Origin of the sequence: Cognatundibacterium jejuense, assembly GCF_014284255.1 — a bacterium.
GTDB lineage: Bacteria > Pseudomonadota > Gammaproteobacteria > Burkholderiales > Burkholderiaceae_D > Undibacterium > Undibacterium jejuense.
This window is the reverse complement of record NZ_JACOFV010000016.1, coordinates 57672-115342: the sequence shown is the minus strand read 5'-3', so window position 1 is coordinate 115342 and position 57671 is coordinate 57672. Positions and strand designations below refer to the sequence as shown.

Here is a 57671-nt window from a genome sequence, read left to right as displayed (position 1 = left end):
CATGTACTTAGCCATTGTACGGCCTTCATCGGGATCATCCCGCATGAGGTCGAACGCAGTGAAACAGCTTTCACGCCATCCTGACTCTGACAGATTTAAACTACTAGTCATACCCCGGTACCTTTAATAATAGAACTGACGAAAAACTACCCCAGCAATGCGCTGGCAGAATGCCGGACAAATACTTATCAGCCCTTAGTAAGATAAAACTGCGACATATATCCTATCCAAAATATGTAAAAATTGCACTTTAATTAATCAATTTAACATTCATTTACATAGCAAAAGATATACGAGTGCAGCATAAAACACAAAAAATCTGTAACTGGTTTATGATGCGTTGCAATACATGCTTACAAAAGTTTTCAGATTAGCGTTTAGAAACAGTCAAAAAATATCAAAAAGTTAATCGTTAAGTTATTCAATAAGCCGGCTTCCCGTCTTTTTCAAGAAAGATGTCACCATGCTCTACCAACTCCATGAACTGAATCGCGCCTTTTTAAACCCATTAACTCAATGGGCAGAGGCCTCTTCTAAACTCTTTACCAATCCGATTTCACCACTGGCCCATTCTCCGTATGCACAGAGAATCGCGGCTGGCTATGAACTCATGTTTCGGCTGGGTAAAGACTACGAAAAACCAGCATTTGGAATTACAACGACTACCATTGACAAGCAAGTCGTTGAAATAGCGCAATCGACTGCGGTCATTAAACCTTTTTGCAAATTATTGCACTTCAGAAAGGTTTTGAGTGATAAAGATGCAGCAAAACTGAAACAACCAAAAGTTTTACTCGTCGCTCCCTTATCTGGCCATCATTCGACACTCCTCAGGGATACTGTACGCGGACTATTACCGCAACATGACGTATATATCACGGACTGGACCGATGCTCGTATGGTGCCACTGTCTGAAGGCGAATTCCACTTACACGACTATATCTACTATGTGCAAGATTTTATTCGTTTATTAGGGCCAGACGTCCACGTTATTTCAGTTTGTCAGCCTACTGTGCCTGTTTTGGCGGCGATTTCTTTGATGGCGACCGCCAAAGATCCGAAGTTGCCGAAAACGATGACCATGATGGGTGGGCCGATTGATCCCCGCAAATCGCCGACACAAGTCAACAATCTTGCCACAGAGAAAAAATTCTCATGGTTTGAAAATACTGTGATTTACAGCGTTCCGGCCAATTACCCTGGCTATGGTCGCAAAGTTTATCCAGGCTTTCTGCAACATACTGGTTTTGTGGCAATGAATCCAGATCGCCATGCGCAAAGTCATTGGGACTACTACCAACACCTAATCAAAGGTGATGATGACTCTGCAGAACAACATCGCAAGTTTTACGATGAATACAATGCAGTCCTTGATATGCCTGCTGATTATTACCTTGAAACGATTAAAACCGTCTTCCAGGAATTCCGTCTGCCTATGGGTACCTGGGAAGTCGAAGGTAAACTGGTTCGCCCGCAGGATATCAAAACAGTGGCTCTATTTACCGTCGAAGGCGAGCTAGATGATATTTCCGGCGCTGGTCAGACTCAGGCTGCGCACGATTTGTGTAGCAGCATACCTGCCAACATGAAGCAAGACTTCGTGGCGCCTGGCTGCGGTCACTACGGCATTTTTTCTGGCCGCCGCTGGCGCGACATTATTTGTCCAAAAATTGGCGAATTTATTAAACAGCACGCCTGATTTATTTAGATTTAGTTTTGTAGGAGAAGACCGCGTTCTCAGGAAAGCGGTCTTTTTATTTGTTGTTCACAAAATTGTCGTGGATAATTCGAGTTCTTCCTGAAGTTAAGTTAAAGTTTGCCGTGTCCGACACCCTCGCAGTAAAAATTGAACATATCCTGCCGCAAACGCAATGCACTAAATGCGGCTATCCGTCTTGCCATCAATATGCATTAGCTATTACGGATGGCAGGGCAAACTACAATCAATGCCCCCCTGGTGGGCAAGAAGGCGTAGTGCGGATTGCAACGCTGCTTGCCAAACCTATCATCCCTTTAGACACGAGCCACGGCACAGAACGCCCTCGCCCAGTTGCCTTTATCGAAGAAGCGTTTTGCATAGGCTGCACGCTGTGCATACAGGCTTGCCCAGTCGATGCCATCGTTGGCGCGCCTAAGCAGATGCATACGGTGATCGCTGACGATTGTACCGGATGCGACTTGTGTGTCGCTCCCTGCCCGGTAGACTGTATCAAGATGATCCCGATAACGGGGGAAAAAACTGGCTGGTCGGCGTGGAGCGAGCAGCAAGCGCAGACGGCACGTCAACAGTATGAATTCAGAAATGAACGCCTGCAGCGCGAAAAGCGCGAAAATGACGAGCGTTTAGCTGCCAAGGCAGCGGCAAAACTGAAAGCCCTGGAAGAAGAAACTGCCCATAGTGCAGAAGAAATTGAACAAAGAGACAGGAAAAAAGCGATTATCGCAGCAGCCATTGAACGTGCACGCTTAAAAAAATTGGAAGCCGAAGCAGGAAATAAATCATCATGAATGCAGAAAAACGCCGCGCCATTTTTACCCGCTTACAACAAGAAAACCCGCATCCAACCACAGAACTGGAATATACAACGCCATTTGAATTGTTGATCGCTGTTCTGTTGTCAGCGCAAGCTACCGACGTGTCGGTAAATAAAGCCACGCGTTTGCTGTATCCGGTTGCCAATACTCCGGCCAGCATTTATGCCTTAGGCGTCGACGGATTGATTCCGTATATTCAAACGATAGGCTTGTTCCGTACAAAAGCAAAAAATGTGATTGAAACCTGCCGCCTGCTAATGACCGAACATGGCGGCGAAGTACCACAAGACCGCGAATCCTTAGAAGCCCTGCCCGGCGTGGGCAGAAAAACTGCAAATGTCGTATTAAACACCGCCTTTGGCGTGCCGACGATTGCCGTTGATACACATATTTTCAGAGTGTCGAATCGCACCGGTATTGCCCCAGGCAAAAACGTAGATATCGTTGAGCAAAAATTGATGAAATTCGTGCCAAAAGAATTTCAGCAAGACGCACACCATTGGCTAATTTTGCATGGCCGTTATACCTGTCTTGCCAGAAAGCCGAAATGCTGGAATTGCATGATCGCCGATTTATGCGAATTCAAACAAAAAACGCCCTTACCCGACAAGGTGTAAGAGCGCTGGATTCATCGAGTTTGATTACACTTAAACGATTTTGCAAGCCTCATCAAAGCTCAGACGTGGAGAGCGCGGGAACAATTTGCTCGCGTCACCATAGCCAAGATTGCAGATGAAATTGACTTTAACGCTGGTGCCAGCAAAGAAAGTCGCATTGACTTTGTCTGCATCAAAGCCAGACATAGCACCACAATCCAGACCAACAGCGCGTGCAGCCAGCATCAGGTATGCGCCTTGCAAAGACGAGTTACGGAAAGCAGTCGCATCAATCACTGGCTGATTACCAGCAAACCATGGGCGCGCGTCGGCGTGAGGGAATAATTTTGGCAATTGATCGTAGAAAGCCATATCCATACCAATAATTGCCGTTACAGGTGCAGTTTTGGTTTTTTCGAAGTTACCTTCCGCCATGCAGCTCAATAACTTTTCTTTTTCAGTTGCAGATGTCACAAATACAATACGTGCTGGCGACGAATTAGCGGAGGTCGGCCCCCACTTCATCAAATCATAAATTTCTTGCAACTGTTCGGTAGTAACCGGCTTATCCAACCAGCCGTTATGGGTACGAGCTTCAGAAAACAAGGTATTGAGAGCGTCTTTAGTCAACATAAGTATCCCTTTCTAAGAATCGCTGCATGATAACCGAAGTGATAAAAAACGTCTGCATGCGCAACATCTGGCAAAGCACGCAATCGAAAATCCTTTTACAATACAGCACTTTAGTCTTTGCCCTTAAAGACTAACGCTTACCAGTTATCGATTGTTTTTATGTTCACCCCAAGTCAGCACGATGTACGGCGGTTCTTTTGCGATACCTTTCGCAAAATACACGCGCATGAAATTTTAACGCCGCTCGAAGCCATCGCTTCCGACTGGATACGCCAGCACCCTGAGTACGAAGCCGACTTACAAAACCTCGAAGCTGCTCTGGAAGCCAATTACAGCGTCGACCAGGGGCAAACAAACCCGTTTTTGCATTTATCTATGCACCTGTCGATTGCCGAGCAAATCTCGGTAGATCAGCCACGCGGTGTCAAAACTGCATTCCAGTTACTTGCACATAAGTTTAATTCCGAGCATGAAGCGCATCACCAGATCATGGAATGCCTCGGTGAAATGATCTGGAATTCGCAAAGAACTGGCTTACCACCGGATGGGCAAGCGTATGTTGAGTCATTGCAACAGCGCTGTCGCTAAAGAATCTGGAAAAGTCAGCCAAATAAAAAAACCACGCAATGACATCATGCGTGGTTTCTAGTTAGTGCTACAACAGCAGCACTTTACTCAGACCAACTTATTTTTGCACGATCAGACTACCTGGCAAACTGTGCAGGTAAGCTGCCACATCCAGAATATCGCTATGTGACAATGCCTTGGCCTGTGCCCCCATGGTTGGATTGCCACGACCATTTGGGCCGTCAACGCCACGCTGGTAGCCCTTTAAAGCTTGAACCAGATAGTCGGCATGCTGACCGGCCAGCTTAGGGTAAGTAGGATCGATAGGCGAGCTGAAATCTTTACCGTGACAAGAAGCACAATTGCTCTTTTCAACAATCGCTTTACCATTCGCCGCATCACCCGCCGCAAATGTATTGCCGCCCAACAAAGTTAAAGCCGTCGCCGCACTGGCGATTAAGGTGAGTTTTGTCATCTTTATCATCTTTTAGCTCCAGTTCTTATTTTTGTTGGGAGTAATAAGCAGCCAGATCAGCAATATCCTGATCAGACAAGCTGCCAGCAATGCCGCGCATAGACAAATGTTTGCGGTCGCCTTTACGGTAAGCCTGCAAGGCACTTTCTATATATTTGGCAGATTGCCCACCTATCATTGGCACCTGATAAACCTCAGGGAAGGTAGCTTTATAGCCAGGAATTGCATGACAGCCTATGCACATTGCGATTTTTTTATCAGCAGCATCTTTCGCATTGCCAACAACTTCTGCTGCGGATGCAACATGAGCGAGACTCGCCAAAGCGAGGATTGCAAACAGTTTTTTCATATGAGCGAATTGAATTAAACAAACAGAACAATGAAGACAACACCTTGATACTGCGCACCATTTTATATGATCAATATCAATTATGCGCAAAAAACGCACACAAACGTAGTAATTTAGGCAGCATCTGATCACACTGTTGTGCGGCAATACAAATTCAGTGCAAAGCACTTTCTCGTTGCATTTTTTAAAATAGAACATCCGTTCACCAAATCACGCATTCTGGCTTATACTCTTTTACAGTACATTTCGCCCGAACAACCAACCTTTATCATATCCACCATGACGCAGGAAACTACCGCTCTCCGTTTTGATGGCGCCGACAACTATGTCGCCACCGATGACTTAAAACTCGCTGTGAACGCCGCACTCAAACTGCAACGCCCTCTTCTGATCAAGGGTGAACCCGGCACCGGCAAAACCATGCTGGCGGAAGAAGTTGCAGCGGCCTTAAACATGCCGCTTATGCAATGGCATATTAAATCGACCACCAAAGCGCAACAAGGTTTGTATGAATATGACGCAGTTTCCCGTTTGCGTGATTCACAGCTCGGAGATGAACGGGTCAAAGACATCCACAATTACATTGTCAAAGGCGTGTTGTGGCAGGCGTTCACTGCTGATGAACCTGTGGTGTTACTGATTGACGAAATCGACAAAGCCGATATTGAATTCCCAAATGATTTACTGCGTGAACTCGATCGCATGGAATTCTACGTTTACGAAACTCGCGAAATGGTGCGCGCCAAGCATAGACCGTTGGTCATCATTACGTCGAACAATGAAAAAGAATTACCAGATGCATTTTTGCGTCGTTGCTTTTTCCATTACATCAAGTTTCCGGATAAAGACACGATGCAAAAAATCGTGGATGTGCACTTCCCGAAATTAAAAGCGGACTTGCTTGCGCAAGCCTTGCAAACCTTCTATGAAGTACGCGATGTTGCCGGACTCAAGAAAAAACCCTCGACTTCAGAGTTTATCGATTGGCTCAAGCTGTTGCTGGCAGAAGACATTCCTGCAGAAGCCTTGCGCAGCAAAGATAACAAGGCCATCGTACCGCCATTGCACGGCGCATTATTGAAAAATGAGCAGGACGTGCATTTGTTTGAGCGTCTAGTGTTTATGTCACGTACCAATCGTTAATCCCCAACGAGCCAACATCATAAGTAAAACACTTGCTACACAATAAAAAACGGCACTACCTGAAAAGGTGCGCCGTTTTTTATTGAACGAACGTAAATTTCAGCGTTTGAAAACAACGCCCTTACAGAGGCTGTTTCAATTGCTCCAAAATCGCTGGATTCTCTAACGTTGAAATATCCTGTGTGATAGTTTCACCTTTCGCCAACACTCGCAATAAACGACGCATGATTTTGCCGGAACGTGTTTTCGGCAGGTTGTCGCCGAAACGAATTTCTTTTGGTTTGGCAATAGGACCAATTTCTTTGGCTACCCAATTACGCAACTCTGTAGCGATCTGTTTTGCCTCGTCGCCGGTTGGACGACTGCGTTTCAATACGACAAAGGCACAAATTGCTTCGCCCGTTGTGTCGTCAGGCTTACCGACCACTGCTGCCTCAGCCACCAATGGGTTCGCCACCAATGCGGATTCGATTTCCATCGTGCCCATGCGATGTCCGGAAACATTCAGCACGTCATCAATACGACCGGTGATCGTAAAGTACCCGGTATCTTTGTTGCGGATTGCGCCATCACCCGCGAGATAGACTTTACCGCCGAACTCTTCTGGAAAATAGCTCTTCTTGAAGCGTTCTTCATCGCCCCAGATAGTACGTATCATCGATGGCCAAGGACGTTTGACCACCAGAATACCACCCTGCCCGTTTGGTAAATCATGGCCAGTTTCGTCAACAATCGCCGCCATAATGCCTGGTAATGGCAGAGTGCAGGAACCTGGCACCAATGGTGTCGCGCCCGGTAACGGTGTCATCATATGACCACCAGTTTCGGTCTGCCAGAAGGTGTCAACGATAGGGCAATTGCCTCGACCAATATTGTTGTAGTACCACATCCAGGCTTCTGGATTAATTGGCTCACCCACCGAGCCCAGCAAGCGCAAAGAAGACAAATCATATTTAGATGGATGCACATTGGCATCAGCATCAGCGGCTTTGATCAACGAACGAATAGCAGTTGGTGCCGTGTAGAAAATAGTCGCTTTGTGCTTTTCTATCATGTTCCAGAAACGACCAGCGTTCGGGAAAGTAGGCACACCTTCAAACACAATCTCAGTCGCGCCAACCGCTAATGGGCCGTAAGTAATGTAGGTATGACCTGTTACCCAGCCAATGTCGGCAGTACACCAGAATACATCCGCTGGCTTGATATCGAACGTCCACTTCATGGTCAGAATAGCCCACAACAAATAGCCACCGGAAGAATGTTGCACGCCTTTTGGCTTACCAGTTGAACCTGAGGTGTAGAGAATAAACAGCGGATGCTCCGCACTGACCCATTCTGGCTCGCAGACATCGGATTGATTCGCAACCAGATCGTGCATCCAGATATCGCGGCCTTCCAAAACATTGATAGCACCGCCAGTACGTTTATAAATCACGACATTGCGGACTTTTTCGCAATCGCCTAAGGCCAATGCCTCATCAACAATTGCTTTCAAAGGCAAATGCTTGCCACCACGCACTTGTTCATCAGCAGTAATGACAGCAACAGCACCTACGTCAACAATACGCTCTTGCAAAGACTTGGCAGAAAAACCGCCAAACACGACTGAGTGAGTTGCGCCAATACGGGCACAGGCTTGCATTGCCACCACACCTTCAACCGACATCGGCATATAGATCACAACGCGGTCACCTTTACCAACACCCAGTGATTTCAAGCCATTCGCAAACTGACAGACCTTGTGGTGCAATTCTTTGTAAGTTACCTTGGTTACTTCGCCGCCATCCGCTTCAAAAATCACGGCAACTTTATCGCCATGACCTTTTTGCAGATTCACATCAAGGCAGTTGTACGATACATTCAGCAAGCCATCTTCAAACCATTTATACAAAGGCGCGGTTGATTCATCCAATGTTTTGGTAAATGGTTTATGCCAATGCAGGTTTTCGCGCGCTAAATTCGCCCAGAAACCTTCATAGTCGTCTTCCGCCTGTTTGCATAGGGCGTAATAAGCATCCATTCCTGAGATGGTAGCCGATGCTGCAAAAGGAGCTGGCGGTGGGAAAATCCGGGATTCTGCTTTTACTTCTGTCACATTGCTTGTTTGGTCAGTCATTTTTGTCTCCGTCTTGTTTTCAATCAATTTCAGTAAATAAATGCTGCAAAGCTGGAATAAGGTCAGGCAAACTTTTGTGGCATGGAACTGGACATGCAAACCTTAATCTCAGAGACTTACTCAAGCCTTACGGTTCAGACTGCCAATTCTATACAAAATTATAACGTTAATACAATACCAAAATAATACCATCACATTGCCACTCTCACACCAGCAAAATAATGCGAACTCACACGAGCTTATGACACAGATGTAAAATAATGTTTTTTGTGAATTCGAGTTGGTACAACACGTGCCACCCTGAGCTATGCTGTACCAGATGACGCATAAACGACACTTACGACACTTTTTGTGGGTGTATGTTGTGCACGTCTAAGGACACTTCTGATCTGTACCGGATTCACAGAGTTAACCTTTTCCATCACTAGCCAAGAGCCACAACATGACAGTCATCAAGCAAGACGATCTGATCGAATCCGTAGCAGCCGCGCTGCAATACATCAGTTATTACCACCCTGCCGATTACATCGCCCATCTGGCGCGCGCTTATGAAGCAGAACAAAGCCCAGCCGCCAAAGATGCAATTGCACAGATTCTGACCAACTCACGCATGTGCGCAGAGGGCAAACGTCCAATTTGCCAGGATACCGGTATCGTCAACGTGTTCCTCAAAATCGGTATGGGCGTGAGATTTGAAGGTTTCTCTGGCTCTATCATTGATGCCGTGAATGAAGGTGTACGCCAAGGCTACAATCTGGCTGAAAACAAACTGCGTGCTTCTATCGTTGCTGACCCACAATTCGAACGTAAAAACACCAAAGACAATACGCCAGCGGTAGTTCATATGGAACTGGTGCCTGGTAATACCGTTGACGTTAAGGTTGCTGCTAAAGGTGGTGGCTCCGAAAACAAAACCAAGTTTGTTATGCTCAACCCATCTGACTCCTTAGTTGACTGGGTCATGAAAACAGTACCGACCATGGGCGCTGGCTGGTGTCCGCCAGGCATGCTCGGTATTGGTATCGGTGGTACCGCTGAAAAAGCGATGTTGATGGCAAAAGAGTCCTTGATGGACGACATCGACATGTACGAACTCAAACAACGCGGCCCGCAAAACAAAACCGAAGAATTGCGTATTGAATTGTGCGACAAGATCAATGCCCTCGGCATTGGTGCACAAGGTCTGGGTGGCCTGACCACAGTGCTAGACGTGAAAATCAATATGTACCCAACCCACGCGGCATCAAAACCAGTGGCGATGATTCCAAACTGCGCAGCAACACGTCACGCCCACTTTGTTCTTGATGGCTCAGGCCCAAGTTATATCGAACCACCAAAACTGTCTGACTGGCCTGAAGTTCACTGGACGCCAGACACAGAAAAATCCAAAAGCGTTGACCTCAATACCTTGACCAAAGAAGAAGTCGCGTCCTGGAAACCAGGTCAGACTTTGCTGTTGAACGGCAAGATGCTGACTGGTCGCGATGCAGCGCATAAGCGCATTCAAGACATGCTGGCTAAAGGTGAATCCTTGCCAGTGGATTTCACTAACCGTGTAATCTACTACGTTGGTCCAGTGGATCCAGTCCGTGATGAAGCCGTTGGCCCAGCTGGCCCGACAACGGCCACACGTATGGATAAATTCACCGACATGATGCTGGAAAAAACCGGTTTAATTTCCATGATCGGTAAAGCGGAACGTGGCCCGGTTGCGATTGAGTCGATTAAAAAACATCAATCTGCATATCTGATGGCAGTTGGTGGCGCGGCTTACCTCGTGTCAAAAGCGATTAAATCTGCGACGGTGGTTGGTTTTGCTGATCTGGGTATGGAAGCGATTTATGAATTTGATGTCGTCGATATGCCAGTCACCGTTGCGGTGGATTCACAAGGCACATCAGTACACAAAACCGGACCAAAAGAATGGCAAGCAAAGATAGGCATCATCCCTGTCAACTAATTGAATGCCTGCAAATTAAAGTAACAAAAACAGAATAGCAACAAAGACTGGGCTCATCTTAGTTTGATTCATTAGCTAATGTGAGCCCAGACCAGAAAAGGAATATCCCAAATGAAATTTGATCGTTTTGCGCCTGTCGGGGTGTTTGATTCTGGAATTGGTGGCTTATCTGTGTTGCAGCATATACGCCATATCCTGCCCCATGAATCACTGATCTATTTTGCTGATTCTGCATTCGCTCCTTATGGTGAAAAATCAGAAGCTGATATCACTGAACGCTGTATCGCAGTAACAGAATTCCTATTACAACAACATATCAAAGCACTGGTCGTTGCCTGCAATACCGCAACTGCCGCAGCAATTAAAGCGCTGCGTGAACGTTACCCAGATTTGATCATCATCGGTATAGAGCCTGGTTTAAAACCAGCCGCTACCATAAGCCAAAGCAACGTCGTCGGCGTTCTGGCTACGCAATTCACTTTGCAAAGTGAAAAATTCAACAATTTACGCGCACATATCAGTGCAGAAAGCTCAGTCCAATTTGAAGTACAAGCCTGCGTCGGCCTCGTCAATCAAATAGAAAAAGGGGAACTACGTTCAGTCGCCACTTTAAAATTGGTACGCAATTACGTCACGCCATTGCTACAAGCAGGCGCAGACACCTTAGTACTTGGCTGCACCCATTATCCTTTCGTCGTCAATTTGATAGAACAAGTAATACGAGAATATCAGTCTGAAACTCAAACAAGCACAACGAACATTCAACTAGTCGATACTGGATTAGCAGTAGCCACACAATTGCAAAGGCTGCTCGAACAAGCGGGTCTGTCTTTACTGGCAATTCAACGTCCACCAACCATTTCTGCCTACACCACGAGTAGCAAAAGCAGCCTACGCAATGCATTTAACCATCTGTTAAAAATACCAGATTCGGAAGTACATATTTTTGCCATGACCGATGTCGCCCCCGCAGTAAGCCCATGTTGACTTCATCGAATAATTTGTAGGCATACTCTACGAAGAACAATAAAAAAGCGATGCCTGAAGCATCGCTCTTTTATTCGTACATTAAGCTAAAAATTAACCCAATACAGCTGCCATCGCATTTGCAGTCGCTTCAACGTTACCAGTATTCAAACCAGCCACACACATACGACCAGAACGTACCAGATACACGCCGAATTCTTCCTTCAGACGATCGCATTGTTCCGCGCTCAGACCGGTGTAGCTGAACATACCGCGTTGTGTCAGGAAGTAGCTGAAATCTCGACCAGGCAATTTTGCACTCAACACATCGTGCAATTTACGGCGCATTGCCTGAATACGATCACGCATCGCAACCACTTCTGCTTCCCACATAGGACGCAGTTCTGGGTCGCTTAACACGCGCGCAACCAACTGACCACCGTGCATCGGGGGGTTGGAATAATTGCGACGAATTGTTGCTTTCATCTGTCCCAAAACATTCACTGCTTGCGCTGCGTCAGGGCATACTACACTCAATGCACCGCAACGCTCGCCGTACAGACTCATACTCTTAGAGAACGAGTTAGCAACCAGGAAGCTCAAACCTTGGTCAGCCAGCAAACGAATAGCGTACGCATCTTCTTCAATGCCATCGCCATAACCTTGATACGCCAAATCCAAAAAGGCGATCAATTCACGCTCTTTCAATACTGGCACCAAAGCTTGCCATTGCGCTTTCGTCAGATCAACACCCGTTGGGTTGTGGCAGCAGGCATGTAACAACACAACGCTGTGTTTTTCCGCAGATTTCAGTGCTTCCAACATTGCATCAAAACGCAAGCCGCCAGTCGCCGCGTCGTAGTATGGATAAGTTTTCACTGTGATACCGCAGCCTTCGAAAACAGCGCGGTGGTTATCCCATGTCGGATCACTCACCAGCATCGTTGAAGCAGGGAAATAGCGTTTAATAAAGTCGCCACCGATTTTCAAACCACCAGAAGAACCCACCATTTGCATGGTCACCACGCGACCAGCTTTGACCGCTACGCTATCTTTACCGAACAACAATTCTTGCACTGCAGTGCGGAAATTCGCCGCACCTTCCATAGGCAGGTAAGGACGTGCACCCGCATCAGCCACAACTTTATGTTCAGCAGCACGTACCGATGGCAACATAGGAATCTTGCCTGCATCATCAAAATAAATACCAATCGACAGATTGATCTTATTTGGGCGTGGATCTTTGCCAAATGCTTCGTTCAGAGACAAGATAGGATCGCCAGGATAGGCTTCGACGTGCTGAAACATGATGTGACTCCAGTAAGTTGGATAAGAAATCGCGGCATTTAACTTGCCATTGTTGCCATTCAAATAAAATGACAGGGCAAAAATGCTTAAAACGCTATTTTGACACACTCAAGACCAAATAAAGGATACACCTCGTGTTTTTACTTAGGTCTAACTGTATCTAAACGGACGTAGATTTGACCAAGAACTAATTTTTATCAGGAGTAACGCCCCCAAGTAAGGTGAAGAAACTGGATACACACGAAAGCCTTTTACCCAATTCTTCAATTAATCCCAACGTAATTTCGTGATTATCGACAGAAAACGCATCAAATTTACCTAATATGTTATCAAATTAAACTCATTTGTTTTTAACATACGGTACACATAAAGTGAGTTGGTCTATCAACACCCTATGGATCAATACTCTTTCCGCTAACCAAACTTGTGCCGACATAGACGGATAAACGGGGAATTTCATTGATGCATATTCTGGAAGATAGACAGACTCGTTGTGCGCCGAAGTAGATAAGCCTATTCCTATTCCTATTCCTGTGTACAACGACCACATCATCAATATCCGTTAAACATTTTCCTGGAGATCTGACATGAAAATCGTATTCAGAGTAAGCATGTTTTTATTAATGTCTCAATGCATGACAAGTTTTGCTCAACAAAACTCAAGTGCTACCATCAATCCGTTCGGTAAAGTTACGCCTCATGCGAAAATTGCAGCAGCATCGTGCACCCCAACCTCTTTTACTCCGACCGCAACTATCGCACTCTCTGGTAACGGATTTATTACGCAAGCGCAACCAAACGCCACCGAATCCATAGATAGTGGCGCGGGAGCAACTGGACTTCATGCATGGACGAGCAACTCCACGGTTATTAGCACCTATTTTCGCGTCAGCAATCCAGGGGAGTTAAAACTCGCTTTGCTTGGAAGTTTGAACGGCGCAACTAGTAGCACCGTCAGCATCTCATTAAACGGTCAATCATCAACTGTGGACCTAAAAGGTACTGAGACTAAGTCTTATCCAGTTTGCTCTTTCAATGTCAGTTCACCAGGCTATGTCAAAGTTGACCTGCAAGGCGTAACTAAAGTTGGTAGTTATTTCGGAGACATAACCGCGCTTCAAGTTGCAGGTACCGCGAGCAACGGTTTGATCTATGCAAATGACCCAAATAATTACTACTGGTCTCGTCGAGGTCCTTCTGTACACCTGGCATATACGGTGCCAGACTCAACAGAATATTTCTATAGTGAAGTGACAGTACCAAAAGGCCAGGATCAAATTGGTTCTTATTACATGGCAAATGGTTTTGGTGAAGGCTATTTTGGTATTCAAGTCAAAGAGACTGGTCGCATCGCCATATTTTCGGTATGGAATCCATTACAAGGTAAAACTACGGCAAAACAGGTCGGCACAGGTGTCACAGTCCGTACCTTTGATGGTGAAGGAACTGGTGGACAAGCGGCCTACCCTTACAATTGGATCACAGGAAATACCTACAAATTCATCACAAAAATAACCCCAAATACAAATGGCAGCACTGATTATTCCGCCTGGCTATTCGCTCCGGAACTTAACACCTGGAAATTCATAGCGACCTGGAATCGACCAAACACAAAAACTTACCACAACGGCGTTTATTCGTTTTTAGAGAATTTTATTGATTCCAACGGCTATCTTGGTCGTAGCGCACTCTATGGCAATCAATGGGCCAGAAGCACCACAGGCGTTTGGACAGAAATCACTTCTGCCAGTTACACTGGTGATCCTACGGCAACAAATAAACAGAGAATGGACTACGCGGGCGGCCTACAAAATGGTTTGTTCTTCTTAAAAAATGGCGGATTTTTTAACGATTATGTTACTTCTGATCAGCAATATAATCGTCCGGCAACCAGAGTACCCCCAGCGGTCGATGTCAAAACTCTACCAATTCAATAAATAACGAAAGGTATTCGCGCTCATACCAAGGCTTTGCAACATGGTGCTGTTTCCAACAGCACCATGTTTTGAGCACGATTAGGCAATACAAAATCCCGCCAGTTTGCCATTCGTTCTGATGACAAATTTGAACTTATTGCGCCGACGGCAATCATCAAGGCCCACAAAAAGTAAGCGTGTGTGGTTTCAGGACTTATGCGACTTTGTCTCAGTATGGTCATAGCAAGCCAGTAACCCGGATAATTGACGATGATCCCAAACGTGGTTGAAGCATTATTGCGACACATCCTTGGAAACGTATTACACAAACCACAATGCTACAAAAGCCATCACTCCAGTATTCTTAATTACTTGAAAACTCAACACTTCTATGTCAATCTAAACTTAATGTTACTTTTAAATACATTAAATTACTTAGTATTTATTTCCCGGCAGCATTGTTCTACTTTTAGAGGAGCTCACAATGTCGAAGCGACTCCCTCCACTTAACTCACTCAAAGTATTTGACGTTGCTGCCAAATGCCTAAGTTTTACTGTTGCGGCAAAAGAATTGCATGTGACGAGCGCAGCAGTCAGTCATCAAATCAAAAAATTACAAGACCACTTGGGTGTTGCTCTCTTTCAAAGATCAGGAAATGCACTGCTACTCACCGAAGCAGGGGAGCGCTACCTTCCACACATACGTGAAGGCTTTCGAATTTTTCAACTCGCGACAGATACTTTATTAACACGTACCCATGTACTACTAAAAGTTGGAGTGCCTCCATCGTTAGGGGCGAAGTGGTTAATGCCGCGACTGTATCGTTTCTTAAATGAACACCCATATATCATGGTGGAGATTTTCTCTGAAATAGACAGCAATTACCTCAATTGTGATATTTCGATTGACTATCAACGGGACCAATTTGAAGGTTTAATTATGGAGCCGCTCATGTCCACCGAATTGTTTCCAGTGTGCAGTCCGGAGCTTGGCAAACAATTATCTGATCCGAATGATCTTACCAAATTAAGTTTATTGCATGAAGTAACTACTTGGGAGAGCTCAGATTACCCAAGTTGGGAAGCCTGGTTCTCAGCCTTAGAAATTAAGAATGTCAATTCATTTTCGGGACCAAAATTCACACTTGCCATCCTTGCCCTCCAGGCGGCCATTGATGGCCACGGTGTAGCGCTCGCGCAAAAAATATTGGCGGAACGCGACATCACTGCAGGCAAACTCGTTCGACCATTTCAAATAGAAACTTCATTGCGCCTTCATTACTATCTGATCTATGCTCAATCTTCGAGACAGAATCACGCCTTTGAGATTTTCTACAAATGGCTACGTAACGAAGCACAATTTAGCTAGTTTTTCATATACGAACGAGGTGGCTTCGAAGCGCCAGAACGTAAATTTCAGGTTCAGACTGCAAGCAAAATCAAATTTACAGTGCCTTCATTAATGCCAATATAATAGCTATTGCCATTATATTAATTGCCCGCTTACGAGCCAGATACGACTCAAAGCCCAACCGAAAAATACAATACCAACCACATCATGATAAGAAAAAACTTGTTATTCGCAAGCTCGTTTACCATATTAACGAGTGTCTGCAGCCACGTTTTAGCCGAAGAACAACTCATTATTGGACGAGTCACTTCGATCACACTGCTTCCATCCGGAAGCCAATCATGCCCGGAACTCAATGGCAACATGAAGGCCAATGCAGATGGCACAAGGACTATCACCCTCTCAAACGACTGCGGCTGTGAGGAAACCAGGATACAGGTAGAAGAAACCTTACTCGGAACGCAGACTGCTTCCAACATCAAGCTACAAAACAGAATCGGCGAATGGTGTAAACCAAACTTCCCTCTCTTGTCAGAAGATCTATTGATACACATCGACGGCAATATGACACGCTGGTCAATCATGACCAATAAAGATAAAAAACATTTATTCAACGTCAAAAAATTTACGCAAATTGGTGGTGTGGCTGTCAAAGACTTGACGCTCAATGCTGATCAACAGGCATCAACAGAAGAGTTGATAGAAAAAATTAATTCAAAAAAATAACTTCGGAAAAATAGAACGTGCATCAGCATGCGAACACATCATTTGTCGGGCTGGTGCAACCCGCACTGAGATTACAGTGAGAGCAACATTGGCGGGTTGCATTCACCCTTTACTGGGTCATCAACCCATAAAAAAACCTCACCAACATTGTTGATGAGGTTTTTTGACTGCAAAGCAAGGACGATCAATCACCGCCGTGGCTATACTCGGCCGCACCAACTGGTGCGTTGATGCCGGATTTTCCTTCAAAGAAAAATGGCTTACGGACTTTTTTGGTCACGCCAACTTCATTCATCGTCGAGCTGTCATACAAACGACCATTCAGCATGACTTGCGTGACGCGATCGGATTGACGAATGTCGTGCAATACGTCGCCATCCACAATCATCAGATCAGCCAGCTTCCCTACCTCAAGAGACCCCACATCTTTATCCAAACCCAAATAGCGTGCACCATTAATGGTTGCGCTACGTAAGGCTTGTATTGGTGTCATCCCACCACGCACCAGAGTCCATAATTCCCAGTGCGCAGCCAGACCTTCACGTTGACCGTGAGCACCCAAGTTCACAGGTACGCCAGCATTTTGCAATGTGGTGGCGACTTCAGCCGCACGGAAGACGTTGTAATCTTCTTCAGGGGCAATCTCACGACGGACGCTGCGGGACTCTAATATGGTGCGCGGTACGTATTTAGACAACAAGGGATGTTTCCAGACATCGGTGTGCGCGTACCAGTAATGTTCACCATCTAGCCCACCATAGGCAACACCCAGTGTGGGTGTAAAGCCCACCTGCGTTTGCGACCATAATTGCGTTACATCGTCGTACACTTTCGCCACTGGCAATGCGTGTTCAACGCCGGTATGACCATCAATCACCATCGTCATATTAGCTTCGAACAAAGAACCACCTTCTGGCACCACCATCATTTCCGTTTCACGCGCGGCTTCTAACACTTGTTGACGTTGATCGCGACGCGGCTGGTTGTAGCTCTTGACCGAAATCGCGCCTAAAGCTTTCTGACGCTTTAAGTGCGTCAACGCATCATCGAGATTATTCACGACCGCTGAAAAATTCGCTTTCGCGCCATACAAAATCGTACCCGTTGAGAAAATACGTGGCGCAACGACAGCACCTGCCTTTTGCATTTCGCTATGCGAGAAAATCTCATTGCTGTCGTTCGAAGGATCATGCAACGTTGTCACGCCAAATGCCAGCGATGCATAATCGATCCAGCTTTGCTGAGGAATTATGCCGCCCTCTCCCATACCGCCATGCCAATGCACATCAACCAGACCAGGCAAAATCGTTTTACCAGTGGCATTGATTTGTGTTGCACCAGCAGGAATCGTGATATCGCTTGCCTTGCCGATTTGGGTAATGCGATTATCGACAATCACAAGACGACCGTTTTCAATCACTTCATCACCACGCATCGTGGCAATGCGTCCACCTGAAATCACTGTTGTGCCATGCGGTTTATCTGCTGTTTCTGTGAAACCTATCTTCAGCCCATGTTCAACTGGTTTAGGCAACTCAGCCGGGGCACCAGGGACAAACGCAAAAGCATCCTTCAAATCTCGCGTGAACAATTCGTCGCCCAGCGCAAAATGAATTTGCTTACTATCGCCAGACCAATGCAGATACTGCCCGGCATTGATGTCCAATTGTTTTACTGGCAGTGCATCCATTTTAGGGCCAATGGTGAACGGCTTACCAACAGTCGGCAAAGGGGTTACGTAAGCATGAAAGCGTTCACCAAACGCCAGCCACTGTCCATCCGGAGAAATAGCGAACTCACCCGCAAATTCACTGTTCGCGACCGCTTGTTCAGGTTTGCCATCCAAGGGAATTTTCACCAACGAGGTAGTCCAATCCACTTCACTCGTGTATTTAGTACGGCTGACAAAGACTTCTTTTGAATCTTTACCAAACTGTGGCGCACTGCCTTCTTCGGTCAGCAAACGTGCCGGGGATTTGCCATCCGCATCCACGATATACACGCCAGTTTCCATAGCAAACCAAGGGGTAGTCAGATAGCCACCTTTAGACTTTACAAACACAACTTGTTTGCCGTCTGGAGAGAAACGCGCTTGGGTGTATTTACCAGGTCGACTGGTCAATACAGTTTCTTTTCCGCTGGCCACATTAATGCTGCGTACTGAACCCGTCTTTTGATCATCCCAGGTGGTGAAGACGACATTTTTTCCGTCGCGCGAAAAGCTTGGAAAATATTCAAAATAGCTGTTTTGTTTGGTTAAACGATGCGGTGTCCCGTTCGGCAAATCGCGGATATACAGGTGTCCTAAAGCAGAATAAACGACCTTATCACCTTGAGGTGCGACATTGACTGACCGCAATTGATGAACGTCGAACTGATCGGGAGCCACCGCATGCGGGAAACGAACCGCCGAGCGAATTTCACGGGTATCTTTGACATGAAAAGGAATTTCAGTTGCTTTCTGCGCAAATGGATCGAGACGCCAGATTTTTCCTTGCGCCCACACTACGATTTCTTTGCTACCTGGCATCCAAGCAAACGAAGGATAGACACCATGAATTGCCCAGGATTCTTGCATGTCGCGCTCAAGCTCAGGCCATGCTGCGACTTCTTCACCAGTATCGAGGTTTTTCAAAAACAAGGTCGATTGGTTACGTATGCGTCTTACAAATGCCAAATATTTACCATCTGGTGAAGGCACTGGACGCACTGCACCACCAGGACCGCCAACGATGGCTTTGACTTTGCCATCTTGCAAATCTTTGCGGAAAATTTGATAAATTTGTCCGTTGGAATCTTTATTGTATTCAAACGAATTGCCTTCCGTCGTATCCTGAGAGTAGTAGACGTAACGACCATCAGGAGAAAAAGCAGGTTCACCTAAATCTTTTTGCCAGTTTGGCTTCTCATTGAGTTGCACACCAGAACCACCGCTAGTGTGGTACATCCAGATTTCGCCTGAACCCAGTGAACGCGTACCGCTATAGTGTTTGCGTGCAGCAATGTATTGACCGTCCGGGCTCCAGACTGGATTATTTAATAAGCGAAAATCTTCTTTGGTAACGGCATGGGCATTGCTACCATCAACATTCATGACCCAGATATTGTCGCCACCACCAGCATCTGACATGTACGCAATTTGTTTGCCATCGGGAGAAAAACGCGCCTGCATCTCCCAGGCGATAGAATGCGTGAGTGGTTTAGCTTCACCACCTTTGATCGGCAACAAATACAGATCGCCCAATAAATCAAAGATGACCTGTTGCCCATCAGGACTGACATCGACACTCATCCAGGTACCGGTGCGGGTATCAATATTGACTGTTTTGGCTTCACCTGGCGGATGATTGACATCCCATTTTTTTACTTCGGCTTCAGTTTTGACTTCTGGCTTGGCTGCATCAGCAGCGTGTGCGACAAACGCCGGAAAACACATCATGATTGCCACAACGCCAGGCAATAAGCCGGGCAATACTTTTGAACCGCGCATACCTTCTCCCCTGATTTATTATTCCGCTCATTGATGGGCGGTTTGGCATATTTTGAACCATGGAAGCAAGGGAAGTTCCGCTCTCAACAATTTCAGGAGAATGTTCGTGCAATTCTAGCGACAACGAAAGAATATCGTGCGGTTTGAAAGCCGGAAAAATTAAATTCTTTGTACCAAAAGACAAATCATGCGTCTTGATACGCTCGAATCATGTTTTCACTGAGCCCCCAGTCACGCAAAATGTCTCCGCTATGCTGACCAGCGCGAGCCGGTGGCATCGAGATTTCTGGTGGCGTACGACTAAATCGAGGTGCGGGTGCCGGTTGTTTAACGCCAGCAACGTCAATGAAATTGCCACGTGCCTGATTATGCGGGTGATCTGGGGCCTCATCCATATCCAACACCGGGGCGTAGCAGACATCGGTACCCTCTAAAATTTCACACCACGCTTGACGGGTCTTAGTAGCGAACAAAGTAGCAAATTTAAGCTTTAACTGCGGCCAGGTCGCGACATTCATTTGCGCCTGAAAATCAGGATCATGCACATCCGTGAGTTGTAATAGCAAAGCATAAAACTGCGGTTCTATGGCACCTATCGTGATAAATTTTCCGTCGGCGCAGGCGTAACTGTCGTAAAACGGTGCGCCACCATCTAATAAGTTACTGCCGCGCTCAACACTCCACGCACCAAATTGCTTAAAGCCATACAACATCGCACCCAGCAACGCAGAACCATCCACCATGGCAGCATCGACCACCTGACCCTGACCTGACTTTTGCGCTTCTAAGGCGGCACACACAACACCAAACGCCAGCATCATTGCGCCACCACCAAAATCGGCAACCAGATTCAAAGGGGGCGGCGGTGGCGTATCAGCGCGTCCCATCGCATGCAACATACCTGTGAGCGCCAGATAGTTGATATCGTGCCCCGCAGCTTGTGCTAATGGGCCATGCTGCCCCCAACCAGTAATGCGGCCATAGACGAGTTTTGGGTTGCGCGTCTGACAAACTTCCGGCGCCAAGCCCAAACGCTCCATCACTCCAGGACGAAATCCCTCCAGCAAAATATCTGCTTTAGAGATCAGTTCTAACAAAATTTCCTGATCAGTAACGAGTTTCAAATCCAAAGCCAAAGAACGCCGCCCGCGTGCCAAGACATCGAAACGCGTCCCAAGAATCGGAAAAACGACCTTTTCACCAGGCTTAGTTTTTCTATCAATACGAATAACTTCAGCCCCCATGTCCGCCAGCATCATCGCGGCAAACGGACATGGCCCTAAACCAACCATTTCAACGACGCGCAAACCTGCTAATGGACCACTCATGAATTTACTCATTTCTAAAGAACAACAGAATTGGCTTCACACTTTGCCGCGTCAATCGCGGAACTGATTACATCATCCACGCAGGCCGCGTCCGGCCTACGTTATCAAAGTGAGCGAGAAATAATCTCTTTCATAATTTCGTTCGCACCACCATAAATCCTTTGCACACGCGCATCGACATACATTTGCGCAATCGGATATTCCAGCATATAGCCATAACCGCCAAACAATTGCAGACATTGGTCAATGACTTTGCATTGCAAGTCCGAAATCCAGTATTTCGCCATCGACGCCAACTCAGTATCCATGCGGCCTTCCAGCATATCAACAATACAGCGATCAATAAAAGTACGGGCAATGGTTGCTTCGGTTTTGATCTCTGCCAGAACAAAACGGGTATTCTGCATTTCAATTAATGCTTGCCCAAACGCCTTACGTTCCTTTGTGTACTCTATCGTCAGACGCAGTGCCCGCTCAATGGCGGCGACACCAGCCACACCAAGGATCGTGCGTTCATAAGGCAATTCTGTCATTAATTGATAAAAGCCTTTACCCTCAACGCCACCTAACACGGCATCGGCTGGCACACGTACATCATCAAAAAACAGCTCGCAGGTATCCTGACCTTTTTGACCGATTTTTTCTAAAATACGCCCTACTCGATAACCCGGGCAGTTTTTGGTCTCGACCAGCAGTAATGAGACGCCTTTACTACCTGCGTCTGGATCAGTTTTTGTGACGACCACGACCAGATCAGCGAGGTAGCCGTTGGAAATAAAAATCTTCGATCCATTGATGCGATAGCCATCACCATCGCGCACGGCGCTGGTGCGTATGCCTTTCAAATCTGATCCGGCACCTGGTTCAGACATCGCAATTGCGGCAATCATTTCTCCACTTGCCATCAAAGGAAGATACTTTTTCTTTTGCGCTTCCGTTCCCTGATTCAAAATATAGTGAGCAACGATTGCATGAACGTGGATGCCGAATGCCATATCACCAGCGTAGCCCAACTCTTCAAACACAACCGCCTGATGGGCAAAGCTTCCGCCAGAGCCTCCATATTCTTCAGGAATATCGGCGAGCAACATGCCCATTTCACCACCTTTATTCCACAAGCTACGATCAACGTGCTGTTGTTTTTTCCAACGCTCTTGATGGGGTGTCACTTCTGACTCAACAAACCGGCGAATCGCATCACGAAAGCTTTCCAGTTCCGAACACATCCATGGTGAGGTGTAATTCATTTTTTCTCTCCACTATCAGGATTGACGGTACATAGTGACAACGCAAGCGCCACCGAGACCCAGATTGTGTTGTAACGCGATACGCGCACCAGCGACTTGCCTATCGCCCGCATTACCACGTAATTGCTGGGTCAATTCAAAACATTGAGCCAATCCGGTCGCGCCAAGTGGATGTCCTTTTGATAGCAAACCGCCGGACGGATTAGTGACTACTTTTCCGCCATAGGTGTTATCGCCATCGTCAATAAATTTCGCCGCGCCGCCTTCAGGACAAAGACCCAGCGCTTCGTAAGTAATCAACTCATTGTGGGCAAAACAATCATGCAACTCGATCACATCCAGATCGTCAGGTCCGATGCCGGTTTGCGCATAGACTTTGGTTGCAGCCTCTTTGCTCATGTCATAGCCAACCACTTTCATCATATCCTCAGAATCGAACGTCGATGGCTTATCGGTCGTCATCGATTGTCCTGCGATATACACCTGCGTGTTGAGGCCATGCTTTTTCGCAAAAGCTTCTGACACCAAAACGGCAGCGGCAGCACCACAGGTAGGTGGACATGCCATCAGTTTGGTCATTACACCCGGCCAGATCATGGTCGAGCTCATTACGTCTTCAGGTGTCACCACCTGTTTAAACAAAGCCAATGGATTATTCGCGGCATGACGACTGGCTTTGGCGCGGATTTTCGCAAAGGACTCCAGAGGCGTGCCGTATTTCTGCATATGGCTTAAACCAGCACCGCCAAAATAACGTAATGCCAAAGGGATTTGTGACATGCCTACCAGCTTTTCAGTGACTTCATCAAAAGCATCGAATGGACTTGGTCTATCCTGAAAAATTGAGCCCAAAGCGCCTGGACTCATTTGCTCAAAACCAAGCACCAGCACACATTCAGCCGCGCCGCTGGCGATCGCCTGGCGTGCCAAAAACAATGCCGTTGATCCGGTCGAGCAGTTATTATTGACATTAACAATCGGGATGCCAGACATACCCACCTGGTATAAGGCCTTTTGCCCTGCGGTCGAATCGCCATACACATAACCAACGTACGCTTGCTCAATATCATCGTAGGCAATTCCGGCATCGGCTAAAGCCAGTCTGGACGCTGTCGCTCCCATCTGGTCATAACTGGCACTGGTTCCTGGCTTGGCAAAGGGGATCATTCCAACACCAGATACATAGACTCGTTGACTCATGTACATCTCCGTTATTTATTTTAAATTCAAACAACATTCTCCATTCCTCAACATGCTGTTTTGGAACGAGAAATATTGGAAAAATCTTATTTTGATTAAATAATAGGTCAAACGACCAATAACGTATAATTTATAGGTCAATCGTACTATTTGTCAATCAAGATTCAAGATTGCGTAAATCCATATGCGATAATTTACATTCAGAATCAATGCACCTTATCATGCCAAATACACTACAAACTTCACTCAAAAACAAAGCTTCCAGCACCACAGAAAAAGGACTTGGCAGGGTCAGTGAAATTTTAGATGCTGCACGTCACATTCTGGCCAGCGAAGGATATGCAGGTCTGTCAATGCGCAAAGTCGCCAGTGAAGTTGGTATCAGTCTGAGCAATGTGCAGCACTACTTTCAAAGTAAAGATGTATTGATGGAAGCAGTGTTATTGATGACCATGAATCAGTTTCAGGAAAAGCTCGACCACATTACCAGCAAGATGGAGCAACAGCCACGCATAGAGCAGTTAAATTCAGCGATCAGCATGTTTCTGGAAGAACTCAGCAATCCGGTCACTTACGGCATGTTTTTTGAAATCTGGGCACTCGCTGCACGCAATGACTTTGCTTCCAAGCTCATGGATAAAATGATCGCTCGTGAGCGCAAAGCGATTTTCAAATTAATCCAAGGTCTGAACCCAGCGATTTCTGACGAAGAATACAAGTTAAGAGCGACTTTGATCGTCGCTCAGGTAGAAGGGTTAATGTTATTCCGTTACCATCGCCAGACACAAAAAGCAGAAATGTTGGAAGTTCATGCGGCATTGAAAAAATCGGTGATTGGTTTAGCGAGTATCGCCTGATTGTTTGACCTTGTATGACGGGGACAACTGATCAATTAAATATAAAAAAACCCGCCAGTTGAATGGCGGGTTTTAGCTTATTGCTTTGGATAACTGCTCTGGATTATTTCAGCTAAATTAAGTTGGATTTACTACTGGAGCATCCAAAGTCTCCAATGGTTTTTCCACCTCATGCTTACCAGCGATAAACACGTACATTGCAGGAACCACAAACAAAGTGAACAGTGTACCGATAGACAAGCCAGTAAAAATCACCAGACCCATAGCGTGACGGCCAGCAGCACCTGCACCGGAAGCAACCACGAGTGGTACCACACCAAACACCATCGCTGCTGTCGTCATCAGAATCGGACGCAGACGTTCGCCAGCTGCTTCTTCGATTGCATCGCGTTTGCTCAAACCTTTTTTACGCAATTGATTTGCAAATTCAACGATCAGAATACCGTGCTTACTGATCAGCCCCATCAGAGTCACCAGACCAACCTGAGTATAGATATTGACTGACGAGAAGCCCCAGAAAATAAAGATCATCGCACCAAACAATGCTAATGGTACCGAAACCAAAATAATCACTGGGTCACGAAAACTCTCGAACTGCGCAGCCAATGCCAGGAAAACGATAATGACAGCAAAAGCCATGGTCACCAGAAAGCCACCCGATTCATTCATAAACTGACGAGACTGACCGGAGTAATCCACGGTGTAACCAGTTGGTGCGACTTCTTGCACCAGACCACGCAAGTAGCTCAGTGCTTCGTCCTGCGATACACCGGCCACACCAGAAATAGTTGCCGAGTTCAACTGTTGGAAACGGTTAATCGCTTGTGGCACAACACTATTTGTAATATGAGCCACTGTGCTGGCGGGTATCATATTTCCGGCAGGAGTGCGAATATTAAAATCCAATAAATTATCAGGATTCAAACGATCCACCTGTTGCACTTGTGGGATCACTTTATACGAACGTCCGGCAATGGAGAAGTAATTAACATAGCCACCACCCAATGCTGCGCCCAATGCCTGCCCCACACCTTGTTGCGTCATTCCCAGCGTGGTGATTTTGTCACGATCAAATTCCAGCGTTGCTTGTGGCTTATCTAATTTCAAATCAACGTCCATGAAATAGAATTTACCGGAAGTCCGTGCTTTATCCATGACTTGCTGAACAATCGTGTTCAGATTTTCAAACGGCTCTGTCGTGGTAATCAAGAACTGCACTGGCAAACCTGATGAACCAGGTAAGGCAGGGAATTGGAACGCGGCAACCCGCGCTCCAGCGATCTTGTTCCATTTCGCTTGCAAATCCGCCTGAATTTGCTTCGCACTACGAGTACGATCGCCCCAATCCTTGAGCAATACACCGCCGATACCTGCATTCGTAGTTGGTACGCCAGTTATCTGGAACATTTGCTTGTATTCAGGCATATCATGACCGACTTTGAACACTTGATCTGCATAGGTCTGCATCTGATCAGAAGTCGCTGTTGGTGCGCCGACTACCTGAGACAAAACAATCCCCTGATCTTCTTCTGGTGCCAATTCTGACTGCGACATTTTAAACATCAAGCCAAGACAAGCGATCAGAATCACACTCATCACAATCAGCACAGGCCAAGTATTGAGCAGACTATGCAAGAGGCGTAAGTAGCCGCCACGCACGCGCTCAAATGTATGGTCAATAAATTTAACGAAACGACCTTCATTCTGATCTGCGGAGAAGAAACGTGAACACATCATCGGTGACAGTGTCAGCGCGACGACACCAGACACGGCCACCGCACCTGCCAGCGTAAAGGCGAATTCAGTAAACAACGCACCTGTCAAACCGCCCTGGAAACCAATCGGTACATACACCGCCACCAAGACCACAGTCATCGCCAGAATCGGCCCACCCAGTTCACGAGCAGCGATCAACGATGAATCAAGAATCGATTTACCTTCTTTCATGTGACGGTCGACGTTCTCCACGACAATAATCGCATCATCAACTACCAGACCAATTGCTAACACCAACGCCAACAAGGTCAGCAAATTAATCGAATAACCAAACATCAACATCACGAAGAACGTACCCACTAATGACAGTGGCATCGCAATTACTGGCACCATCACCGCACGGAAGCTACCCAGGAACAGGTAAATAACAACCGTAACAATCACCAACGCCTCAAGCAAAGTCTTTACAACTTCTTCAATCGAAGTGTTAATAAACTCAGTGGAGTCATAAACGATCTGACCTGTCAGGCCATTTGGCAACTGTGACTGAATTGGTGGAAACGCTTTACGAACGCGCTTTGCCACATCCAGAATATTTGCTTCAGGAGCGACTTTGATACCGATAAACACTGAACGTACGCCACTAAAAGCAACGTTAAAGTCGTAATTTTCAGACCCCAGCGTCACTGTCGCAACATCTTCTAAACGAACTATTGCATCACCATTTTGTTTGACTGCCAGTTTCTTAAACTCTTCCACGGAATGCAAGTCAGTACCTGCAGTTAATGGTATCGTCACCATCTGACCTTTTGAGGAACCCAATGCCGTCAGGTAGTTATTACTGGTCAAAGCAGAACTAACGTCAGCAGCCGTCACGCCCATCGCGGTCATTTTCCCTGCGTCTAACCATGCACGTAACGCAAACTGACGCGCTCCCAGCAACTCTGCTGTTTGCACACCATCAATCGAGTCGAGCTTAGGCTTGACAACACGGATCAAAAAGTCTGTGACGTTATTGGTCGGCAGAGTATCGCTATAAAAACCCATGTACATCGCGTCAGTCGTCTGACCGGTTTGCACAGTCAACACTGGCTGCTGCGCTTGTTGCGGCAATTGGTTTTTAACTGAATTCACTTGCGTGTTAATTTCAGTCAAAGCACGATTTGCATCATAGTTCAGGCGTAACGTAGCGGTAATCGTTGAGACACCGCTAGTACTTGACGACGACAGGTAATCAATACCTTGTGCCTGCGCAATCGCAGATTCCAATGGCTGGGTAATAAAACCAGCAACAGTTTGCGCATCCGCACCATAGTAAGCTGTCGAAATCGTGACCACCGCATTTTGTGTACGTGGGTATTGATTAATCGGCAGACTAAATAAGGACCGCAAACCGAGTACGACAATCAGCATGCTCACCACCATAGCGAGCACCGGACGCCGGATAAAAATATCGGTAAATTTCATCGTAGCTCCTGTTAGTGTTCTTGCGGAGTTGGATTCGGGCTGTTTTTAGGTTGCACAGAATTGTCGATCACAACTGGCGTACCATTCTTCAGCTTAAGCTGACCACTGGTGACCACCAATTGACCTGCTTGCAAACCAGTCAGCACTGCAACCTGATCACCGCGTGTTGCACCCGTCGTAACAAAAACTTGTTGCGCGACTTTAATTGCATTACCGTTGTCATCCTTCTTATCGCCATCTTTGACGACAAACACAGTAGAGCCATACGGGTTATAAGCGATCGAGGTTTGTGGCAAGGTAATGAATTTATTTTTATCACCAACATCCAGAGCGACATTGGCAAACATGCCCGGCAACAGCAACTGTTTTTGATTGCTCAAGGTTGCCTGAACCTGCACATTGCGACTCGCTGTATCGATCTTAGGATTGATGGAACTCACCTGCCCCGCAAATTCTTGCCCAGCAAAAGAATCACTGGAGATTTTCAGGTTTTGACCAATTTTCAGCGAGCTAATTTGTTTTTGTGGCACAAAGAAATCAATGTACACCGGATCTATGGTTTGCAAAGTCACTAATTTGTCGCCAGTGTTGATGTATTGCCCTGGATTGACTGTCGTGATACCAAGACGACCATTGAAAGGAGCGCGAATCGATTTTTTCTCGACGTTGGCAGTTTGCTGAGCAACTTGCGCACGTTTGCTTTTCAGATCTGCTGCATCAGCATCTACTTGCGCCTGACTAACACCCTCTGCTGCCAATTGTGCCTGATCGCGTTTTAACACGGTGGCAGACAATTCAGCGGCAGCTTCCAAAGCGCGCAACTGAGCAATATCGGAATCCGCGTTCAGTTGTATCAGCAAGTCACCACGCTTTACGTTCTGACCCGACTTGAATGATACTTCACGCACCAGACCGGTAACTTCCGAGCTAATTTCCACGCCGCGGAATGCTGTGACAGTACCAACTGCTGAAATCTGTGGTTGCCATTCCAGAACTTCTGCCTTGATAGCAGAAACCGTTTGCGCACCTGGTTTAGGAGCATTCGCAATCAACTGCTTAATTTGCAGATATTTGCCAAATGCTAAACCAGCGATTAACAGAACCACGCAGCCTAGCATAATGAACATACGCTTAGTCATGAATACTTCCCCTTACTATTCAAAATTCAAATGGAATATCGATAAAATTATTTATTGCGCAGACGGCAGAGCTTTTTCAGTAGTGCCATCGGTTCTGGAAATATCAGCCAATTCTGGTCGATTCCACCAACCGCCACCCATTGCCTGAAATAAAGCGGCAGTATCTGCATAACGATTCGCCTGTGCTTGCACCAGATTAATTCGTGCTGACTGATACGTACGTTTTGCGTCCAACAATGTCAGTGAGCTTACGCCACCGAGTTTGTATTGCTTCATCGTCAGTTCTAAGGTGTCTTTTGCCAACGCCTCAACTTCCGCTTGCTGCTTTAAAGTTTGCGCATCCAGTTCAAGAGCACGTAAGGTATCTGCGACATTCTGGAATGCTGACAATACCGTTGATCGATATTGCGCTGCCGCCTGATCATACGCAGCTTCTGATGCACGGCGCTTAGCGGACAAGGCACCAGCATTAAAAATCGGCGCGACCAATCCACCGCCAACACTCCAGAAACTCATCGAATTGTTAAATAATTTACTCGAATCCGTAGAGGAGTAACCGTAACTGCCAGTCAAAGAAAACTGCGGGTATTGATTCGCAGTTGCAACACCTACCTGAGCACTTGCCTGATGCAATAAACTTTCTACAGCAAGAATATCTGGACGTTGACGAACCAAAGCCGAAGGAACAGAAACTGGCAATTCTTGCGGTAGTTGCAAATTATCGAGACTAAATTCAGGCAAATCCGCATCACCTGGCAACTTGCCAGCCAACACCGCCAATTGATTACGCGTCTGATCTACTGATTTTTGTAAAGCTGGAAGACTTGCACGGGTTTGCGCGACCAAATTGCGCTGCGCCAGCAAGCTTGCCTTTGGAATAGCGCCAACCGTAAACTGTTTTTCAATAACATTTAATTGCGATGTTTGCGCTTCAAGAATTTCTTGCGTTGCTTGCAATTGCGAACGCAGAGAAGCCTCACGAATCGCTGTTGTAACGACGTTAGCGGTCAGGGTCAGATAAGTTGCCTCTAACTGATACCGTTGATAATCGACACCCGCTTGTACACTTTCCAGTCCTCGCTTATTCGCACCGAATACGTCAACCGAATACGAAACATTCACCGAAGCATTGTACAAATTCAGTACTTTACCGCCAGGAACATTCGTCGATACGGCTGAAGCGTGTTGCCGTTGCGCGCCTAAATTTCCGGTCACGCTTGGATACAGAACAGAATCAGCCTGAGAGTTATAATTTTCCTGGGCCTGACGTAAAGCAGCCTGAGCGGAAGCAAGTGTGGGATTATGCTTTAATGATTCGCGGATCAGTTTATCCAAGGCCTCAGAGTGAAAAACTTCCCACCATGCTGCAGGAATGTCCTGACCACTGGATAATTTTTGCGATTGACCAGCAAAAGTATTTGCCTTGACAGTTTCTGTGACCTTAGCTTTCCCTGTGTAGGAGTACTGATCAGAGTTAACGGGTGCCGCCGGTGCGTTAAAATTTGGTCCAACTGCACAGCCACTGATCAAAAGACTCAATGCGAGAACCCCGCCGGTGCCTCTCACCTGTGATTGCAAAGGACGTTTGTTGCAGATCCTTGTTTTTTTCAATTCCACACTCCTGAAGTACTCAAATAAGTTGGCAATGATAATTTGAGCCCCAAAACTGACCCAAAAGTCATTAGGATAATACACGAAACTTTAAATTGCTACTTAAACAAGATTGAATTTCTTACATTCTAACGATATTTACTTATTTTTATATTTCTAACATCATTGTCGGAGTAGAGAAACGTACAGACATTCCCGAAGTGTGCCTTATATGAGCAAAATATAGCAAGCGCATTTGCGCAAGATCAATACACATTGCAACGAAAAAGACGTGTATTTCGCGCATTTCAAGCAGTCAAATTCCGCTGATCAATTTTCACATCAATCTTTCGCGCATTGAGCGTCCAATGCTTAATGCCTTCAAGCAACATACCTTTCCAACGTTAATCGTGCGTCATTCAAGTAAGCTTAAGTTCCTCAAGCATTTAGCAAGCAAAAAAAACGCGACCGTTGCATAACGATCGCGCTTGTTCATAACCTGAAAACACGGATGTATCGGTTAAATCGCCAAATAAGGCGCCTCGAAAATGATCCCCTCTCAAGCGAAGGTATAGCTGGTTTTAACAGTCGTATAAAATTCGACTGCAGCACTACCTTGCTCACGAGCCCCATAGCTGGAGCCTTTTGTCCCGCCAAAAGGTACGTGGTAATCAACACCGGCAGTCGGTACATTCACCATGACCATCCCTGCGCGTGCATGACGTTTGAAGTGTGTTGCGTGCTTCAACGATGTCGTGCAAATCCCCGCAGTCAAACCAAATTCAGTATCATTGGCAAGCTGCAACGCATGTTCATAATTTTTTGCCGGAATGACAGAAGCAACAGGACCAAAAATTTCCTCGCGCACGTGTTGCATCGCAGGGTCACAATCAACAAACAAGGCGGGATTCAAAAAATAGCCTTCGGTAGGACGAGCCAAACGATCACCACCAAAAATCAACTTTGCACCTTCGTCTTTAGCAATGGCGATATAGCGTAAATCCTGATCAAGTTGAGACTGATCTACTACCGGGCCAATATCGATGCCAGCCTCCAAGGCATGACCCACTTTAATTTGCGCCAGTTTATCCTTCATCGCAGCAATAAACGCCGGGTAAATCTTTTCGTCCACAATCAGACGTGAAGATGCGGTGCAACGTTGTCCAGTCGAGTAAAACGAACCTTGAATTGCTGCATTCACCGCCACGTCCAGATCAGCATCCGCTAACACGACCAAAGGATTCTTACCACCCATCTCTAGCTGCACTTTGGCACGCCGCGCAGCGCAGGCAGTTAACACGCGCTGACCAGTACCAACTGATCCAGTGAAGCTAATTGCATCCACCCGTCTATCATTCGCTAACGCTTCGCCCACAATACGGCCCGGCCCCGAGAGCAGATTAAATACGCCTTCTGGCAAACCAGAACGACTAATAATCTCAGCCAGTGCCCAGGCGCTCCCCGGAACTAATTCTGCCGGTTTTAAAATGACGGTATTGCCGTAAGCGATGGCAGGCGCAACTTTCCACGCTGGAATCGCAATCGGAAAATTCCATGGCGCGATGATACCGACGACACCGACCGGCTCACGCGTCACATCCACTTCCAGCCCTGGTCTTACCGACGCCAGCTTATCGCCGCGGATACGCAGTGCTTCTTGCGAAAAAAATTTAAAAATCGCGGCAGCACGACCCACTTCGCCTATCGCTTCCGGTAAGGTTTTTCCTTCTTCACGGGCCAGCAAAGTACCCAACTCCACTTTGCGCTCATTGATTTCAGTACCGATTTTATCCAAGGCATCTGCACGTTGCTGTGTGCCAGAATAGCGCCAACTCTCTGCGGCACGATGAGCCGCGGCAATCGCTAACTCTACTTGCTCGGTGCCAGCACTCGCATACTCATCAATCATATCGCTGCGATCAGATGGGCTATAGCTCGTAATGGCATTCGCTCCATCGTGCCACGCTCCATTGATAAATAATTGCTTCATAGTTCTTCTCCGAATTATTCTAAATTTTTGTCGACTTACGCCGGTACTATTTTTCAAAGCTGAATTTTTTTTCAGCAAGTAACGCAAGACTAGCAGCCTTGGCCGGAAAAACAGGCTGCCGTGCTTCCGGGGTATCCCATTCATATAAAAACTGGCAAGCAGCGCCACAAATTCTTCCCTGACAAGCCCCCATGCCAGCGCGTGTCATTAATTTTGCAGTGCGCCAATCAGTAAATGGCGCCAGGTCTTGCGCAGCCACGTCCTCACAACGACAAACTAGCGTATCTGGCTTGCACAATTTTCGCAAGCTCGTATCAACAGAAAACGTTTGGTTCAGCAATGTTGCAAAGGAATAAGCATCCTCACGGTGTAACGCATCGACTGCGGTCACTACATCATTCGTCGCCGAAAGTCCGGCAATGCGGCCTTCTATCAAGGCCTTTTCTACACCACCGATACCTGTTATCTCGCCTGCTGCCCAGATATTTTCACGGCTGGTGCGCTGCTGCGCATCAACCACCACCAAACCATCCTGAACCTGACATTGCAGTAATTCAGCCAATTCCACGTTCGCTCGCAAACCAAAGCCGCAAGCTAACAAATCGCAAGAAATTTCCTCCTGCTTTCCTGCCTGAACTAAAGTAACCGCATGTAATTGCCTATCACCATGCGCAGCTGTGACAACAGCAGAGTGACGGTAACGCAAAGGATTAATAATACTAATCAGACCCAGTGCCTGCCAAAATTTAGACCTATGAGCAGAAAATAGTTGACGCGAAAATCCAAGCAACTCTTTAGCAGAACGTTGTTCCACAATCGCGACGATGTGCCCTTGCGCTTTTTTGACACTGGCAGCGACTGATAATAATAGCGGACCAGTGCCCGCAATCACTACACGTTTACCTTTAACATCTGCACCCGATTTAATCATCGCCTGGAGACCACCTGCACCAGTTACACCGGGCAATGTCCATCCTGGAAACGGCAATAGAAGCTCACGCGCGCCATTACACAATATGAGTTTTTCCCATCGTAATTGCTGCGCACCTTCTGATGTTTCTATAAGGAGACAGCATTGTTCAACCATCGCGATCACCCGCGCACCAAACACAAATTGCACATGTGGATAGGTAAGTAACTTTGCCTTCAATTGCGCTGCGGGTGAATGTACTTGCTGCGAATCGTGGCGCCAGATTTGACCACCAGCCTCGGCATTTTCATCGATGATTACGACACTCTTTGCATGATGAGCGGCGGCAAGCGCAGCCGCCAAGCCAGCCGGTCCAGCACCGATAATCAACAATGAGGCGAAAATCTCTTTTGTACCGCCATCTCTGACTTTCAAGCGACGCCTCCGGTATCAAGCACCATCCCTGCTTCGCACCATGTTTGACAAGCTAATTGCTGTGGATGACCATTCACAGAGATGCGACATTCCTGACAAACACCCATGCCACATACGGCAAAGCGCGGTGTGCCAGAACATGATATGCGGGTTGAAAGTTTCGCTTGTGTTAGCATCCACGCCGCAACCGTCATATTATTTTTTGCTGGCAGCCATTCACCGTCGAGACACACCTGTATAGCTTGTGCTGCAGGAGAATTTTTTTTACGCATATTGTTTTTCTTCGAATAAACGTGATGGCGAATAAGGAGCTGGATCTATGATAGTCATTCTTCCCAACATTTGATCCTTCAACATCTCCGCCGTAGCAAAAGCGGTCGTAACCCCCAGACCTTCATGCCCCGCTGCCAGCCAAATGCCGGGACGCTCAGGATGCACGCCGATAATCGGCTGCCCGTCCGGCGACGCAGGACGCATGCCAGCCCAGGCGCGAATCACATTCATGGTAGCCAGACACGGCAATAAACGAATTGCAGATTGCAGAACAGCGCCAAGAGCGACTGGTGAAACCTTCGTCTCAGTTTGGCCATCCTGCCGACTGGAACCGATCAACCATTGCCCCGTAGAACGTGGTTGTATGTTAGCAGCGACGCTTAAACCATCTGGCGTCATATGGTGCTGTCCATAATCCATGCTCACAATCTGATGTCGCAAGCGGCCTGGATAGCGATCTGTGATTGCCAGGTGTCCTTTACGCGGAAATACTGGAATCTCCGGCAACAGCTCCGCGACACCAAGACCTGCCGCAACCACGATGTATTGTGCTGACAAACGCTGACCATCTTCCAACAATATGGTCTCTGATACACCAACGTCATCAAGAATCGCCTTCACACGCAAAACGCATTGCAATTTACCACCGTGTAACTGCAACTCTTGTGCAAGATGATAGGCAATCACTGGCGGATAAACGACACTATCGCCAGATACGCGCACAGCGCCAGCCAGACCATGCCTTAACGCTGGCTCCAGCTGACGTAGTTTTTCTGAGTTCAGTACCTCAGCCTGCCACGCGCGCGCGTTCAGGCGTTCAGCACGCGCTTGTGCAGCGGCAAGTTGTTGGTCGTTTTCTGCGACCCATAACGTACCGCATTGACTTACCTGCCCGATACCCGGATGCTCCCGTATCCAGTCACGCCATAAATGTAACGAGTACAAACATAAATCTAATTCTTGCTCGCTCTCATCGAGTGCGACCAGATGACCCATACCCGCTGCTGTAACCCCGCAACCTGGCATCGCTGCATCGATTAACAAAGTCTGCATGCCAGCTTTTTGCAAACTAAATGCGCAGGCAGCGCCAACGATGCCTGCGCCAATGACGATCACATCCGGATGAGAGTGCATTACGAGCTATCAGGCAAATGAAGGCAAGGCAGGTCGATTTTGCAGCGCTGTCTTGACGACATGTTCTACGCGCTGACGCAAATCGCCTTCCAAAGACATACGTGGTGCGCGCACTCTGTCATTGGAATCAATCACCAAGGCTTCAACTAATTTAATGTTTTGCACCAGATAAGTTGACACATCCAGATCCAGCAAAGGGCGGAACCAGCGATAAATATCCAAAGCTTCAGCATAACGCCCAGCTTTAATCAAACGATAAATTGCGACCGTTTCATGCGGGAACGCCACTACCAAACCTGCCACCCAGCCAACTGCACCAGCAGTCAGTGCTTCAAATGCGAGGTTATCCACGCCAGTGAACAAGTCATATCGAGACCCGAGACGGTTGATAATTTCTGTGGTTCGGCGAATATCATCCGAGGACTCTTTCACAGCGACAAAGCGAATATCGTCGGCAAGCTCTTCCAGCATATCGGTAGTGACGTCAACACGGTACGCGAGGCGATTGGAATAAATCATGACGGGCAGGTCAGCCGCTGCGGCAATGGCGCGTAAAGTAGCAACCGTTTCTTTATGATTGCTGTGGTAAATCGTGCTTGGAACGACCATCAAGCCATCGGCACCCGCACGGGCACCCTTCTCTGCCAATGCACAAGCGTCACGCGTAGCAGCTTCTGCCACGGTCAGAATGGCGGGCTTATTGCCAGTAACTGACTTTGTCAACTTCAATACTTCGATGCGCTCTGCGTGCGATAACAATGGACCCTCACCCAAGGAGCCGCATGCAATCAAACCATCACAACCTGCATCCATCAGATAGCGGAAGCAACGTTCCATTTCTTTGAAATCGAGGCCATCATCCTGGGTAAATTTTGTTGTTACTGCGGGTATCACACCATGCCACATTGTCTTCTCCTTGTTTTCTCCGGGGTGCCGGCGATTAATCACGTTGAGTTTTAAGTCACAATCCATGCTGCATTGTAAATTGACCAAAAGCGCTTAGTCTTGACAATTGCATCTGATGGAAATGACGAAATCGGCACAATCATTACCACTGACATAGAATGAGCAAAGTGACATAGAGCTGGCAGTTAACAAGGTGTGGTTTATTTACCCAGAAAAAGTAACATTTATTGACTTAACACATTAATTTATTGTGTAATCACAACAAATCATCACCCAAAAGTTACTTATTGTGGAAATATACAACCGAATTTCTGTCTTTCGAGCTGAGCGCAATATATCCCGCAAGGAACTCGCTGAAGCAGTGGGCGTGAATAACCAAACGATCGGCTATCTAGAGCGCGGTGACTATAAACCCAGCCTGGAACTGGCAATGAAAATAGCTCAATATTTTGACGTCAGTATCGATATGCTTTTTTCGTTCCTACCTTTCCCATCAATTTCCAACTCACTGAAGCAACAGGTCAAAAATGAAAACTAATTCAAAAACAGAGATGGAGATTGAGCCGTCCCAAGATCATTTAATCATCCGTTTTCTGGATAGATTAGTAATGTGGACTGGGATACCGCAATTGACAGAAAAACGTATTCGCCGTCGTCCGCTAAAATTCTTTCCTATTTTCGTACTAGCGATCAGCACGTTAGTTATCGTTAGCGTTTTTACCTATCCCGGGCATTTTATTGGTAAATTCCTTGCAATAGATTTTTGCTTTGGGGCTGGCGCTCTCTTGCATATCTTCGGCCCCATCAAACAAACTTTCAATCCAAATGATTTTCTGGATGAGAGAGACAGAGAAATTAAAAGAAATGCATATTTTTTTACATATACGTTGACGACTTTTGCAGCCATCCTCTGCATGATCTCAATGATAGTAACAGAATCGCTTGTGAAATTGGATCAGCAACAGCTGATTTGGCGATTGCTTAGCGTCCTTATTTTCATCGTCAGCTTATTAACAACGCTACCAACTTTGCATGCAAGTTGGGCAATGCCACGCGCAATTGAAGACGACGAATAAAGAAGCTGCCAAAGTTTAATAGACAGCAATTCAAACTTTGGCAGTTTTACCTAAGCTAAAACACCAACAAAATAAATGCCAGCGAACGCAATCCCAGCACCCAAAATCCGATTTAATTGAAGGCTTACGGCACGACTAGCAATTCGACTTGCAAGCAAAGTGGCGGACAATCCAGTGGCATGCAAGAGTGCCGTAGACAGCAAAAAACCCGTGCCAAACCAGGCGCCTGAGGCGCCAGCAGGCAACTCGACACCGTGCGCATAGCCATGCGCCAGTGCGAAAACGGCAACCAGACACGCACTTAAGGCAACTGGCAGGCGAACCATAAAGGCGATCAGTAGTCCCAGTATCAAAACCGACGCGGCAATGCCAGCTTCAATACCCGGAACCAACACGCCAGACATACCAACCAATGCACCTGCCACCATCATTAAAGGAAAAACCAGTGGTAGCAACCATATCGCAGGACGTTGATTTTGCGCTGCCCACATACCCACCGCCAGCATTGCCAGCAAATGATCAAGGCCTGTCAATGGGTGCAACAATCCAGCTTGAAAACCGCCCACGCTATGCATCACGCTGACATGCGCAGAGGCGGGCAAAGCAAACAAGGATAATCCGCAAAGCGCGGCAAATTTCACAAGATTTTTCAGGCTACGGGTATTCATCATTTTCTCTCTATTCATTGAGTTTAAACTGAGCGTGCTTAAGTCTAGTCAGGTGCGTACAACATCCAGCATCCCTTGCTGACGGATAAAATTGACGACCACTTCTAAGCCATCACCAGTACGCAAATTGGTAAACACAAACGGACGCTCACCGCGCATGCGTTTGGCATCTTGCGCCATGATGTCGAGGTTCGCACCAACGTGCGGTGCCAAGTCAGTTTTATTGATAATCAACAGATCAGAACGGGTAATACCAGGGCCACCTTTGCGTGGAATTTTTTCGCCGCCCGCAACGTCAATCACGTAGATGGTGAGGTCCGATAATTCAGGGCTAAACGTTGCCGCCAGATTGTCGCCACCAGATTCAACCAAAATCAAGTCCAGATCCGGAAAATCCGCGCTCATGCGCGCGATGGCTTCCAGATTAATCGAGGCGTCTTCACGTATCGCCGTATGCGGGCAACCACCGGTTTCTACCCCCATCAGGCGCTCTGCGGGCAACGCATCTGCACGCAACAAAATTTCCATGTCTTCTTTGGTGTAGATATCGTTGGTAATGACCGCCATTTCATACTCATCGCGCATGCGCTTACACAGCATCTCGCATAAAGCAGTTTTACCCGAACCGACCGGTCCACCGATACCAACCCGCAATGGATTTGGTTCCATCTTTGTTGTATTCATTTGATCTCGCTTCTCATATTCAATTTTTTATTTATGACCGGTAAAGACGGCTGTATTGCACTTCGTGTTGCATCGACAATAGCGATAATCCGGGTGCCCAATTGGATAATTCGTGATCTTGCAAACGCATCGCCAGATTCGCCGCAGCCTCTAATTCAGGCCGTAGAGACAACAACAGTCTTTGCCCGGCAACCTGACCTAAAGGTATCGACTTCACACACACCAAAGCCTGATTCTCTGCCCAGGAAAACAACATCCCTAACACCACAGATTCTGGTGGCACATCTAAAGCAACGGCAGCACATGCCAACGAAGTGGGCAACGGTAATTCAGACTGTGCCAATAAAATTGCCAGTAATTCAGTATCAGCTATCTTTAAGTCACCAACCAATTTACCCAGGGAGTAGCCCATCTGTATGCTTTCCGCCCTAAACTCCGCTGTATCACGCGCCGCTATAAATAAGTGATTCCAATAGGTCACCTGCTCCACATCGCGCTGCTGAAATCCTTGCAGTAAGCGCCATAAAATAGGCACTTCAAACTTGGCGACAATTTCTTGCAAATAGTGCGCGATCCACGCTCTTGCTGTTGCCTCATTCTTCACCAAACCTCGTTCAATTGCCGACTCCAGACCTTGCGAATAACTGTATGCACCTATAGGCAAGGATGGGCTGGCTAATTGCAGCAAGTGTAATAAGGCCGCCGATTGCATAAACTAGGCTTTGTCCGATGGGCGATGAATACGTTGACGCAAGGGAATTGGTGCCAGCGGATTGTGTGGATGCATTTCATCCCCGGCATGGTGATGACCACCACCATAGGCGCCAGCTTCTGGCTCAAAACTCGCCATTTCTTCGCTGACTTTCGCACCCAGCCCTTGCAGCATTTCTTTCAATACCGGATCTTTTCTGATACGCAAGAAACCATCGCCAAGTTGCGCCTGTGTATGCCGATTACCCAGATGAAAAGCGCAACGCAGCAAGGCAAACGCGTGGTCGCATTCAACTTTGTACGTCGGCTCTGGCGCAGCCATCACCTGAATTATGCGCCCATCATTGCCTAGCATCAGATCGCCATCACGCATGACCGTACCACGCACAGTGAACACAGCGACATCTTCGCCACTGACCAGATTGGCACGCAGACGGGATTTTTCACGTAACTCGTAAGGCAAAATCAATTGCCCATCAATTTTTTCTGCTTTTTCGGTTTTTGTATGAAGTGTTAGCATTGCTTTTAAAATTTCCTCTCGCTGGATTTGCCTTACAAAATGGGGGGGGCTCAAAACAAGAAATAGCGTTGCGCCATCGGCAAAACCTTCGCTGGCTCACACACTAGCAATTCGCCATTCGCGCGAACTTCATAGGTTTCAGAATCAACTTCCATTTTCGGTGTCAGGCCATTGTGTATCATGTCTTTCTTGCGAATATGGCGCGTATTTTTGATGGGGATCAGCGTTTTATTGAGCTTCAATTGTTCCGCCAATCCGGCATCAAAACCGGCTTGTGAGACAAAGGTAAACGACTTCTTCAAACCGCCACCAAACGCCCCAAACATCATGCGGTAATGTACTGGTTGTGGCGTGGGAATGGAGGCGTTCGGGTCCCCCATTTGGGCGGCAGCGATCATGCCACCTTTTAAAATCATGGATGGTTTAACACCAAAAAAGGCCGGTTTCCATAAGACGATGTCGGCAATTTTTCCCACCTCCAAGGAACCAACCACATGCGAAATGCCGTGGGTAATTGCCGGATTAATCGTGTATTTGGCGATATAACGTTTGGCTCTGAAATTATCGTTTGCTGCACTATCTTCAGCCAGTGCGCCGCGTTGCTGCTTCATTTTGTGCGCCGTTTGCCAGGTACGCATGATCACTTCACCGACTCGCCCCATGGCTTGAGAATCGGATGACATCATAGAAATGGCGCCGATATCGTGCAAAATATCTTCAGCAGCGATGGTCTCGCGACGAATGCGCGATTCTGCAAATGCAATATCTTCAGCGATGGCAGGATCAAGATGATGGCAGACCATCAGCATATCCAAATGCTCATCCAATGTATTGACAGTATACGGACGGGTAGGATTGGTCGACGATGGCAACACATTGCCCTCACCGACCGCGGCAATGATGTCTGGCGCATGACCACCACCAGCACCCTCAGTGTGAAACGTATGTATCGTGCGGTCTTTGAATGCCGCCAGGGTATGCTCTAAAAATCCACCTTCGTTTAAGGTGTCACTATGTATCGCCACCTGAATATCCATGCGATCAGCGACGCTCAGACAATTATCTATCGCTTGTGGCGTACTGCCCCAGTCTTCATGTAATTTCAACCCTATTGCGCCAGCGCGGATTTGCTCTTCCAGCGGTAAAGGCAAGCTCACGTTTCCTTTGCCTAAAAAACCTAAATTCATCGGAAACGCATCCGCTGCCATCAACATCGAATGCAAATGCCATGGCCCCGGTGTACATGTCGTTGCTGCGGTGCCGACTGCGGGGCCTGTGCCACCACCTAGCATGGTGGTCACGCCGCTCATCAAAGCTTCTTCAATTTGCTGTGGACAGATAAAGTGAATATGCGAATCAATACCACCAGCAGTGACGATCATACCTTCACCAGCAATGATTTCAGTTGCACCACCAATTGCCATGTCAATACCAGGCTGTATATCAGGATTACCTGCTTTTCCTATGCAGGCAATCAAGCCATTCTTTAAACCAATATCGGCCTTGACGACACCCCAATGGTCTAGAATCACCGCATTGGTGATGACGGTATCCATGACGTATTCATGGATGCGCTGAGATTGCCCCATACCGTCGCGTATGACCTTACCCCCGCCAAATTTGACCTCTTCGCCATAGATCGCGAAATCCTTTTCGATTTCGATAAACAAATCTGTGTCGGCGAGGCGGATACGATCACCCGTCGTAGGGCCAAACATTTCAGCATAAGCCTGACGAGAAATTTTCATGCAACACCTTTCAATTTACCCATCACTAAGCCGTTAAATCCATACACTTCACGGCTGCCAGCCAGCGCCACCAGCTCAACGGTTCTCTGCTGACCGGGCTCAAAGCGCACGGCCGTTCCCGCCGCTATATTGAGGCGCATGCCATAGGCTGTTTCACGCTCAAACTTTAATGCAGGATTAGTTTCATAAAAATGGAAGTGCGAACCGACCTGAATCGGCCGGTCACCACTATTTGCCACCACAAGGGTGACCGTAGGACGCCCCACGTTGAGTTCGATATCACCTTCTGCGATGAACATTTCTCCGGGTATCATGCATGCTCCTAAGGAATAGGATGATGGACGGTGACCAGTTTGGTACCATCCGGAAAGGTCGCTTCGATCTGGATATCGGGGATCATCTCTGGCACCCCTTCCATGACATCAGATCGTTTCAGAATCTGCGTTCCGTCTGACATCAGTTCGGCAACACTTTTGCCGTCGCGCGCGCCCTCCATGATGGCCGCGCTGATCAGGGCAACTGCTTCGGGATAATTGAGCTTCAAGCCACGCGCCAGCCTGCGTTCAGCAAGCAAGGCAGCGGTAAAAATCAATAGCTTGTCTTTTTCACGTGGAGTTAAATCCATGTCTGCACCTCTCTCAGTTTTTCTCGTTTTAACAACACTTGCAAGAATCAAACCAGCTAGAGACCACCGTTTTTGCTTTAACGGTGCCTGACAAAATGACTAACGCCGCATTTTGGTGCAATCTCGAACAATTGTAGTGCGCTGCTGCATTTTTACCAGTAAAACCATGCTAATTTTCCTGCATTGCACAATACGTAAGAACCGCAACCCCCTAGAGGCAATGAGTATTTGTATAATCAATTGAATCGTTGAATTTACGACTAATTTCTATTTGCACGTGGAAAACGAATGAACTTCATCAAGACCTCTCTGACCGCTCTATCAACAAGCATATCGCTGGTGTGTAGCAATGGATTTGCAAGCGATGCCCCACAGTGGCAGCGTCTGCACTTGGGTCGCGACGCCAACGTACAGTATGATTTCCCGGTGTACGCCAATCGGGATCTGAGTCAGGGTTTGCCATCGATAAAAGAAGTCATCATCATTCAACACGGCATTCAAAGAAACGGCGATGACTATTACACGTCTGCGATGAAACTGTTGAAGGACTCAGGACGTAATCCAGATGAAATACTGATCATTGCCCCGAACTTCCCCGGGGTGCCGGACAAGACCAAAGGTTTTGGTAACATGCCGGTTTGGTCAGTCCAAGGCTGGAGTGGCGGTGAAAATGCCGTCATTGGCGTATTCCCCACATCTGGACTGAGTTCGCTCACGGTATTGGACGATATTTTGTTGATGTTAGCCAATAAAATGCGCTTTCCTTCTTTACAGAAAATCACAGTGGCGGGTCATTCTGGTGGCGGTCAGTTAGTACATCGTTATGCGGTACTTAACCATGTCGATGAAAAAATTCGTAAAACAGGTCTGGATTTGAAATATGTGATCGCCAATCCTTCGTCCTACTTATACTTCACTGCAGAGAGGCCAAAAGGCAATGGTTTTGCCGTCTACGATCAGGAAATCTGCCCAGCCTTTGACGACTATCGCTATGGCATGCAACATATGGTGTCTTACGCAGGCGATGTCAACGGCGATGATTTATTCCGACGTTATTTGCAACGACAAGTAATTTATCTCGCTGGCACCGACGATAATGATCCCAATCACAGAGTACTGGATAAATCCTGCGGCGCGGAAGCTGAAGGCCCAACCCGTATCTCCCGCGCCCGTGGCTACTGGAAATACGAACACTATCGCGCCGGTGAACTCAGTCTGCAAATGCATCAGCGCTACGAGGTTGTTGGCGTTGGACACAATCAGGGGCTAATGTTTGGCTCGCAATGTGGCGTTCAATTGCTGTTTGGTACGAACGGCAAAGCATCGGGTAATGCCGCCGCTTGTAATACAATCGCCCCTTAAGCTCAGGTGTTAAAGCGTATTTGCTGGGCAGATAGTATGGACGATATATAATCCCTCAAAACTATTCGTCAATCACAAGAAGAATCCCATGTTAATCTGCACGTACTTTTCAACGTCCACAAACAAAGCCAATTCCCTATGACTGCCCATTGGCTCAACGACTTCTTTGCACATCACAGTACCATGCTGATTTTTTGCAATGTATTGCTGCAACAGCTAGGTATCCCGGTGCCGGCGGTGCCGACATTAATGCTCAATGCCAGTCAGGCAAAATCCTTACTCGCACTGGGCGGGATGTCGGCATCAGCGGTCGCGGCATCGTTGATTGCGGATCAGGTGTGGTACCAAGCGGGAAAAATATTTGGCTACAAAGTACTCAAACTGCTGTGCAAAATGTCGATTAATCCGGGCTCTTGCGTCAATCAAACGGAAGCACGTTTTGTCAAATGGGGGATGTGGTCCTTAGTGTTTGGTAAATTCATTCCTGGCTTCTCCATCGTCGCCCCACCAGTCGCAGGTGCATTGGGAATGTCCAGGGCAAAATTTCTCATCGCCTCAGCTATCGGAGCGGCTTTATGGTCTGGCTTAGCCCTACTGGCTGGCTATGCTTTGCAAGCGCAAATCAGTGCGTCTGTAGAAATATTGGCCGAGCATGGAATACAAATCGCTACCGTATTTTCTGTCATTCTGATCAGTTGGTTGGGATGGAAAGTCTGGCAGAAAAAACGTTTCGAACATTTGGCAAATATCCCTCACATCAGTGTTCAGGAATTAGCAGAATTAAGCGAAACAAAGACACCGTTCCAGGTCATCGATTTGCGCAGTCAGGCATTAATCAATGAAACTGGCATGTTTCCGCAAGCTTTAGTGCGCAACGTTAACAAGGTCGGTGAAGATCTGGGGCATCTGCCAGAGCAGCAATTAATCATCACCTTTTGCGCTTGTCCCGCTGACGCCAGTGCAGTGCATGCGGCGCATACGCTCAAAGCAATGGGGTTCACGGATGTGCGGCCACTGAAAGGCGGCTTTGAAGCGTTAAGTCAGACGCCCTGGATCGTACCTGCTAACAAATAATGCGTATCACGGGTGCAACCCGATCGAGTCTTACACTTGCCGATTTGGCAGATCGCGCCCGTCTTACATTCGCTAACTATCTAGTTGGCTACGTATTCCAAATTCTCGGAATCACAGCTACCTGCGCATTTATCACCGGACGCAAATGTTGCCACACCAATTGCAACCACTGTTTTGCCAGTTCGCTGGAATTACCCAGATAACGCGCGACGATGACGCCTTTCATTTGCGTCACACCACATAATGCATCTGCTTCATGCAAGTTGATCAAAGAACCAGTTTGCTCGCGCAATTGCTGTAACTGATCCGAATTCAACGACTTCCCACACGCCAATACCATGGCACAGACCGACTTGCCGTTGAGCCCCAGAGGACTTTGCATTGCACCGCTGCCACCACTGATACTACCTTGCTCATGCCAGATCATTTTGCCGTCACGGAAAATACTGCTGTTTTGGTGAATTTCACCTGTGTTGTAGGTTTCTTCAGAGGCAGTACGACCAAAGCATAAAATATCAGCGGCAATAAAACTGGCATTACCGGTCAGATGCACGGTCTGACTTAAATTGACCTTGGCGTCATCGAAGAAAATGGTTTCTTGCGGCAACCACTCCAGATGCGCGTTGTCGCCTACATGTAATTCAATCGTCTGAGCAGAGGTGTAGCCATTGCTGCGATACCATTTAGCAGCGCCTGGTGTCGTGATCAAGGCATGTGCATTCTCACCAACAGCGGCAGAAATTTGTAGTTGATCGCCGCCCACCACACCACCTGGCGGGTGTATCAAAATCGCGTGACAAATTGCGCTCCCCTCAGGATACAAAGGCTTTTGTACACGTAGCGGGCCACTATGTTTGCGCTCTATCAGGCGTGTTGTACCAGCATCATCAGCAAAGCCCAATTGCAGACTCGCATACCAATGCGTTTTCAACGGTGTGCTGAGTACAGCGTCCTTCATCGGTGCATTCATATAGAAAAATAGAAGAGTTTAGTGCAGCTGAGTCAGAAAATATTTTACCACTCAACTAAGCATCGACAGCTAACTTAAACCGCCAGATGACGCTTTACATCTTCACTATCCATACTACGTTGCGCACCACTCGCCACCACTTCTCCGCGTGACAGCACAATAAACTGGTCGGCTAATTCTTTGGCAAAATCAAAATACTGCTCGCACAAAATAATACCCATATCGCCGCGCTCGCGCAGCAACTTGATGACGCGGGCAATATCTTTGATGATGGAAGGTTGTATGCCTTCGGTAGGCTCATCGAAAATAATGACTTTTGGTTCCGCCAATAAAGCGCGGGCAATCGCTAACTGCTGTTGTTGGCCGCCCGACAAGTCACCACCGCGCCGGTGCAACATTTCTTTCAACACCGGAAAGAGTTCATACATCTCGCTCTTGATCACCTTTGCGCGTGCTGACGGCAAGCTGGCCATGCCCATGAGCAGGTTTTCTTCGACGGTCAGACGCGCAAAAATCTCTCTGCCCTGCGGCACATAAGCCATGCCCGCCTTCGCGCGTTGATGCGGGGCTAATTTGTTGATCGTCTGACCTGAAAATACGACCTCGCCTTCTGATACAGGCAATACACCCATCAGACATTTAAGCAAGGTCGTTTTACCCACGCCGTTACGCCCAAGCAATGCCAGACATTCTCCTCGCTTCACGTTGAACGAAATACCGCGTAACGTATGGCTGGAGCCGTAATGTTGATGTAGCTGTTTTGCTTCTAACATAAATTCCCTGACGATTACTATGCTATCTCTATGCAATCTGACTCAACGACCGAGGTAGACCTCAATCACGCGCTCATCAGCCTGTACTTGTTGCATACTACCTTCTGCCAGCACTGAGCCTTCATGCAAGACTGTCACCTTAGCTTGTTGCGCAATTTCTGTGACGAAGCCCATATCATGTTCGACGACCATAATCGAATGCTTACCACGGAGCTCGTTGAGCAACTCTGCTGTGCGGGCAGTCTCTGCATCGGACATACCGGCTACGGGTTCATCCAACAAAATCAATTTCGGTTCTTGTATCAGTAACATACCTATTTCCAACCATTGCTTTTGCCCATGCGACAGCAAGCCAGCGGGACGCGTAGCGTGTTCGTGCAAACGAATTAAATCCAATACCGCGGCGATCTTGTCGCGTTGCGTACTGTTGAGTCGCGCAAACAAAGTGGTTACAACGCGCTTATCCATTTTCATGGCGAGTTCAAGATTTTCAAACACACTGTGTTGTTCAAAAACAGTCGGACGCTGAAATTTACGACCTATCCCAGCATGCGCAATTTCTACCTCATTCATTTTGGTCAGATCCATGGTCTGTCCAAAAAATGCACTACCAGACGTTGGTTTGGTTTTTCCGGTAATGACATCCATCATGGTTGTCTTACCCGCACCATTGGGGCCAATAATGCAGCGCAATTCACCGACTGAAATATCCAGGTTCAAATGATTAATCGCCTTGAAGCCATCAAACGAAACGACGATATCTTCAAGATAAAGAATCGCGCCATGTGTTGTATCGACGCCAGCTTGCTTAATGCGTTGGTAAGAAACTCCCTGATCGCCGGTCGCACCGGCATATTGCTGCCCCGGGCGCAACACGCCACTCATGATGTAGCTCATGCAACCTCCGTGGCTTTTTTGAGTTTCGCCAGTACACCGAGGATGCCTTGCTGCATAAATAATGTGACGATAATGAATAGCAGACCTAATGCGTACAACCACAGATCGGGAAATGCCGCCGTAAACCAACTCTTCAACCCATTGACGGTAAAAGCACCAATAATAGGACCGAGCAAAGTCCCACGACCGCCAACGGCCGCCCAGATCACCATTTCTATAGAATTGGCGGGCGACATTTCAGAAGGATTGATGATTCCCACTTGTGGCACATATAATGCGCCAGCGATACTGCATAGCACCGCAGATAATGTCCAGACAAACAATTTGAACCACAATGGGTTGTAACCGATAAACATCAAACGCGATTCAGAATCACGCACGCCTTGCAATACGCGCCCCAGCTTCGAGGTGACAATCCAACGACACAACACCAAAGCGCTGACCAAACAACATAAAGTCATCAAAAACAAGACTGCTTTGGTAGCAGGTGCAGTTAAGCTAAACCCAAGCAGGCGTTTAAAATCCGTAAAGCCATTATTGCCACCGAAACCGGTATCGTTCCTAAAAAACAGCAACATAAAGGCATAGGTCATGGCTTGCGTGATGATTGAAAAATACACACCTTTGATACGCGACCTGAAAGCAAAGAAACCAAACACAAACGCGAGTATGCCGGGAACCAGAATCACCAAGGCCATACAATATAAAAAACTATCCGTCATCGCCCAATACCACGGATAAGTTTTCCAATCGAGGAACACCATAAAATCTGGCAGATCACTTTGATAGACACCATCATGCCCGATCGCACGCATCAGGTACATGCCATGTGCATAGGCACCCAAGGCAAAAAATACTCCATGCCCCAGCGATAAAATGTCGGTATAGCCCCAAACCAGATCAAGCGCCAGCGCAGCCAGTGCATAGCACATGAATTTGGCGACGATACCCAATACATAAGAAGATATATGCAAAGGATGTCCGTCTGGAAAACTCAGATTAAACACTGGCATGAGCATTCCGACTCCAGCTAACATCAATATAGCAATCCAGGTCGTACGTGGAAATAGCTGAGAAATCATTCGACACTCCTTCCTTTGAGTGCGAACAAGCCTTGCGGGCGTCGCTGTATAAAGATGATGATCATGACCAGTATCACAATTTTTGCCATGACAGCGCCAGCAACCGGCTCCAAAAATTTATTAATCTCTCCCAGCCCGAACGCGGCCAGTAATGTACCGGCAAGCTGTCCGACCCCGCCGAGTACGACCACCATGAAAGAATCAACAATGTAGTTTTGCCCCAGATCAGGTCCGACATTCCCTAACTGAGAAAGCGCAACACCACCGAGGCCAGCGATACCAGAACCCAAGCCAAAGGTCAGCATATCTATCTTTCCCGTTGCGACACCAACGCAATCCGCCATACGACGGTTTTGCATTGCCGCCCGCACGAATAATCCCAGTCGGGTTTTATTTAAAATCAACCAGACAACGGCGACTACTGCCAGCGCGAAGAAAATAATGACGATGCGGTTATACGACAACACCAACGAGCCGAGCACCGTGATACCACCAGACATCCATGATGGGTTTGCTACTTCGACATTTTGCGCACCAAAAATAGAACGCACTGTTTGCATCAATATCAAACTAATGCCCCAGGTACACAACAGCGTTTCTAAAGGACGCCCGTATAACCAACGTATGACGGTGCGCTCCAGAAAAATACCTACGAGGCCAGAAACAATAAAAGCACTTGGCACCGCCAGCAACAAATAGGCATCGATTGCTTGCGGGAAAAAATGTCGAAAAAACAGCTGGCAAACATAGGTGGTATAAGCACCTATCATCAATAACTCACCATGGGCCATATTGATAATACCCATCAAGCCAAACGTAATCGCCAGCCCGAGTGCTGCCAGCAATAAAACACTACCTAAAGAAATCCCATAGAACAAATTACCAATCACCTCGGTACGCGCCAGACGGGAATTTAAAGCGTGCAGCGTCGTCACGACTTCAATGCGAATACTCTCGTCAGGTTCAGCATAGCTACCATCTGGATTTTGCTTCAACATCGCTTCTAGTAAAGGTTTGAGATTGGCGTTATTAGTTTCTGCCAGACTTTTAATAGCCGCTTTACGCACCACTGGATCCGTTGATTGCAAGTTAGCACTGGCGATCAGTAATTGCAGTTGCACTTTGATTTCTGGATCATTTTCTTGTAAATAAGCGTGCTTCAATAACGGCAATTGTTCAGCACTTACCTGCTGTAAATCGTGCACCGCAGCGAGACGTGTTGCCTTGTCTTTTGAAAATAATTTCATGCCAGACAAAGCGTTTTCTATGGCGCCTCGCAAACGATTATTAATCACCAAGGCCTCTGCACTATCCGGCAAGCTGCTGGTTTTTCCGGAAATTAAATTGGTGACAGACTCCCCATCAACTTCATAGATAACATGATCTTTGAGATAGAGATTTTCATTTTTTAACGCGTTCAATACTTGCGCCGCCTCGTCATTGGCTAAGGCTGCCATGGTATTAACAGCCACTATGCGGGCATCGGGATCATCGCCTGCCAAATCGAGCAGCAAGTGTTGATCGATCGTCGCCTGTGCACTACAGCAAACGATCACTCCCAGCACTACGCCAAGGATTTTTTTTATGTTCATAGAAGAATGTGCGTTATACGTGCCATAGAAATGCAAGAACGACATCGAGTAAAAAATCGCACGCGACGTCAGTGCGTTACATCATCACTGACGCGCATGTTTTCTTCAAACGCTATCGTTATCAATTACAACTTTTGCTTACCTTCATTACCCGGGATGTATGGGCTCCAAGGCTGTGCACGTATTGGTTCTTTGGTTTTGTAGACAACGCTGAACTGACCATCGGCCTTGATCTCGCCGATCATCACTGGCTTGTGTAAGTGATGGTTCGTCGCATCCATCATCAACTCAAAACCTGATGGTGCTTTAAATGTCTGCCCACCCATGGCAGCAATGACTTTATCGGTATCCGTTGACTTCGCTTTTTCTACTGCTTGTTTCCACATGTAGATACCCACATAGGTCGCTTCCATCGGATCATTCGTCACCACCGTTGCTGCATTAGGCAATTTTTTGGCAACGGCATAGGCTTTCCATTTTTTGATGAATTCGGCATTCACAGGATTTTTGACCGATTCAAAATAATTCCATGCCGCCAGATGGCCGACGAGTGGTTTAGCATCAACACCGCGCAACTCTTCTTCGCCGACTGAAAAAGCGACCACTGGAACATCGGTGGCTTTCAAACCAGCATTACCAAGTTCTTTATAGAATGGGACATTGGAATCTCCATTAATAGTGGAGATCACCGCAGTCTTTCCACCCGCTGCAAATTTCTTGATATTGGCGACGATGGTCTGGTAATCAGAATGACCAAACGGTGTATAGACTTCATCGATATCCGTGTCTTTCACGCCTTTGCTATGCAAGAATGCCCGCAGAATTTTGTTCGTCGTGCGCGGATAAACATAATCGGTTCCGAGCAACACGAAACGCTTGGCGCCGCCACCTTCTTTTGACATCAGATATTCAGTCGCAGGAATCGCTTGCTGATTGGGTGCTGCACCGGTGTAAAACACATTTTTCTCTAACTCTTCGCCTTCATATTGCACCGGATAAAACAATAAGCTATTGAGCTCTTTAAACACCGGCAACACTGATTTTCGCGATACCGAAGTCCAGCATCCAAAAACGACAGATACCTTATCTTGCGCAACCAATTGACGTGCTTTTTCTGCAAACAAAGGCCAGTTGGAAGCGGGATCGACCACGACAGGTTCGAGTTTTTTACCCAACACACCACCATGTGCATTGATCTCGTCTATCGTCATCAAAGCAACATCTTTTAACGAGGTTTCCGAGATCGCCATCGTACCGGACAGCGAATGCAAAATCCCTACCTTAATCGTGTCAGCCGCCATGGATTGCGACATCCAACCGGTGCTAGTTAAAGTCATTGCTGCCAGAGCAACTGCTTTTAAAACGGTGCGACGTGTCATGATTTCTCCTGGTGATGGTTAAATACAAAAAGACTACGAGCTTCATCATCCAGTTAGCAGTAAGCGTGCCAGCTTGTGCAGCGCAATAAAATTTTCATGTGCTTTCGCCTTAGGACATCTCAGTAAATACGCCTATTGAAACTCACTCTATTAATCGGGGAGAAATAATCTTAGGAAATTTTATTGAGTGAAATTTTTCGTGAATTTTCTATTTTCACCAAAAAGATAGTGCATCGCACAAAGTCGGTGAGTAAAAGTACCTGTTACGGTGCAGCCGCCCTACTTGTTAGCAAAAGCAGCAAAATGCATCGAAGCATCACTGAAAAACTTACTCTGAGGAATGCAAATTTTTACAGCAGAAAGCTTACGGACAAGAAATCAAAATTCATCTCAAGCTTTTCATGCAACGGTCGATAATGAGGCGTACACACCCAAATTTTGGAGACTGGCATGATCATTAGTTCATCTCAGGTTGCAATGCAATCCGTTCAACATGTCAGGTCTCAGTTCAGTGCGAGACAAGAGCTCAGGATATTTGGCGGGGCGGCAAATGATGTGCCGGACAACTCGTCTTTAGTGCAAATATCCGATATCGGAAAGGCTGCACTGGCAACGTTTAATTTGGCCAATGGCAATTCAGGTATGGACTCTGGCCAGACATCAAGTAGTCCAAACTATGCAACCAATGCAACCAATTCATCCAATGCAACAAGCAGTAACAACGCTTACACCAGCATTGATCCGAAAATGCAGGCACTGATCGAGTTGTTGCAAGAAATATTTGGACAGACCATACACCTCATCAATCCAGCCGATTTTTCGCATACAGATCAAGCAACGGGCACCGCATCAACACCGACATCCACAGCGCAGGGCGGCGGCGCTATTTACAATGCACAAACCACCTTGACGCAAACAACCAGTACCAGTTTTAGTGCCGAGGGTGATATTGAAACCAGTGACCACCAGAAAATTCATTTCGACTTGAATCAATCGGTACAAACGATACGGCAAGAAACCCAATCTGTGACGATCAAGTCTGGCAGTGCCTTAAAAGACCCTCTGGTCATTAACTTTTCTGGCAACTCTGTTCAGTTAGGTCAACAGACGTTCTCATTCGATTTGAATAACGATGGCAAAAAAGTTACCATGCCGTTTATTCAAGGTGGTGGCTACCTAGCATATAACCCGGACGATAGTGGAAAAATCACCGACAAGACCCAATTATTCGGCCCAACAACAGGCAATGGCTTTACCCAGTTACAGTCTCTGGCAGATAGCTTTGGAAACAATAACGGTTGGATAGATCAAAGTAACCCAGCCTATAGCAAACTGGGGGTTTTAATTGAAGGCAGCAATGGCAAACCGCAGTTTATGAGTTTGCAGCAAGCTGGCATAGGTGCACTCTACCTCGGCAGCGTCAGTACGCACACAGCAATTGGCGATAGCAGCGGCAATGGTGGATCTTCCGGAGAATTAGAATCATCCGGCATCTATTTGAATAACAATGGCTCTGTAGGTAGCATGCAAGACGTTGAGGTCAACGTCTCCCTCGCAAAATAGTAACTAGCAACTAAAATCAAGCATTAATGCATCTGAGGATAACCAGTAATTTGCTGTATCTCTTTATACAAAGGCTGTAAGCGCGCGTACATTTTTTGGTAGACGCGATGGTAAAGCTCGTTGTAAATCTGGTGATGATGGGCAATCGGCTCAAACGTTTTTCCTATGCGAGTCATCGCACGGATCGCCGTATCAAAATCCGGATGCAGACCCAATCCAACAGCAGCGTCAATCGCTGCGCCCAGCCCTGATGTTTCATAGATATGTGGGCGTGAAGTCGGCAGGCCAAAAATGTCTGCAGTCAACTGCATCGCTGCGTCGCTTTGCGAACCGCCACCGGAAATACGTAATTCCGTGATTGCCACCCCACTACGTTTTTCTATCCGCTCTTTGCCTTCTCGCAAGGCATAAGCCAAGCCTTCGAGGATCGCGCGATACATGTGCGCCCTCGTATGCACGTCACCAAAACCGATCATCGCACCTTTTGCTTCTGGACCCGGCACTTTAATCCCCGGCGTCCAATAGGGTTGCAACATCAATCCCATCGACCCCGGCGGGACAGCGTTCACCAGCTCATCAAACAACTCTTCCGGCACCAGCCCCTGCGCAGCAGCTTGCAATTGTTCGTGATGACCAAACTGTTCTTTAAACCAGTTCACCATCCAATAGCCACGGAATATCTGCACCTCCGTGCTATACGAACCGGGAATAGCGGCAGGATATGGTGGTATGAATGGTGTAACTTCCAGATATTTTTTACTGGTCGTATTAATGGTCGCCGTTGTGCCATAACTGAGGCAACCGATATGTGCTTGTTGGCATCCGGCACCAATCACTTCGCATGCTTTATCGGCAGCGGCCGCCAGCAAAGGTGTTCCGGCTAAAATTCCGGTTTGTGCTGCGGCTTCCGGGGTAATGCTACCCATGATCGTTCCGGGCGCAACCAGTTCGGGCAAGGTCTCTGCTTTGATTGCCAGCGCCTGCCATTTCCAATCCAGTTTCCCTGCCCATTTCAAGGCTTTGTAATCGAAAGGAAGATAACCGACTTGCGAACCGATCGAGTCGATAAATTTATCGCATAAACGGTAATTCAGATAACCGGACAGCATCAGGTAATGTGCTGTCTTATCCCAAATATCTGGTTGATGTTCTTTAATCCAGTTAGTTTCTGCTTCACCTCTGAAAAAATTTATCGTATCGCTGACACCAGCAATTTTAAATGCAGTTAACCATAAGGGATTGACGGCTGGCACGACATCGGTGCGCCGTTGATCTAACCAGGTAATCGCCGGACGCAAGGGCTTACCGTGTTGATCAAGATTGATCATGGTGCCACGTTGCGTAGTCACCGCCACACCGTGCAGACTGGCAGGTGACACACCACTACTTGCCCACAGGCGCTGGCAGGCCGTACAAACGGCTTGCCAATAATCCTCAGGATGGTGTTCTGCCCAACCCGGATGATCGGAAAAGTAGGCTTCCAGATGCACTTGCGACTTGGCGACGATATTCCCTTTCAAATCAAACAGAATTGCCCGCACGCTTTGGGTACCGTTATCGATCGCTAAAATGTATTGTTTTTCTATGTGATTATTCATTGACTAGCCAATCTTTGATTGTTGACTTTGGGGGCAAGGCATAATTCTTTTTCCACAATTCCAGATACGCTGCTTGTTCAACATTCCAGCGCGTGTCATCCCACTTTAATTCGCCTTGGCATATAGTTCGTATGCGTGGCAAACACTCTACACCACCGTTCTTCAACAACAAACCAAGACGCGTGCGGCGCAGAAGCAAATCTTCTAATTGCAGCACAGATTCGTATCTCGCCGCCCAACGCAATTCCACCCACATGGTTTCTGTACCAGGGATGAGTTCCAACTCATGCTCGCGGGCAGAAGCAATAACTTCTGGAGCGAGTCTGCCGTAGTGACCGAATAAGCGATCGCGTTGCGAACGCGGCAGGTCTAATTCCAAATGACTATTGCAATTATTTCGTGGATTATCAAACAAAGGCGTGATACGTAAATCGGGACGCCATTCTGGTAACAAGGGTGCCAGATTTTTCAAAGCATCTAGTGCAATCAATCTGAAGGTCGTGAGCTTTCCGCCTGTCACAGTGAGCAAACCTTTTTCCATCCAGACCGCATGATCTCGCCCTTCTTTGGATGGATCTGCTTTACCGGTATCAATCACAGGCCTGACGCCAGCATACGTAGCGATAATATCGTCAAGCCCCAAAGCCAGCGACGGAAACTGAAATGCCAACGCCTCCATCAAGTAAGTAACTTCATCTGGCGTAATTACCGTTTCAGTTTGCAAATCTGCGTGATGATCTACATCTGTCGTACCGACTAGCGTCACGCCTTCCCACGGATACACAAAGACAGGGCGACCGTCACGGGGGTGCATCAGGCTCACCGCTTGGGCAACGGGCAAGCGCCATCCGGGCATGAGCAGATGACTGCCGCGCAGAGGACGAATTTTTCCGTTGAGTTCTTTTGATAAACGCAGCCGATCTGCCCACGCACCAGTGGCATTGATGATGCTGCGCGCCCGAATCTGGTAGTCTTGTCCTGTGATGGTATCGTTTGCCTGCACACCTTTGGCCAGCTCATTCACGTAGTCAATCTTCGATGCGGCCAGATAATTAATGGCCGTTGCCCCCAGGCTTTTCGCCTCTTGCAGCACGCGCATCACTAAACGTGCATCATCTGTTTTGGCATCGTGGTAGCTGAGACCGCCTTTTAAATTCTGACGTCCGATATGCGGCGTCATCATAAGAAATTCATCGGTCGGGAAATAATGCCGTGCCGTTTGGCGCGCCATTTTGTCGTAAATCGCCAAACCCAGCGCAAACATCCAACGACCAGGTTTGCGGCCTTGATAGTCGGCAAAGGCAAAACTCTGATGATCAACTAATCCATGCGCATCCTGCATCAACGCTTGTCGTTCCCGCACAGAATCACGAGTCAGGTGGAATTTACCTTCTTTCAGATAGCGCAAGCCACCGTGTACCAATTTAGAGGAACGGCTAGACGTCCCCCAGGCAAAGTCACGCTGTTCTATCAACAAGGCTTTTAAACCGCGTCGTGCGGCTTCGAGCAAAATACCAGCGCCAGTAATACCGCCGCCGATGACCACGAGGTCCCATGGCAGCCCTTGATTCGATAAAACGGCACCAAGATCACTACGCTCATCGCTATCCCACACTGATGAAGCCATGCTAGTTTTCCTTTGGGGAAGATAATTCAGGTAATAACTTTCCGGGATTCATGATGCCATCCGGATCGAAATGTTGATATAGATGACGTAATGCGGCAATACCCAGCTCGCCTTTTTCCTCATGCAAATACGGCGCGTGATCGCTACCGACGCCGTGTTGATGACTGATGGTGCCACCATGATCAACAATGGCTTGCGATGCCGCTGCTTTGAGTTTTTTCCAGCGCTTCAAATCCCGTTCGTAATCGCCGGTAAGCCGATAAACAAACGTCGTGTAGACGCTGGCACCTTGCGCATACAGGTGCGACAGATGGGTATAAGTATGCAACTGCTCGCCGTCACTTGCGAGTGCGCTGGTGGCTGCGTATTCGATCGCTTGCATCATACCTGCCACTTTAGGCCAGTCACATGCTGTTTCAACGGTATCAATCGCGTATCCTTGCTGCCATAAGGTATTGCGCAGATAGACATTTTTAAATCGTCCCTGCTTCCATTTGTGCCCCATGGTTTGTCCGACATGCACGCCACCGTGTGCCTTGCCTAACTTCAATGCATTGTTGATCGCATGACGGACATGTGGTTTGTCGCCACTTGCTCCCAGCAAGAGCAAACATTTTTTATCACCGCAATGACGTAGTGCCAAATAGGTTTCAAGTAAGCCAATCAGCTTTTTATGGCCCGCTAATTTAAGACTGGTCAACGTTTCAGTGGAATTGGAAAGGCGCAGCATCGACAAAGGCAATTTCGCTTGCGCAATGCTACGCACGGCTTGTTGCGCTTTATCCCAATCCGGAAAAAATACCGCATGAAACTCTTCAGATGCAGGCAAACGACTGATGCGAACGGTGACCTCAGTCAAAATACCGATCCGGCCTTCAGAGCCCAAAATGATTTCACGTAAATCAGTGCCTGCAGCCGAAGCGGGAAATGTCGGTATATCCAAACGTCCAGCTGGTGTCTCTATGCGCCCGCCAGCAAACAATTGCTCAATACGTCCGTAACGTAACGACTGTTGACCCGATGAACGTGTTACCACCCATCCACCGAGTGTGGAATATTCAAACGATTGTGGAAAATGTCCCAGAGTATAACCATGGGCGCGTAATTGCGCCTCCAGATCCGGGCCAAATACACCAGCACCAAATGTCGCCAGTTGCGCTTCTTTATCAAGATTGAGCAATTGCGCCATGCGTACCATACTGACGCTCAGTACAAGCTGGTTACTGCGAGGTACTGCTAGATGACCAACCACACTGGTGCCACCACCATACGGAATCAAAGCGACATCATGACGGCTCGCATAATCCAGTAATTGACGGACCTGCTCGCTGCTTTCAGGAAAAGCCACACCATCCGGAAACTGTTCAATCCGGCCGAATCGCATCTTCAACCAATCCGG

Annotated in this window: 50 protein-coding genes (2 of these 50 cut by a window edge); 16 read left to right on the top strand and 34 right to left on the bottom strand. The window is 47.3% G+C overall.

Translation table 11 applies throughout. The annotated features are described in order from the left end of the window. Positions 1 to 111, bottom strand: partial view of a response regulator gene (locus H8K32_RS16400; protein WP_186913628.1) — the beginning only. It extends 4188 nt beyond the left edge of the window; the window shows 111 of its 4299 coding nt (coding positions 1-111); the start codon lies at positions 109 to 111; its stop codon lies off the left edge, out of view. Between the two features lie 352 nt (positions 112 to 463). Between H8K32_RS16400 and H8K32_RS16395 the strand changes: the two genes are divergently transcribed. The 3 genes from H8K32_RS16395 (at position 464) to nth (ending at position 3152) form a co-directional block, all read left to right on the top strand. After that, positions 464 to 1699, top strand: a complete 1236-nt coding sequence (locus H8K32_RS16395) for a polyhydroxyalkanoate depolymerase (RefSeq protein WP_186913627.1) — start codon at positions 464 to 466, stop codon at positions 1697 to 1699. An 86-nt stretch (positions 1700 to 1785) separates the two neighbouring features. Beyond that, a complete protein-coding gene (gene rsxB / locus H8K32_RS16390; RefSeq protein WP_186913654.1) occupies positions 1786 to 2508 on the top strand; it encodes an electron transport complex subunit RsxB in 723 nt (240 codons plus the stop codon). Then, positions 2505 to 3152 carry an endonuclease III gene (gene nth / locus H8K32_RS16385; RefSeq protein ID WP_186913626.1) on the top strand — a complete coding sequence of 216 codons (648 nt, stop codon included), beginning with the start codon at positions 2505 to 2507 and terminating at the stop codon, positions 3150 to 3152. Before rsxB ends, nth begins: the two co-directional genes overlap by 4 nt. 30 nt (positions 3153 to 3182) lie before the next feature. Here nth and H8K32_RS16380 read toward each other — a convergent pair whose 3' ends face one another. Next, entirely contained in the window at positions 3183 to 3764 is a 582-nt protein-coding gene (locus tag H8K32_RS16380; RefSeq protein WP_186913625.1) for a malonic semialdehyde reductase, read from the bottom strand. Between the two features lie 159 nt (positions 3765 to 3923). Here H8K32_RS16380 and H8K32_RS16375 point away from each other — a divergent pair, with 159 nt between their 5' ends. Then, positions 3924 to 4352: a DUF1841 family protein gene (locus H8K32_RS16375; protein WP_186913624.1), complete on the top strand. Its 429-nt coding sequence runs from the start codon at positions 3924 to 3926 to the stop codon at positions 4350 to 4352. A gap of 97 nt (positions 4353 to 4449) precedes the next feature. Here the strand turns inward: H8K32_RS16375 and H8K32_RS16370 are convergent, their stop codons facing one another. Both H8K32_RS16370 and H8K32_RS16365 read right to left on the bottom strand, forming a co-directional pair. After that, complete coding sequence (locus H8K32_RS16370) at positions 4450 to 4806, bottom strand: c-type cytochrome (protein ID WP_186913623.1); 357 nt, start codon at positions 4804 to 4806, stop codon at positions 4450 to 4452. 25 nt (positions 4807 to 4831) lie between these two features. Continuing rightward, positions 4832 to 5155 (bottom strand): c-type cytochrome, encoded by a 324-nt coding sequence (locus H8K32_RS16365; protein WP_186913622.1) that lies wholly within the window; start codon positions 5153 to 5155, stop codon positions 4832 to 4834. A gap of 279 nt (positions 5156 to 5434) precedes the next feature. Between H8K32_RS16365 and H8K32_RS16360 the strand changes: the two genes are divergently transcribed. Beyond that, a complete protein-coding gene (locus tag H8K32_RS16360) occupies positions 5435 to 6298 on the top strand; it encodes an AAA family ATPase (protein WP_186913621.1) in 864 nt (287 codons plus the stop codon). Positions 6299 to 6419: 121 nt separating this feature from the next. Here H8K32_RS16360 and acs read toward each other — a convergent pair whose 3' ends face one another. Further along, complete coding sequence (acs, locus tag H8K32_RS16355; RefSeq protein ID WP_186913620.1) at positions 6420 to 8414, bottom strand: acetate--CoA ligase; 1995 nt, start codon at positions 8412 to 8414, stop codon at positions 6420 to 6422. 442 nt (positions 8415 to 8856) lie between these two features. Between acs and H8K32_RS16350 the strand changes: the two genes are divergently transcribed. Together H8K32_RS16350 and murI are read left to right on the top strand one after the other, a co-directional pair. After that, the gene (locus H8K32_RS16350; RefSeq protein WP_186913619.1) at positions 8857 to 10374 is read left to right on the top strand and encodes a fumarate hydratase; all 1518 of its coding nucleotides are present in this window, start codon (positions 8857 to 8859) and stop codon (positions 10372 to 10374) included. A 111-nt stretch (positions 10375 to 10485) separates the two neighbouring features. Beyond that, positions 10486 to 11361 carry a glutamate racemase gene (murI, locus tag H8K32_RS16345; protein ID WP_186913618.1) on the top strand — a complete coding sequence of 292 codons (876 nt, stop codon included), beginning with the start codon at positions 10486 to 10488 and terminating at the stop codon, positions 11359 to 11361. 93 nt (positions 11362 to 11454) lie between these two features. Here the strand turns inward: murI and H8K32_RS16340 are convergent, their stop codons facing one another. Then, a complete protein-coding gene (locus H8K32_RS16340; RefSeq protein ID WP_186913617.1) occupies positions 11455 to 12648 on the bottom strand; it encodes an amino acid aminotransferase in 1194 nt (397 codons plus the stop codon). A gap of 587 nt (positions 12649 to 13235) precedes the next feature. Here H8K32_RS16340 and H8K32_RS16335 point away from each other — a divergent pair. From H8K32_RS16335 to H8K32_RS16325, 3 genes are all read left to right on the top strand, one after another. Next, the gene (locus H8K32_RS16335) at positions 13236 to 14585 is read left to right on the top strand and encodes a DUF3472 domain-containing protein (protein ID WP_186913616.1); all 1350 of its coding nucleotides are present in this window, start codon (positions 13236 to 13238) and stop codon (positions 14583 to 14585) included. 463 nt (positions 14586 to 15048) lie between these two features. Then, complete coding sequence (gene gcvA, locus H8K32_RS16330) at positions 15049 to 15933, top strand: transcriptional regulator GcvA (RefSeq protein WP_186913615.1); 885 nt, start codon at positions 15049 to 15051, stop codon at positions 15931 to 15933. Between the two features lie 204 nt (positions 15934 to 16137). After that, the gene (locus tag H8K32_RS16325; RefSeq protein WP_222613154.1) at positions 16138 to 16641 is read left to right on the top strand and encodes a hypothetical protein; all 504 of its coding nucleotides are present in this window, start codon (positions 16138 to 16140) and stop codon (positions 16639 to 16641) included. Positions 16642 to 16825: 184 nt separating this feature from the next. Here the strand turns inward: H8K32_RS16325 and H8K32_RS16320 are convergent, their stop codons facing one another. The 4 genes from H8K32_RS16320 to H8K32_RS16305 all read right to left on the bottom strand — a co-directional run bounded on the left by H8K32_RS16320 (position 16826) and on the right by H8K32_RS16305 (position 23906). After that, positions 16826 to 20131 carry an amidohydrolase family protein gene (locus H8K32_RS16320; protein WP_186913613.1) on the bottom strand — a complete coding sequence of 1102 codons (3306 nt, stop codon included), beginning with the start codon at positions 20129 to 20131 and terminating at the stop codon, positions 16826 to 16828. Positions 20132 to 20316: 185 nt separating this feature from the next. After that, positions 20317 to 21459, bottom strand: coding sequence for a CaiB/BaiF CoA transferase family protein (locus tag H8K32_RS16315; protein ID WP_186913612.1), 1143 nt, complete (start codon positions 21457 to 21459; stop codon positions 20317 to 20319). A 104-nt stretch (positions 21460 to 21563) separates the two neighbouring features. After that, complete coding sequence (locus tag H8K32_RS16310) at positions 21564 to 22706, bottom strand: acyl-CoA dehydrogenase family protein (RefSeq protein WP_246447427.1); 1143 nt, start codon at positions 22704 to 22706, stop codon at positions 21564 to 21566. 15 nt (positions 22707 to 22721) lie between these two features. Further along, positions 22722 to 23906 (bottom strand): lipid-transfer protein, encoded by a 1185-nt coding sequence (locus H8K32_RS16305; protein ID WP_186913611.1) that lies wholly within the window; start codon positions 23904 to 23906, stop codon positions 22722 to 22724. Between the two features lie 221 nt (positions 23907 to 24127). On the opposite strand from H8K32_RS16305, the gene H8K32_RS16300 reads away from it, so the two are divergent. After that, entirely contained in the window at positions 24128 to 24763 is a 636-nt protein-coding gene (locus H8K32_RS16300; RefSeq protein WP_186913610.1) for a TetR/AcrR family transcriptional regulator, read from the top strand. Positions 24764 to 24880: 117 nt separating this feature from the next. Here H8K32_RS16300 and H8K32_RS16295 read toward each other — a convergent pair whose 3' ends face one another. The 8 genes from H8K32_RS16295 to H8K32_RS16260 form a co-directional block, all read right to left on the bottom strand. Next, positions 24881 to 27946, bottom strand: coding sequence for an efflux RND transporter permease subunit (locus tag H8K32_RS16295; RefSeq protein WP_186913609.1), 3066 nt, complete (start codon positions 27944 to 27946; stop codon positions 24881 to 24883). Positions 27947 to 27957: 11 nt separating this feature from the next. Next, on the bottom strand, positions 27958 to 29085 hold the full coding sequence (locus tag H8K32_RS16290) for an efflux RND transporter periplasmic adaptor subunit (RefSeq protein ID WP_186913608.1): 1128 nt from the start codon (positions 29083 to 29085) through the stop codon (positions 27958 to 27960). A gap of 51 nt (positions 29086 to 29136) precedes the next feature. Beyond that, on the bottom strand, positions 29137 to 30702 hold the full coding sequence (locus H8K32_RS16285; RefSeq protein WP_390311747.1) for an efflux transporter outer membrane subunit: 1566 nt from the start codon (positions 30700 to 30702) through the stop codon (positions 29137 to 29139). A gap of 532 nt (positions 30703 to 31234) precedes the next feature. Further along, complete coding sequence (locus tag H8K32_RS16280) at positions 31235 to 32665, bottom strand: aldehyde dehydrogenase family protein (RefSeq protein WP_186913607.1); 1431 nt, start codon at positions 32663 to 32665, stop codon at positions 31235 to 31237. Positions 32666 to 32711: 46 nt separating this feature from the next. Beyond that, positions 32712 to 34010, bottom strand: a complete 1299-nt coding sequence (locus tag H8K32_RS16275; protein ID WP_222613153.1) for an NAD(P)/FAD-dependent oxidoreductase — start codon at positions 34008 to 34010, stop codon at positions 32712 to 32714. Continuing rightward, positions 34007 to 34282, bottom strand: coding sequence for a 2Fe-2S iron-sulfur cluster-binding protein (locus H8K32_RS16270; protein WP_186913606.1), 276 nt, complete (start codon positions 34280 to 34282; stop codon positions 34007 to 34009). The genes H8K32_RS16275 and H8K32_RS16270 overlap by 4 nt, the downstream gene beginning before the upstream one ends. Further along, a complete protein-coding gene (locus H8K32_RS16265; protein ID WP_186913605.1) occupies positions 34275 to 35417 on the bottom strand; it encodes an NAD(P)/FAD-dependent oxidoreductase in 1143 nt (380 codons plus the stop codon). The genes H8K32_RS16270 and H8K32_RS16265 overlap by 8 nt, the downstream gene beginning before the upstream one ends. A 9-nt stretch (positions 35418 to 35426) precedes the next feature. Beyond that, a complete protein-coding gene (locus H8K32_RS16260; RefSeq protein WP_186913604.1) occupies positions 35427 to 36323 on the bottom strand; it encodes a dihydrodipicolinate synthase family protein in 897 nt (298 codons plus the stop codon). A 289-nt stretch (positions 36324 to 36612) separates the two neighbouring features. Here H8K32_RS16260 and H8K32_RS16255 point away from each other — a divergent pair, with 289 nt between their 5' ends. Both H8K32_RS16255 and H8K32_RS16250 read left to right on the top strand, forming a co-directional pair. Next, entirely contained in the window at positions 36613 to 36861 is a 249-nt protein-coding gene (locus H8K32_RS16255; RefSeq protein WP_390311751.1) for a helix-turn-helix transcriptional regulator, read from the top strand. Beyond that, entirely contained in the window at positions 36851 to 37399 is a 549-nt protein-coding gene (locus H8K32_RS16250; RefSeq protein WP_186913603.1) for a hypothetical protein, read from the top strand. Before H8K32_RS16255 ends, H8K32_RS16250 begins: the two co-directional genes overlap by 11 nt. Positions 37400 to 37449: 50 nt before the next feature. Here H8K32_RS16250 and H8K32_RS16245 read toward each other — a convergent pair whose 3' ends face one another. From H8K32_RS16245 to H8K32_RS16215, 7 genes are read right to left on the bottom strand one after another with little or no spacing between them, the layout of a single operon-like run. Then, positions 37450 to 38070: a HupE/UreJ family protein gene (locus H8K32_RS16245; protein ID WP_390311753.1), complete on the bottom strand. Its 621-nt coding sequence runs from the start codon at positions 38068 to 38070 to the stop codon at positions 37450 to 37452. Between the two features lie 45 nt (positions 38071 to 38115). Continuing rightward, on the bottom strand, positions 38116 to 38751 hold the full coding sequence (gene ureG / locus H8K32_RS16240) for an urease accessory protein UreG (RefSeq protein ID WP_186913601.1): 636 nt from the start codon (positions 38749 to 38751) through the stop codon (positions 38116 to 38118). A gap of 31 nt (positions 38752 to 38782) precedes the next feature. Continuing rightward, positions 38783 to 39463, bottom strand: a complete 681-nt coding sequence (locus H8K32_RS16235; RefSeq protein WP_186913600.1) for an urease accessory protein UreF — start codon at positions 39461 to 39463, stop codon at positions 38783 to 38785. Positions 39464 to 39466: 3 nt separating this feature from the next. Continuing rightward, entirely contained in the window at positions 39467 to 39982 is a 516-nt protein-coding gene (ureE, locus tag H8K32_RS16230) for an urease accessory protein UreE (protein WP_186913599.1), read from the bottom strand. Between the two features lie 50 nt (positions 39983 to 40032). Beyond that, positions 40033 to 41730, bottom strand: a complete 1698-nt coding sequence (gene ureC, locus H8K32_RS16225; RefSeq protein WP_186913598.1) for an urease subunit alpha — start codon at positions 41728 to 41730, stop codon at positions 40033 to 40035. Then, positions 41727 to 42044: an urease subunit beta gene (locus H8K32_RS16220; protein ID WP_186913597.1), complete on the bottom strand. Its 318-nt coding sequence runs from the start codon at positions 42042 to 42044 to the stop codon at positions 41727 to 41729. The genes ureC and H8K32_RS16220 overlap by 4 nt, the downstream gene beginning before the upstream one ends. 8 nt (positions 42045 to 42052) lie before the next feature. After that, complete coding sequence (locus H8K32_RS16215; protein ID WP_186913596.1) at positions 42053 to 42355, bottom strand: urease subunit gamma; 303 nt, start codon at positions 42353 to 42355, stop codon at positions 42053 to 42055. 288 nt (positions 42356 to 42643) lie between these two features. Here H8K32_RS16215 and H8K32_RS16210 point away from each other — a divergent pair, with 288 nt between their 5' ends. Together H8K32_RS16210 and H8K32_RS16205 are read left to right on the top strand one after the other, a co-directional pair. Continuing rightward, entirely contained in the window at positions 42644 to 43717 is a 1074-nt protein-coding gene (locus H8K32_RS16210; RefSeq protein WP_186913595.1) for a hypothetical protein, read from the top strand. Between the two features lie 138 nt (positions 43718 to 43855). After that, positions 43856 to 44791 carry a VTT domain-containing protein gene (locus H8K32_RS16205; RefSeq protein ID WP_186913594.1) on the top strand — a complete coding sequence of 312 codons (936 nt, stop codon included), beginning with the start codon at positions 43856 to 43858 and terminating at the stop codon, positions 44789 to 44791. An 88-nt stretch (positions 44792 to 44879) separates the two neighbouring features. On the opposite strand, the gene H8K32_RS16200 is transcribed toward H8K32_RS16205, so the two are convergent. The 6 genes from H8K32_RS16200 to urtA all read right to left on the bottom strand — a co-directional run bounded on the left by H8K32_RS16200 (position 44880) and on the right by urtA (position 51484). After that, complete coding sequence (locus H8K32_RS16200; RefSeq protein ID WP_186913593.1) at positions 44880 to 45749, bottom strand: urease accessory protein UreD; 870 nt, start codon at positions 45747 to 45749, stop codon at positions 44880 to 44882. A gap of 86 nt (positions 45750 to 45835) precedes the next feature. After that, entirely contained in the window at positions 45836 to 46534 is a 699-nt protein-coding gene (urtE, locus tag H8K32_RS16195) for an urea ABC transporter ATP-binding subunit UrtE (RefSeq protein WP_186913592.1), read from the bottom strand. Between the two features lie 42 nt (positions 46535 to 46576). Next, on the bottom strand, positions 46577 to 47431 hold the full coding sequence (gene urtD, locus H8K32_RS16190; protein WP_186913591.1) for an urea ABC transporter ATP-binding protein UrtD: 855 nt from the start codon (positions 47429 to 47431) through the stop codon (positions 46577 to 46579). Then, positions 47428 to 48513, bottom strand: a complete 1086-nt coding sequence (gene urtC, locus H8K32_RS16185) for an urea ABC transporter permease subunit UrtC (RefSeq protein ID WP_186913590.1) — start codon at positions 48511 to 48513, stop codon at positions 47428 to 47430. The genes urtD and urtC overlap by 4 nt, the downstream gene beginning before the upstream one ends. Further along, positions 48510 to 50105 carry an urea ABC transporter permease subunit UrtB gene (gene urtB, locus H8K32_RS16180; RefSeq protein WP_186913589.1) on the bottom strand — a complete coding sequence of 532 codons (1596 nt, stop codon included), beginning with the start codon at positions 50103 to 50105 and terminating at the stop codon, positions 48510 to 48512. The genes urtC and urtB overlap by 4 nt, the downstream gene beginning before the upstream one ends. Before the next feature lie 125 nt (positions 50106 to 50230). Next, positions 50231 to 51484, bottom strand: coding sequence for an urea ABC transporter substrate-binding protein (gene urtA / locus H8K32_RS16175; protein ID WP_186913588.1), 1254 nt, complete (start codon positions 51482 to 51484; stop codon positions 50231 to 50233). 450 nt (positions 51485 to 51934) lie between these two features. Between urtA and H8K32_RS16170 the strand changes: the two genes are divergently transcribed. Further along, a complete protein-coding gene (locus H8K32_RS16170; RefSeq protein WP_186913587.1) occupies positions 51935 to 53047 on the top strand; it encodes a hypothetical protein in 1113 nt (370 codons plus the stop codon). Between the two features lie 23 nt (positions 53048 to 53070). On the opposite strand, the gene H8K32_RS16165 is transcribed toward H8K32_RS16170, so the two are convergent. The 3 genes in view from H8K32_RS16165 to H8K32_RS16155 are tightly spaced (at most 1 nt apart) and all read right to left on the bottom strand, a layout consistent with a single transcriptional unit that may run on beyond the window. Continuing rightward, on the bottom strand, positions 53071 to 54645 hold the full coding sequence (locus tag H8K32_RS16165) for an FGGY-family carbohydrate kinase (protein WP_186913586.1): 1575 nt from the start codon (positions 54643 to 54645) through the stop codon (positions 53071 to 53073). Beyond that, complete coding sequence (locus H8K32_RS16160; RefSeq protein WP_186913585.1) at positions 54638 to 56272, bottom strand: glycerol-3-phosphate dehydrogenase/oxidase; 1635 nt, start codon at positions 56270 to 56272, stop codon at positions 54638 to 54640. The genes H8K32_RS16165 and H8K32_RS16160 overlap by 8 nt, the downstream gene beginning before the upstream one ends. A gap of 1 nt (position 56273) precedes the next feature. Beyond that, positions 56274 to 57671: the 3' portion of an FAD-binding oxidoreductase gene (locus tag H8K32_RS16155; protein ID WP_186913584.1), read on the bottom strand. Its footprint extends 219 nt past the window's final position; the window shows 1398 of its 1617 coding nt (coding positions 220-1617); its start codon lies off the right edge, out of view; its stop codon occupies positions 56274 to 56276.

What these genes read in the sequence shown, in the direction of transcription:
- H8K32_RS16250 (WP_186913603.1), top strand. Translation starts at nt 36,851, where the DNA reads ATGAAAACTAATTCAAAAACAGAGATGGAGATTGAGCCGTCCCAAGAT.
- H8K32_RS16365 (WP_186913622.1), bottom strand. Translation starts at nt 5,155, where the DNA reads ATGAAAAAACTGTTTGCAATCCTCGCTTTGGCGAGTCTCGCTCATGTT.
- H8K32_RS16220 (WP_186913597.1), bottom strand. Translation starts at nt 42,044, where the DNA reads ATGATACCCGGAGAAATGTTCATCGCAGAAGGTGATATCGAACTCAAC.
- nth (WP_186913626.1), top strand. Translation starts at nt 2,505, where the DNA reads ATGAATGCAGAAAAACGCCGCGCCATTTTTACCCGCTTACAACAAGAA.
- H8K32_RS16315 (WP_186913612.1), bottom strand. Translation starts at nt 21,459, where the DNA reads ATGAGTGGTCCATTAGCAGGTTTGCGCGTCGTTGAAATGGTTGGTTTA.
- urtC (WP_186913590.1), bottom strand. Translation starts at nt 48,513, where the DNA reads ATGATTTCTCAGCTATTTCCACGTACGACCTGGATTGCTATATTGATG.
- H8K32_RS16375 (WP_186913624.1), top strand. Translation starts at nt 3,924, where the DNA reads ATGTTCACCCCAAGTCAGCACGATGTACGGCGGTTCTTTTGCGATACC.
- H8K32_RS16200 (WP_186913593.1), bottom strand. Translation starts at nt 45,749, where the DNA reads ATGAAGGACGCTGTACTCAGCACACCGTTGAAAACGCATTGGTATGCG.
- H8K32_RS16280 (WP_186913607.1), bottom strand. Translation starts at nt 32,665, where the DNA reads ATGAAGCAATTATTTATCAATGGAGCGTGGCACGATGGAGCGAATGCC.
- urtA (WP_186913588.1), bottom strand. Translation starts at nt 51,484, where the DNA reads ATGACACGTCGCACCGTTTTAAAAGCAGTTGCTCTGGCAGCAATGACT.
- H8K32_RS16205 (WP_186913594.1), top strand. Translation starts at nt 43,856, where the DNA reads ATGACTGCCCATTGGCTCAACGACTTCTTTGCACATCACAGTACCATG.
- H8K32_RS16305 (WP_186913611.1), bottom strand. Translation starts at nt 23,906, where the DNA reads ATGAGTCAACGAGTCTATGTATCTGGTGTTGGAATGATCCCCTTTGCC.
- ureG (WP_186913601.1), bottom strand. Translation starts at nt 38,751, where the DNA reads ATGAATACAACAAAGATGGAACCAAATCCATTGCGGGTTGGTATCGGT.
- urtE (WP_186913592.1), bottom strand. Translation starts at nt 46,534, where the DNA reads ATGTTAGAAGCAAAACAGCTACATCAACATTACGGCTCCAGCCATACG.
- H8K32_RS16395 (WP_186913627.1), top strand. Translation starts at nt 464, where the DNA reads ATGCTCTACCAACTCCATGAACTGAATCGCGCCTTTTTAAACCCATTA.
- H8K32_RS16215 (WP_186913596.1), bottom strand. Translation starts at nt 42,355, where the DNA reads ATGGATTTAACTCCACGTGAAAAAGACAAGCTATTGATTTTTACCGCT.
- gcvA (WP_186913615.1), top strand. Translation starts at nt 15,049, where the DNA reads ATGTCGAAGCGACTCCCTCCACTTAACTCACTCAAAGTATTTGACGTT.
- H8K32_RS16350 (WP_186913619.1), top strand. Translation starts at nt 8,857, where the DNA reads ATGACAGTCATCAAGCAAGACGATCTGATCGAATCCGTAGCAGCCGCG.
- H8K32_RS16265 (WP_186913605.1), bottom strand. Translation starts at nt 35,417, where the DNA reads ATGCACTCTCATCCGGATGTGATCGTCATTGGCGCAGGCATCGTTGGC.
- H8K32_RS16270 (WP_186913606.1), bottom strand. Translation starts at nt 34,282, where the DNA reads ATGCGTAAAAAAAATTCTCCTGCAGCACAAGCTATACAGGTGTGTCTC.
- H8K32_RS16320 (WP_186913613.1), bottom strand. Translation starts at nt 20,131, where the DNA reads ATGCGCGGTTCAAAAGTATTGCCCGGCTTATTGCCTGGCGTTGTGGCA.
- urtD (WP_186913591.1), bottom strand. Translation starts at nt 47,431, where the DNA reads ATGAGCTACATCATGAGTGGCGTGTTGCGCCCGGGGCAGCAATATGCC.
- H8K32_RS16165 (WP_186913586.1), bottom strand. Translation starts at nt 54,645, where the DNA reads ATGAATAATCACATAGAAAAACAATACATTTTAGCGATCGATAACGGT.
- ureC (WP_186913598.1), bottom strand. Translation starts at nt 41,730, where the DNA reads ATGAAAATTTCTCGTCAGGCTTATGCTGAAATGTTTGGCCCTACGACG.
- H8K32_RS16340 (WP_186913617.1), bottom strand. Translation starts at nt 12,648, where the DNA reads ATGTTTCAGCACGTCGAAGCCTATCCTGGCGATCCTATCTTGTCTCTG.
- H8K32_RS16335 (WP_186913616.1), top strand. Translation starts at nt 13,236, where the DNA reads ATGAAAATCGTATTCAGAGTAAGCATGTTTTTATTAATGTCTCAATGC.
- murI (WP_186913618.1), top strand. Translation starts at nt 10,486, where the DNA reads ATGAAATTTGATCGTTTTGCGCCTGTCGGGGTGTTTGATTCTGGAATT.
- H8K32_RS16300 (WP_186913610.1), top strand. Translation starts at nt 24,128, where the DNA reads ATGCCAAATACACTACAAACTTCACTCAAAAACAAAGCTTCCAGCACC.
- H8K32_RS16245 (WP_390311753.1), bottom strand. Translation starts at nt 38,070, where the DNA reads ATGATGAATACCCGTAGCCTGAAAAATCTTGTGAAATTTGCCGCGCTT.
- H8K32_RS16290 (WP_186913608.1), bottom strand. Translation starts at nt 29,085, where the DNA reads ATGACTAAGCGTATGTTCATTATGCTAGGCTGCGTGGTTCTGTTAATC.
- H8K32_RS16210 (WP_186913595.1), top strand. Translation starts at nt 42,644, where the DNA reads ATGAACTTCATCAAGACCTCTCTGACCGCTCTATCAACAAGCATATCG.
- ureE (WP_186913599.1), bottom strand. Translation starts at nt 39,982, where the DNA reads ATGCTAACACTTCATACAAAAACCGAAAAAGCAGAAAAAATTGATGGG.
- acs (WP_186913620.1), bottom strand. Translation starts at nt 8,414, where the DNA reads ATGACTGACCAAACAAGCAATGTGACAGAAGTAAAAGCAGAATCCCGG.
- H8K32_RS16370 (WP_186913623.1), bottom strand. Translation starts at nt 4,806, where the DNA reads ATGACAAAACTCACCTTAATCGCCAGTGCGGCGACGGCTTTAACTTTG.
- H8K32_RS16160 (WP_186913585.1), bottom strand. Translation starts at nt 56,272, where the DNA reads ATGGCTTCATCAGTGTGGGATAGCGATGAGCGTAGTGATCTTGGTGCC.
- H8K32_RS16380 (WP_186913625.1), bottom strand. Translation starts at nt 3,764, where the DNA reads ATGTTGACTAAAGACGCTCTCAATACCTTGTTTTCTGAAGCTCGTACC.
- urtB (WP_186913589.1), bottom strand. Translation starts at nt 50,105, where the DNA reads ATGAACATAAAAAAAATCCTTGGCGTAGTGCTGGGAGTGATCGTTTGC.
- H8K32_RS16360 (WP_186913621.1), top strand. Translation starts at nt 5,435, where the DNA reads ATGACGCAGGAAACTACCGCTCTCCGTTTTGATGGCGCCGACAACTAT.
- H8K32_RS16235 (WP_186913600.1), bottom strand. Translation starts at nt 39,463, where the DNA reads ATGCAATCGGCGGCCTTATTACACTTGCTGCAATTAGCCAGCCCATCC.
- H8K32_RS16310 (WP_246447427.1), bottom strand. Translation starts at nt 22,706, where the DNA reads ATGAATTACACCTCACCATGGATGTGTTCGGAACTGGAAAGCTTTCGT.
- H8K32_RS16170 (WP_186913587.1), top strand. Translation starts at nt 51,935, where the DNA reads ATGATCATTAGTTCATCTCAGGTTGCAATGCAATCCGTTCAACATGTC.
- H8K32_RS16260 (WP_186913604.1), bottom strand. Translation starts at nt 36,323, where the DNA reads ATGTGGCATGGTGTGATACCCGCAGTAACAACAAAATTTACCCAGGAT.
- H8K32_RS16295 (WP_186913609.1), bottom strand. Translation starts at nt 27,946, where the DNA reads ATGAAATTTACCGATATTTTTATCCGGCGTCCGGTGCTCGCTATGGTG.